This window comes from Caldimonas caldifontis (genome assembly GCF_002930615.1).
Classification (GTDB): Bacteria; Pseudomonadota; Gammaproteobacteria; order Burkholderiales; family Burkholderiaceae_C; genus Caldimonas; species Caldimonas caldifontis.
In genome coordinates, this window is sequence record NZ_PSNX01000001.1 from 282,638 (window position 1) to 337,827 (window position 55,190).

General features: G+C 67.9%; 55 protein-coding genes, 1 other RNA gene and 1 riboswitch (2 of these 57 running past the window's edge). Of the genes, 46 read left to right on the forward strand and 10 right to left on the reverse strand.

The genetic code is table 11. From position 1 onward, the window contains the following. Both C1704_RS01310 and C1704_RS01315 read left to right on the forward strand, forming a co-directional pair. On the forward strand, positions 1-2,003 hold the final stretch of the coding sequence (locus tag C1704_RS01310; protein ID WP_104300197.1) for a hybrid sensor histidine kinase/response regulator. 4,090 nt of this gene lie to the left of the window's left edge; 2,003 of the gene's 6,093 nt are visible here — the last part of the coding sequence; the start codon falls outside the window, past its left edge; the stop codon is at positions 2,001-2,003. Between the two features lie 30 nt (positions 2,004-2,033). Next, a complete protein-coding gene (locus C1704_RS01315) occupies positions 2,034-3,098 on the forward strand; it encodes a GGDEF domain-containing protein (RefSeq protein ID WP_104300199.1) in 1,065 nt (354 codons plus the stop codon). A 9-nt stretch (positions 3,099-3,107) separates the two neighbouring features. Here C1704_RS01315 and C1704_RS01320 read toward each other — a convergent pair whose 3' ends face one another. Continuing rightward, positions 3,108-4,586 (reverse strand): cryptochrome/photolyase family protein, encoded by a 1,479-nt coding sequence (locus tag C1704_RS01320; RefSeq protein ID WP_104300201.1) that lies wholly within the window; start codon positions 4,584-4,586, stop codon positions 3,108-3,110. A gap of 36 nt (positions 4,587-4,622) precedes the next feature. Between C1704_RS01320 and C1704_RS01325 the strand changes: the two genes are divergently transcribed. Genes C1704_RS01325 through C1704_RS01350 form a run of 6 tightly spaced genes read left to right on the forward strand, consistent with a single transcriptional unit; the run spans position 4,623 to position 9,127 of the window. After that, positions 4,623-5,204 (forward strand): YqgE/AlgH family protein, encoded by a 582-nt coding sequence (locus tag C1704_RS01325; RefSeq protein WP_104300203.1) that lies wholly within the window; start codon positions 4,623-4,625, stop codon positions 5,202-5,204. Further along, positions 5,197-5,601, forward strand: a complete 405-nt coding sequence (gene ruvX, locus C1704_RS01330; protein ID WP_104300205.1) for a Holliday junction resolvase RuvX — start codon at positions 5,197-5,199, stop codon at positions 5,599-5,601. Before C1704_RS01325 ends, ruvX begins: the two co-directional genes overlap by 8 nt. Beyond that, positions 5,598-6,104 carry a bifunctional pyr operon transcriptional regulator/uracil phosphoribosyltransferase PyrR gene (gene pyrR / locus C1704_RS01335; protein ID WP_104300207.1) on the forward strand — a complete coding sequence of 169 codons (507 nt, stop codon included), beginning with the start codon at positions 5,598-5,600 and terminating at the stop codon, positions 6,102-6,104. Before ruvX ends, pyrR begins: the two co-directional genes overlap by 4 nt. Before the next feature lie 13 nt (positions 6,105-6,117). Then, positions 6,118-7,080 carry an aspartate carbamoyltransferase catalytic subunit gene (locus C1704_RS01340; RefSeq protein WP_104300209.1) on the forward strand — a complete coding sequence of 321 codons (963 nt, stop codon included), beginning with the start codon at positions 6,118-6,120 and terminating at the stop codon, positions 7,078-7,080. Next, positions 7,077-8,390, forward strand: coding sequence for a dihydroorotase (locus C1704_RS01345; protein WP_104300211.1), 1,314 nt, complete (start codon positions 7,077-7,079; stop codon positions 8,388-8,390). Before C1704_RS01340 ends, C1704_RS01345 begins: the two co-directional genes overlap by 4 nt. A 2-nt stretch (positions 8,391-8,392) precedes the next feature. Further along, a complete protein-coding gene (locus tag C1704_RS01350) occupies positions 8,393-9,127 on the forward strand; it encodes a lysophospholipid acyltransferase family protein (RefSeq protein WP_104300213.1) in 735 nt (244 codons plus the stop codon). Between the two features lie 10 nt (positions 9,128-9,137). Here C1704_RS01350 and gpmA read toward each other — a convergent pair whose 3' ends face one another. Further along, positions 9,138-9,881 carry a 2,3-diphosphoglycerate-dependent phosphoglycerate mutase gene (gene gpmA, locus C1704_RS01355; RefSeq protein ID WP_104300215.1) on the reverse strand — a complete coding sequence of 248 codons (744 nt, stop codon included), beginning with the start codon at positions 9,879-9,881 and terminating at the stop codon, positions 9,138-9,140. 130 nt (positions 9,882-10,011) lie between these two features. Between gpmA and C1704_RS01360 the strand changes: the two genes are divergently transcribed. The 5 genes from C1704_RS01360 (at position 10,012) to C1704_RS01380 (ending at position 13,310) form a co-directional block, all read left to right on the forward strand. Then, complete coding sequence (locus tag C1704_RS01360; protein ID WP_104300217.1) at positions 10,012-10,416, forward strand: rhodanese-like domain-containing protein; 405 nt, start codon at positions 10,012-10,014, stop codon at positions 10,414-10,416. Between the two features lie 20 nt (positions 10,417-10,436). After that, entirely contained in the window at positions 10,437-10,706 is a 270-nt protein-coding gene (grxC, locus tag C1704_RS01365) for a glutaredoxin 3 (protein WP_104300219.1), read from the forward strand. A 105-nt stretch (positions 10,707-10,811) separates the two neighbouring features. Beyond that, the gene (gene secB / locus C1704_RS01370; RefSeq protein WP_104300221.1) at positions 10,812-11,288 is read left to right on the forward strand and encodes a protein-export chaperone SecB; all 477 of its coding nucleotides are present in this window, start codon (positions 10,812-10,814) and stop codon (positions 11,286-11,288) included. A gap of 22 nt (positions 11,289-11,310) precedes the next feature. Continuing rightward, complete coding sequence (locus C1704_RS01375; RefSeq protein ID WP_104300361.1) at positions 11,311-12,303, forward strand: NAD(P)H-dependent glycerol-3-phosphate dehydrogenase; 993 nt, start codon at positions 11,311-11,313, stop codon at positions 12,301-12,303. A 35-nt stretch (positions 12,304-12,338) separates the two neighbouring features. Then, positions 12,339-13,310: a Bug family tripartite tricarboxylate transporter substrate binding protein gene (locus C1704_RS01380; RefSeq protein WP_104300223.1), complete on the forward strand. Its 972-nt coding sequence runs from the start codon at positions 12,339-12,341 to the stop codon at positions 13,308-13,310. A 14-nt stretch (positions 13,311-13,324) separates the two neighbouring features. On the opposite strand, the gene C1704_RS01385 is transcribed toward C1704_RS01380, so the two are convergent. Both C1704_RS01385 and C1704_RS01390 read right to left on the reverse strand, forming a co-directional pair. After that, positions 13,325-13,795, reverse strand: a complete 471-nt coding sequence (locus C1704_RS01385; protein WP_104300363.1) for a tRNA (cytidine(34)-2'-O)-methyltransferase — start codon at positions 13,793-13,795, stop codon at positions 13,325-13,327. Positions 13,796-13,829: 34 nt separating this feature from the next. Next, on the reverse strand, positions 13,830-14,549 hold the full coding sequence (locus tag C1704_RS01390; RefSeq protein WP_104300225.1) for a ComF family protein: 720 nt from the start codon (positions 14,547-14,549) through the stop codon (positions 13,830-13,832). Between the two features lie 23 nt (positions 14,550-14,572). Between C1704_RS01390 and C1704_RS01395 the strand changes: the two genes are divergently transcribed. From C1704_RS01395 to C1704_RS01425, 8 genes are all read left to right on the forward strand, one after another. Continuing rightward, a complete protein-coding gene (locus C1704_RS01395) occupies positions 14,573-15,466 on the forward strand; it encodes a class I SAM-dependent methyltransferase (protein WP_245876340.1) in 894 nt (297 codons plus the stop codon). Positions 15,467-15,727: 261 nt separating this feature from the next. Beyond that, positions 15,728-16,162 carry a DUF2244 domain-containing protein gene (locus tag C1704_RS01400; RefSeq protein WP_259371308.1) on the forward strand — a complete coding sequence of 145 codons (435 nt, stop codon included), beginning with the start codon at positions 15,728-15,730 and terminating at the stop codon, positions 16,160-16,162. A 29-nt stretch (positions 16,163-16,191) separates the two neighbouring features. Continuing rightward, on the forward strand, positions 16,192-17,364 hold the full coding sequence (coxB, locus tag C1704_RS01405; protein WP_419186773.1) for a cytochrome c oxidase subunit II: 1,173 nt from the start codon (positions 16,192-16,194) through the stop codon (positions 17,362-17,364). 24 nt (positions 17,365-17,388) lie between these two features. Then, the gene (gene ctaD / locus C1704_RS01410; RefSeq protein ID WP_104300229.1) at positions 17,389-19,038 is read left to right on the forward strand and encodes a cytochrome c oxidase subunit I; all 1,650 of its coding nucleotides are present in this window, start codon (positions 17,389-17,391) and stop codon (positions 19,036-19,038) included. 27 nt (positions 19,039-19,065) lie between these two features. Beyond that, positions 19,066-19,176, forward strand: coding sequence for a cytochrome oxidase small assembly protein (locus C1704_RS17630; protein WP_211286786.1), 111 nt, complete (start codon positions 19,066-19,068; stop codon positions 19,174-19,176). A 4-nt stretch (positions 19,177-19,180) separates the two neighbouring features. Then, positions 19,181-19,813, forward strand: coding sequence for a cytochrome c oxidase assembly protein (locus tag C1704_RS01415; RefSeq protein ID WP_104300231.1), 633 nt, complete (start codon positions 19,181-19,183; stop codon positions 19,811-19,813). After that, positions 19,810-20,064 (forward strand): DUF2970 domain-containing protein, encoded by a 255-nt coding sequence (locus C1704_RS01420; protein ID WP_104300233.1) that lies wholly within the window; start codon positions 19,810-19,812, stop codon positions 20,062-20,064. Before C1704_RS01415 ends, C1704_RS01420 begins: the two co-directional genes overlap by 4 nt. Positions 20,065-20,128: 64 nt before the next feature. Next, complete coding sequence (locus C1704_RS01425) at positions 20,129-21,013, forward strand: cytochrome c oxidase subunit 3 (RefSeq protein ID WP_104300234.1); 885 nt, start codon at positions 20,129-20,131, stop codon at positions 21,011-21,013. A gap of 98 nt (positions 21,014-21,111) precedes the next feature. Here C1704_RS01425 and C1704_RS01430 read toward each other — a convergent pair whose 3' ends face one another. Then, entirely contained in the window at positions 21,112-21,333 is a 222-nt protein-coding gene (locus tag C1704_RS01430) for a twin transmembrane helix small protein (RefSeq protein WP_104300236.1), read from the reverse strand. A 29-nt stretch (positions 21,334-21,362) separates the two neighbouring features. Between C1704_RS01430 and C1704_RS01435 the strand changes: the two genes are divergently transcribed. From C1704_RS01435 to C1704_RS01465, 7 genes are all read left to right on the forward strand, one after another. Further along, positions 21,363-22,118, forward strand: a complete 756-nt coding sequence (locus C1704_RS01435) for an SURF1 family protein (protein ID WP_104300238.1) — start codon at positions 21,363-21,365, stop codon at positions 22,116-22,118. Further along, a complete protein-coding gene (locus C1704_RS01440) occupies positions 22,072-22,761 on the forward strand; it encodes an SCO family protein (RefSeq protein ID WP_104300240.1) in 690 nt (229 codons plus the stop codon). The genes C1704_RS01435 and C1704_RS01440 overlap by 47 nt, the downstream gene beginning before the upstream one ends. A gap of 13 nt (positions 22,762-22,774) precedes the next feature. Continuing rightward, positions 22,775-23,935, forward strand: coding sequence for a COX15/CtaA family protein (locus tag C1704_RS01445; protein WP_104300242.1), 1,161 nt, complete (start codon positions 22,775-22,777; stop codon positions 23,933-23,935). 19 nt (positions 23,936-23,954) lie between these two features. Beyond that, the gene (gene cyoE / locus C1704_RS01450; RefSeq protein ID WP_104300244.1) at positions 23,955-24,857 is read left to right on the forward strand and encodes a heme o synthase; all 903 of its coding nucleotides are present in this window, start codon (positions 23,955-23,957) and stop codon (positions 24,855-24,857) included. After that, positions 24,854-25,462: an SCO family protein gene (locus C1704_RS01455; protein WP_104300246.1), complete on the forward strand. Its 609-nt coding sequence runs from the start codon at positions 24,854-24,856 to the stop codon at positions 25,460-25,462. Before cyoE ends, C1704_RS01455 begins: the two co-directional genes overlap by 4 nt. 165 nt (positions 25,463-25,627) lie before the next feature. Then, entirely contained in the window at positions 25,628-26,377 is a 750-nt protein-coding gene (locus tag C1704_RS01460; protein WP_104300248.1) for a glucose 1-dehydrogenase, read from the forward strand. Continuing rightward, positions 26,355-29,084 (forward strand): cation-transporting P-type ATPase, encoded by a 2,730-nt coding sequence (locus C1704_RS01465; RefSeq protein WP_245876342.1) that lies wholly within the window; start codon positions 26,355-26,357, stop codon positions 29,082-29,084. The genes C1704_RS01460 and C1704_RS01465 overlap by 23 nt, the downstream gene beginning before the upstream one ends. Here the strand turns inward: C1704_RS01465 and C1704_RS01470 are convergent. The 4 genes from C1704_RS01470 to C1704_RS01485 form a co-directional block, all read right to left on the reverse strand. Beyond that, entirely contained in the window at positions 29,081-30,532 is a 1,452-nt protein-coding gene (locus C1704_RS01470) for a GntP family permease (RefSeq protein WP_104300252.1), read from the reverse strand. The genes C1704_RS01465 and C1704_RS01470 overlap by 4 nt on opposite strands. Before the next feature lie 25 nt (positions 30,533-30,557). Next, positions 30,558-31,595 (reverse strand): patatin-like phospholipase family protein, encoded by a 1,038-nt coding sequence (locus C1704_RS01475; RefSeq protein WP_104300254.1) that lies wholly within the window; start codon positions 31,593-31,595, stop codon positions 30,558-30,560. Between the two features lie 107 nt (positions 31,596-31,702). Continuing rightward, positions 31,703-32,623 (reverse strand): RNA polymerase sigma factor RpoH, encoded by a 921-nt coding sequence (gene rpoH / locus C1704_RS01480; protein ID WP_419186770.1) that lies wholly within the window; start codon positions 32,621-32,623, stop codon positions 31,703-31,705. 130 nt (positions 32,624-32,753) lie between these two features. Continuing rightward, positions 32,754-33,767, reverse strand: coding sequence for an LLM class flavin-dependent oxidoreductase (locus tag C1704_RS01485; protein WP_104300257.1), 1,014 nt, complete (start codon positions 33,765-33,767; stop codon positions 32,754-32,756). Positions 33,768-33,900: 133 nt separating this feature from the next. Between C1704_RS01485 and imuA the strand changes: the two genes are divergently transcribed. Genes imuA through C1704_RS01500 form a run of 3 tightly spaced genes read left to right on the forward strand, consistent with a single transcriptional unit; the run spans position 33,901 to position 39,114 of the window. Continuing rightward, positions 33,901-34,680, forward strand: a complete 780-nt coding sequence (gene imuA / locus C1704_RS01490) for a translesion DNA synthesis-associated protein ImuA (protein ID WP_170064596.1) — start codon at positions 33,901-33,903, stop codon at positions 34,678-34,680. After that, complete coding sequence (locus C1704_RS01495) at positions 34,616-35,944, forward strand: Y-family DNA polymerase (RefSeq protein WP_245876343.1); 1,329 nt, start codon at positions 34,616-34,618, stop codon at positions 35,942-35,944. Before imuA ends, C1704_RS01495 begins: the two co-directional genes overlap by 65 nt. An 8-nt stretch (positions 35,945-35,952) precedes the next feature. Then, positions 35,953-39,114, forward strand: a complete 3,162-nt coding sequence (locus tag C1704_RS01500; RefSeq protein WP_104300259.1) for an error-prone DNA polymerase — start codon at positions 35,953-35,955, stop codon at positions 39,112-39,114. An 18-nt stretch (positions 39,115-39,132) separates the two neighbouring features. Here the strand turns inward: C1704_RS01500 and C1704_RS01505 are convergent, their stop codons facing one another. Continuing rightward, a complete protein-coding gene (locus C1704_RS01505; protein ID WP_104300261.1) occupies positions 39,133-39,630 on the reverse strand; it encodes a 6,7-dimethyl-8-ribityllumazine synthase in 498 nt (165 codons plus the stop codon). An 87-nt stretch (positions 39,631-39,717) separates the two neighbouring features. Beyond that, positions 39,718-39,875: riboswitch (FMN riboswitch) on the reverse strand. Positions 39,876-39,956: 81 nt separating this feature from the next. Here C1704_RS01505 and C1704_RS01510 point away from each other — a divergent pair. The 15 genes from C1704_RS01510 to ftsW form a co-directional block, all read left to right on the forward strand. Next, the gene (locus C1704_RS01510) at positions 39,957-41,027 is read left to right on the forward strand and encodes a 6-phosphofructokinase (protein ID WP_104300373.1); all 1,071 of its coding nucleotides are present in this window, start codon (positions 39,957-39,959) and stop codon (positions 41,025-41,027) included. 18 nt (positions 41,028-41,045) lie between these two features. After that, a complete protein-coding gene (locus C1704_RS01515) occupies positions 41,046-41,948 on the forward strand; it encodes an ion transporter (protein WP_104300263.1) in 903 nt (300 codons plus the stop codon). A gap of 32 nt (positions 41,949-41,980) precedes the next feature. Beyond that, complete coding sequence (pyrC, locus tag C1704_RS01520) at positions 41,981-43,021, forward strand: dihydroorotase (protein WP_104300265.1); 1,041 nt, start codon at positions 41,981-41,983, stop codon at positions 43,019-43,021. An 8-nt stretch (positions 43,022-43,029) separates the two neighbouring features. Continuing rightward, positions 43,030-43,770 (forward strand): DUF3025 domain-containing protein, encoded by a 741-nt coding sequence (locus C1704_RS01525; protein WP_104300267.1) that lies wholly within the window; start codon positions 43,030-43,032, stop codon positions 43,768-43,770. Next, positions 43,769-44,099, forward strand: an RNA gene (rnpB, locus tag C1704_RS01530) — RNase P RNA component class A. Before C1704_RS01525 ends, rnpB begins: the two co-directional genes overlap by 2 nt. Positions 44,100-44,119: 20 nt before the next feature. Then, on the forward strand, positions 44,120-45,373 hold the full coding sequence (locus C1704_RS01535; RefSeq protein ID WP_104300269.1) for a multidrug effflux MFS transporter: 1,254 nt from the start codon (positions 44,120-44,122) through the stop codon (positions 45,371-45,373). Between the two features lie 262 nt (positions 45,374-45,635). Then, complete coding sequence (mraZ, locus tag C1704_RS01540) at positions 45,636-46,076, forward strand: division/cell wall cluster transcriptional repressor MraZ (protein ID WP_104300271.1); 441 nt, start codon at positions 45,636-45,638, stop codon at positions 46,074-46,076. 5 nt (positions 46,077-46,081) lie between these two features. After that, positions 46,082-47,053 carry a 16S rRNA (cytosine(1402)-N(4))-methyltransferase RsmH gene (gene rsmH, locus C1704_RS01545; protein ID WP_104300273.1) on the forward strand — a complete coding sequence of 324 codons (972 nt, stop codon included), beginning with the start codon at positions 46,082-46,084 and terminating at the stop codon, positions 47,051-47,053. Continuing rightward, entirely contained in the window at positions 47,050-47,346 is a 297-nt protein-coding gene (ftsL, locus tag C1704_RS01550; protein ID WP_104300275.1) for a cell division protein FtsL, read from the forward strand. Before rsmH ends, ftsL begins: the two co-directional genes overlap by 4 nt. Continuing rightward, complete coding sequence (locus C1704_RS01555) at positions 47,343-49,166, forward strand: peptidoglycan D,D-transpeptidase FtsI family protein (RefSeq protein WP_104300277.1); 1,824 nt, start codon at positions 47,343-47,345, stop codon at positions 49,164-49,166. The genes ftsL and C1704_RS01555 overlap by 4 nt, the downstream gene beginning before the upstream one ends. Then, positions 49,166-50,647 carry a UDP-N-acetylmuramoyl-L-alanyl-D-glutamate--2,6-diaminopimelate ligase gene (locus tag C1704_RS01560; protein WP_104300279.1) on the forward strand — a complete coding sequence of 494 codons (1,482 nt, stop codon included), beginning with the start codon at positions 49,166-49,168 and terminating at the stop codon, positions 50,645-50,647. Before C1704_RS01555 ends, C1704_RS01560 begins: the two co-directional genes overlap by 1 nt. Further along, complete coding sequence (locus C1704_RS01565; RefSeq protein ID WP_419186771.1) at positions 50,644-52,050, forward strand: UDP-N-acetylmuramoyl-tripeptide--D-alanyl-D-alanine ligase; 1,407 nt, start codon at positions 50,644-50,646, stop codon at positions 52,048-52,050. Before C1704_RS01560 ends, C1704_RS01565 begins: the two co-directional genes overlap by 4 nt. After that, on the forward strand, positions 52,044-53,222 hold the full coding sequence (mraY, locus tag C1704_RS01570) for a phospho-N-acetylmuramoyl-pentapeptide-transferase (RefSeq protein WP_104300281.1): 1,179 nt from the start codon (positions 52,044-52,046) through the stop codon (positions 53,220-53,222). Before C1704_RS01565 ends, mraY begins: the two co-directional genes overlap by 7 nt. Positions 53,223-53,245: 23 nt before the next feature. Next, entirely contained in the window at positions 53,246-55,012 is a 1,767-nt protein-coding gene (murD, locus tag C1704_RS01575; protein WP_104300283.1) for a UDP-N-acetylmuramoyl-L-alanine--D-glutamate ligase, read from the forward strand. Then, a protein-coding gene (ftsW, locus tag C1704_RS01580) for a putative lipid II flippase FtsW (RefSeq protein WP_104300285.1) crosses the window boundary here: on the forward strand, positions 55,009-55,190 show its beginning. It continues 1,087 nt past the right edge of the window; the window shows 182 of its 1,269 coding nt (coding positions 1-182); it begins with the start codon at positions 55,009-55,011; the stop codon falls past the right edge of the window. The genes murD and ftsW overlap by 4 nt, the downstream gene beginning before the upstream one ends.

A 55,190-nucleotide genomic window follows, 5' to 3' on the forward strand; every position in this document is an offset into this window, starting at 1 on the left:
CTGCGACGACGGCCGGGGATGCAGCGCCAACGCCCCCGATGGGCATCGACTGGTCGCGCTTCACGCGGGCTGCGACGGCTGGAGGCGGTGCACAGCAAGCCACGCCGCGCACGACCGTCCAGGCCAACCAGGCTGCGGTGCGCGTGCGGCCACAACTGCTCGATCGCCTGGTCAACCAGGCCGGCGAGGTGAGCATCACCCGCGCGCGACTGGAATCGGAGGTGAGCCAGATCAAGGGGTCGCTCACCGATCTGACCGACAACCTGGAACGTCTGCGTCAGCAGCTGCGCGACATCGAGCTGCAAGCCGAAACCCAGATGGCGTCCCGCATGGAAGCCGCCAAGGCCGAAGGCCAGGCCTTCGACCCACTGGAATTTGACCGTTTCACGCGCTTCCAGGAAATCACGCGCATGATGGCCGAGTCGGTTAACGACGTGGCGACCGTGCAGCGCGCCCTGCAGCGCACGCTGGAGACCACGGAAGATGAGCTGGCGGCTCAGGCACGTCTGACGCGCGACCTGCAGGACGACCTGCTGCGCACGCGCATGGTGGAGTTCGAGGGGCTGTCCGAGCGGCTGTATCGTGTCGTGCGCCTGGCGGCCAAGGAAACGGGCAAGCAGGTGCGCCTGGACATCGTCGGTGGCGCGATCGAAGTGGACCGCGGTGTGCTGGACCGGATGACGGCCTCCTTCGAGCACCTGCTGCGCAACTGCGTCACGCATGGCATCGAGCCTCCCGAACAGCGCGCCGCCGCAGGCAAGGATCCGGCGGGCACGATCGTGGTGGCCCTGCATCAGGAAGGCAACGAAGTCGCGATCGAGTTCCGCGATGATGGCGCAGGTCTGAACCTGGCCCGCATCCGTGAGCGCGGCGTGGCCATGGGGTTGATCCGCGCCGAGGATCAGCACAGCGACGCCGACCTCGCCAATCTCATCTTCACGCCGGGCTTCTCCACGGCCGATGCGGTCACTGAGCTGGCCGGCCGCGGAGTTGGGATGGACGTTGTCCGCTCCGACGTGGCCGCGATGGGCGGACGCATCGAGACGGCCACGGCTGCTGGCCAGGGGACCAGCTTCAAGCTGGTCTTGCCCCTGACCACGGCCGTCACGCAGATCGTGATGCTGCGGTGTGGCACCGTCACGGTGGGCGTGCCTGCCAGCCTGATCGAGATCGTGCGTCGCGCCAGCACTGAAGAGGTCAACCGGGCCTACGAAACCGGTGTGTACCTGCTGGGCGACCAGATGCTGCCCTTCTTCTGGATGGGGGCCCTGTTGCAGTCCAGCGGGCGCGGCCTGGAGGGGGGGCGCACCCTGCCTGTGGTGGTGGTGCGCAGTGCCCAGCAACGGGTCGCTCTGCACGTCGATGAAGTGCTTGGCACGCAGGAAGTGGTGGTGAAGAACCTGGGTCCCCAGTTGTCACGCCTGCCGGGCCTGGCGGGCATGACGCTGCTGGCGTCTGGTGCCGTGGCCCTGATCTACAACCCGGTGGCGCTGGCCACGGTGTACGGTGAAGCCGCGCGGGCCCTCACGGCGGCGGCTCTGCACCCGTCCGCCGAAGCCGCGCGCCTGGCCGAGGTGGCCGCTCAGGAGCGTGCCGCCGCTGAGGAGCCAGCCACGCCGCTGGTGCTTGTGGTGGACGATTCGCTCACCGTGCGCCGCGTGACGCAGCGTCTGCTGGCCCGTGAAGGCTACCGCGTATCGCTGGCCAAGGACGGCCTGGAAGCCCTCGAGCGCCTGGCCGAGGAGCGCCCGGCGGTGGTGCTCAGCGACATCGAGATGCCGCGCATGGATGGTTTCGACCTGGTGCGCAACATCCGCGCCGACAGCCGGCTGGCCGACCTGCCCGTGATCATGATCACCTCGCGCATCGCCCAGAAACATCGTGACTATGCAGTCGAACTGGGCGTCAATCACTACCTGGGCAAACCCTATAGTGAAGAGGAATTGCTGGCTTTGATCGGCCGTTATGTGGCGCAGGGGGCCGAGGCGCCGGTCGTACACTGACCCGGTGCGTCTCCCGGCATACCGGATCCCATGAACAAGCCCGTCCCCACGGCCATCGACCACCTGGCAGCCCTCACGGGCTACCGGGACCGCGATCTGCTGGACGTGACGCTGGCCCATGCCCTCATGGACCTGCTCACGCCCAGGGGGGTGGCTGTGTACAAGCTCGTGGGTGACGAGGGCGATCAGCGCTGGTTGCTGCGAGCACGACTGGACAGCGGACAACCCACAGCGGTTTCCGACCCCCCGTGGGTGGGCTTCGAGGCCCTGCCGCCCCGCGAGGAACTGGGGCATCTCGACGAAGGCCTCCGGACCCAAACCGTCATCTCGGTGTCGGCCGGTGACGAGGAGGCCGACGAGGCGGTGACGACCACGGTCTTTCCGCTGGTGGCCGAAGGGGATGCGCTGGGGGTGGTCGAAGTGCAGTCGTCCGAGAAGCTCACCGCCGGCATGAAGCGCACGGTGTGCAGCATCCTGCGCATCTACCGCAACTTCCACGGGCTGCTCGACTACAGCGAGCGCGACACGCTGACAGGCCTGCTCAACCGCAAGACCTTCGACGAGGCCTTCCTCAAGACGGCCCACGAAGGTGCGGCTTCGCTGAGCGAAAGCGGGGACGACCGCCGGCATGGCGGGGTGGGGCCGGTGAAACACTGGCTCGGCGTGGTCGATATCGACCACTTCAAGCAGGTCAACGATCGTTTCGGCCATCTGATCGGCGACGAGGTGCTGCTGCTGGTCGCGCGCATCCTGCGCAGCACCTTCCGTTTCCAGGACCGCCTCTATCGCTTCGGTGGCGAGGAGTTCGTCGTCCTGCTGCGTTGCTCGGACGAGGCCGATGCGGCCCATGCGTTCGAGCGGCTGCGCTCCAACATGGAAGCCTACGTCTTTCCCCAGGCGGGCCATGTGACGGCCAGCATCGGCTTCACCCAGGTGCTGCCGACCGATGCACCCAGCGGGGCCTTCGAGCGGGCCGACCGTGCCGTGTACTACGCCAAGCAGAATGGCCGCAACCGTGTGTGCGGCCATGAGGCCCTGGTGCGCGAGGGCAAGCTGCACCTGGACGACAAGGTCGGTGACGTCGAGCTCTTCTGAGGCACTGCGTCAGCGCACTTCCTTCACCACCGCATAGCGCGCCAGCGTGCGCTCGCGCGCGACATCGTGCTGCACGATGGGCTGCGGATAGTGCTCACCCAGAACCAGGTTTGCGGCTGCCAGGTCCACCGGGCGAGCCTTCCACGGCGCATGCAATGCGGCATCGGGCAAGCCAGCCAGCTGAGGCAGGTAGCGACGGATGAACCGGCCTGACGGGTCGAACTTCTCGCTTTGCGTCACGGGGTTGAAGATGCGGAACCAGGGCTGGGCGTCGCAACCGCTGGAGGCCGCCCACTGCCAGCCCCCGTTGTTGGCGGCCAGGTCGAAATCATTGAGCTTCTCGGCAAAATAACGCTCGCCCCAGCGCCAGTCGATGCCCAGGTCCTTCACCAGGAAGCTCGCTGTCACCATGCGCAGGCGGTTGTGCATGTACCCGGTGTGGTTCAGCTGGGCCATGGCGGCATCCACCAGCGGATACCCCGTCCGTCCCTCGCACCAGGCCTGGAAGTGCGCCTGGGCCGTCTTGCCATGCTCCCAGCGGATGCGGTCGTACTCCGGGCGGAAGGCGCGCTTGACCACGTGTGGGTGGTGATGCAGCACCTGGTGGTAGAAGTCCCGCCAGATGAGCTCGCTCAGCCAGACCTCGGCGCCACGCGACCCGCCTCGGGCACGGTCCCAGGCCAGCCGGGCCAGTTCACGGATCGAGACGGTGCCAAAACGCAGGTGCACCGACAGGTAGCTCGGCCCTTTCACGGCCGGAAAGTCGCGCGTGTCGTGGTAGTCGTCGATGCGCTCGAGGAAATCGTCGAGCAGGGCACGAGCTCCGGTGCCGCCGGTGGGGATGGGCAGGTCTTGGAGGCCGGCAGGCTCGAATCCGATGTCGCCCAGCGTGGGCACCCCGGCCGCCCACCCGTCCGGACGAGCGGCCAGCGCGGCGGCATGACGAGCCACCGGGTAGGCCCGCACATAAAAGGGAGAAAGCTTCTTCAGCCAGGCGTTCTTGTAGGGAGTGAACACGCCGTAAGGTGTGCCGGCGGCCGTCATCACCTCGTCCGTCTCGAAGACCACCTGGTCTTTCGAGGTGTGCCACGCGATGCCGGCATGGGCCAGGTCACCCCGGACCCGGTTGTCACGCTCGACGGCGTGAGGCTCGTAGTCACGGTTGGCATAGACCGCCTGCACCCTCAGCTGCCGGGCCAGGGTCACGATCTCCGATGCTGCCGGGCCGTGGCGCACGATCAGCCCTGCGTGCGTCTGCCCATGCGCCTGGCCCAGGGCACGCAACTGGGTGTCCAGATCCACCAGGCTCTCGCGGATGAACTCCACCCGGCGGTCGGCCCGGGGCAGGGGGGTGAGGATGTCGGTGTCGAAGACAAAGGCACACCACACCCGCCGCGCCGAACGCAGTGCGTGGTAGAGGGCGGCATGGTCCTGGGCCCGCAGATCCCGGCGGAACCAGACGAGCGCGGTGTCGAGGGGCTTGTCCATGGAGCGGGATGTTCGCAGAGGAATAGAATTCCTGCCATGGCCGGCCCGCATTCCATCGATCTCACCAACCAGTTCCTCATCGCCATGCCCGGCATGGCCGACGACACTTTTGCCGGTGCCGTGGTTTACCTGTGCGAGCACACCGAGAAGGGGGCCCTGGGCCTGGTGATCAACAAGCCCATCGACATCAAGCTGAAGAACCTGTTCGAGAAGGTCGATCTCACGCTGGATCGCGAAGACCTGGCCGAGCAGCCGGTGTATTTCGGCGGGCCGGTCCAGACCGAGCGAGGCTTCGTGCTGCATGAGCCGCTCAGCGGCGACGGGGGGCACTACACCTCCTCGCTGCGCATCCCCGGCGGGCTGGAGATGACCACCAGCAAGGATGTCCTGGAGGCGCTGTCGCACGGCGCCGGCCCGAAGAAGGTGCTGGTCACCCTGGGCTACAGCGGATGGAGCGCCGGCCAGTTGGAGGACGAGATCAGCCGCAACGGCTGGCTCACTGTGAACGCCGAGCCCTCCATCATCTTCGACACGCCGGTGCAGGACCGCTACGACCGCGCACTGTCGCTGCTGGGCATCGATCCGCGCATGCTCTCCGGCGAGGCCGGTCATGCCTGATCCGGCCCAGCGCTTCCTGGCCTTCGACTTCGGGATGAAGCGCGTCGGCGTGGCCAGCGGCAACGGGCTGCTGAACACGGCCGAGCCGCTGCGCACCGTGGCCGCCGAGGGCGAGGCCCGATTCGAAGCCCTGGGGCGTCTGATCCGCGAGTGGCAGCCCGACGCCCTGGTGGTGGGCGTGCCCTTCCATCCCGACGGCGCCGAGCACGAGAACACGCGCCGCGCGCGCCGATTCGCGCGCCAGCTGCACGGACGTTTCGGCCTGCCGGTCCACGAGGTGGACGAACGCTACACCACCGCCGAGGCCCTGGCCGAGGGTGCCCGCGATGCCGACGCGGCAGCGGCCTGCCTCATCCTCGAGCAGTTCCTGCGTGCATCACGAAAGACCCCCGCATGACGACCTTGCATCTCGACGCCGAGGCGCTCTACCTGGAACTCAAGCAAGGCGTGCGTCCGCTGCTGCGCGCGGATGCCGTGCTGGTGGGTGTGTGGTCGGGCGGCGCCTGGCTGTCCGAGCGCCTGCAGCACGACCTGGGCCTGCCGGGCGAGCACGGGGTGATCTCCAGCGCCTTGCACCGTGACGACTTCGGCTCCCGCGGCCTGTCCGGGGCAGCCGATCACACCCGGCTGCCCTTCGAGGTGAAGGACCGCCACATCGTGCTGATCGACGACGTGCTCTTCACCGGCCGCACCACGCGCGCCGTGCTCAATGAACTCTTCGACTTCGGTCGCCCGGCCAGCGTGACGCTGGCGGTGCTGGTCGACCGTGGCGGGCGCGAACTGCCCATCCAGCCCGCGTTCTCCGCCGCCCGCGTGACGCTGCCGGCCACCCAGCGCCTGCGCCTGGCCCGCAACGAGGCGGGGCGCTTCAGCTTCGACATCCAGACCGCCCAGCTCTGAGCCCACCGATCCCATGCTCTACAAACGCAATCCTCAGCTGAACAAGAACGGTGAGCTGATCCATCTGCTGTCCATCGAGGGCTTGCCGCGCGACGTCATCCACCACATCCTCGACACGGCAGGCACTTTCCTCAGCGTGAACGAACGCGAAGTCAAGAAGGTGCCGCTGCTGCGCGGCAAGAGTGTCTTCAACCTCTTCTTCGAGAACAGCACGCGCACACGCACCACCTTCGAGATCGCGGCCAAGCGGTTGTCGGCCGATGTCATCAACCTCGACATCGCGCGCTCGTCCACGGCCAAGGGTGAAAGCCTTCTGGACACCATCGCCAACCTCAGCGCGATGCATGCCGACATGTTCGTCGTGCGCCACAGCGAGTCGGGGGCGCCTTATCTCATCGCCCAGCACTGCGCGCCGCATGTGCACGTGGTGAACGCCGGCGACGGGCGCCACGCCCACCCCACGCAGGGCCTGCTGGACATGTACACCATCCGGCACTACAAGAAGGACTTCACCCAGCTCACGGTGGCCATCGTGGGCGACATCGTGCATTCGCGCGTGGCCCGGTCGGACATTCATGCCTTGTCCATCCTGGGCGTGCCGGAGATCCGTGCGGTGGGTCCCAAGACCCTGGTGCCCGGCGACCTGCGCGAGATGGGCGTGCGCGTGTGCCACGACCTCAAGGAAGGCCTCAAGGGCGCGGACGTGGTGATCATGCTGCGCCTGCAGAACGAGCGCATGAGCGGCGCGATGCTGCCCAGCGCTGGCGAATTCTTCAAGAGCTTCGGCCTCACGCCTGACAAGCTGGCCTGGGCCGCGCCCGACGCCATCGTGATGCATCCCGGCCCGATCAACCGCGGCGTCGAGATCGACTCCGCCGTGGCCGATGGCACCCAGAGCGTGATCCTGCCGCAGGTGACCTTCGGCATCGCCGTGCGCATGGCCGTGATGTCCATCATTGCCGGAAACGAAGCATGAAGATCCTGATCAAGAACGGCCGGCTGCTCGATCCGGCCAGCAACACCGACCGCCTGGGCGACGTGGCCATTGCCGCGGGCCGCATCGTGGCGCTGGGGTCCGTGAGTCCGGACTTTCACCCCAACCGCACCCTCGACGCGCGAGGCCTCATCGTGGCGCCGGGCCTGGTCGATCTGGCCGCGCGCCTGCGCGAGCCGGGTCATGAACACGAGGGCATGCTGGAGAGCGAGATGGCCGCGGCCGTGGCCGGCGGCGTCACGAGCCTCGTGTGCCCGCCCGACACCGACCCGCCGCTGGACGAGCCTGGACTGGTGGAAATGCTGAAGTTCCGCGCCCGCAACCTCAACCAGGCGCGGGTGTACCCGCTGGGTGCGCTCACGCGTCAGCTGGCCGGCACCACGCTCACCGAGATGGCCGAACTCACCGAAGCCGGTTGTGTGGGTTTTTCGCAGGCCGAGGTGGCCCTGTCCGACACCCTCATCCTGCAGCGCGCCCTGCAATATGCCGCCACCTTCGGCTACACCGTCTGGCTGCGCCCTCAGGATGCCCACCTCGGCAAGGGCGTGGCGGCGAGCGGCCCGGTGGCCACGCGCCTGGGCCTGTCCGGTGTGCCGGTGATTGCCGAAACCATTGCCCTTCACACAATCTTCGAACTCGTGCGTGTCACCGGCGCCCGCGTGCACCTGTGCCGCCTGAGCAGTGCGGCGGGTATTGCGCTGGTGCGCGCCGCCAAGGACGAAGGCCTGCCGGTCACCTGCGATGTGAGCGTGAACCAGCTTCACCTCACCGACGTGGACATCGGCTATTTCAATGCCGACATGCGCCTGACCCCGCCGCTGCGCCAGCAGCGCGACCGTGACGCCATCCGCGAGGCCCTGGCCGACGGCACCATCGATGCCCTGGTGAGCGACCACACCCCGGTGGACGATGACCAGAAGACCCTGCCCTTCGGTGAGGCCGAGCCCGGCGCCACCGGCCTGGAACTGCTGCTCAGCCTCGCCCTGAAATGGGGGCAGGAAAGCGGCGTGGGCCTGATGCGTCCGCTGGCCGTGCTCACCAGCGAGCCGGTGCGTGTGCTGGGGGAGGCCCTGGGCTCGCTCGCCTCCAGCACCGGGCGCCTCGTGGAAGGGGGCGTGGCCGACCTTTGTGTCTTTGACCCGCAGGCCAACTGGTCGGTCCACCCGGCGGCCTTGCGCAGCCAGGGCAAGCACACGCCCTTCAGCGGCTACGAACTGCCCGGCCGCGTGCGCTATACCGTGGTGGCCGGTCAGGTGGCTTATGAGGCGGCGGCGGAGTCCGTCGCTGCCTGAGGATGCTGCGCTCCCTGCGTGCCTGCTGGCGCCTCACCCGGGTGATCGTGCACGTGCTGCACGGGCTGGTGATCGTGTGGTGGCGTTTCGGCACGTTGGACGCCGCCGGTCGGCGTGAACGGGTGCTGTGGTGGTCCCGCGCGCTGCTGCGCCACCTGGGCATCACACTGGTGGTGCGAGGCAGCCCGAGGCCCGGCGCCAAGCTGTTCGTTGCCAACCACATCTCGTGGCTGGACATCGTGGCCATCAATGCCACGGCGCCGGCGCGCTTTGTCTCCAAGGCCGAGGTGAGGCGCTGGCCGGTGCTGCATCGGCTCGTGTCGGCGGCCGACACCCTCTACCTGGAGCGCGAGAAGCGACGTGACGCGCTGCGTGTCGTGCACCAGGTGGCCGAAGCCCTGCAGGCGGGCGACACCGTGGCGGTTTTCCCGGAGGGCACGACCGGCACCGGTCACGAGCTGCTGCCCTTCCACGCCAACATCCTGCAGGCCGCCATCGCCACCGAGACCCCCGTGCAACCCATTGCGCTGCGCTACAGCGACCGCCGCGCCACCATCAGCGCCGCCGTGGCCTATGTGGGTGACACCACGCTGGTGCAGTCACTGTGGTGGGTGGCCCGTGCCGACGGGCTGCAGGTGACGGCTACGCTGATTGAAGCGCAGGGCACACGCCACCTCGATCGCCGTGCGCTCGCCCAGCGTGTGCGCGGCCTGATCGAAGAGGCGCTGGCCGCCTGAGGGCAGCAGGTCAGGCCTTGCCCTGCTGGGCCACGGCGGCGGCGGCCTTGGCGGCGGCCTCCGCATCCCCCAGGTAGTAGCTCTTGAGGGGCTTCAGGTCGGCATCGAGTTCATACACCAGCGGGATGCCATTCGGGATGTTCACGCCGACGATGTCGCTGTCGGAGATGTTGTCCAGGTACTTCACCAGCGCACGGATGCTGTTGCCGTGTGCCGCGATCACCAGGCGCTGGCCCGAGCGGATGGCCGGGGCGAGCGTCTCGTTCCAGTAGGGCAGCACACGTGCCACGGTGTCCTTCAGGCACTCGGTCAGCGGGATCTCCTCGGGGCGGAGCTTGGCATAGCGCACATCGCCACGCTGGCCGCGGGGGTCGGAGGCCTCCAGGGCGGGTGGCGGGGTGTCGTAGCTGCGGCGCCAGACGAGCACCTGCTCATCGCCGTACTGCCTGGCCATGTCGGCCTTGTTCAGCCCCTGCAGCGCGCCATAGTGGCGCTCGTTCAGGCGCCAGGAATTCACCACCGGCAGCCAGGTGCGATCCATCTGGTCAAGCACATGCCACAGGGTCCAGATCGCGCGCTTGAGCACCGAGGTGTAGGCCACGTCGAAGTCGTAGCCGGCTTCCTTGAGCAAGCGGCCAGCCTGCTTGGCCTGCTCCACGCCCGTGGGGGTCAGATCCACGTCTGTCCAGCCGGTGAAGCGGTTCTCCAGGTTCCAGGTGGACTCTCCGTGGCGGATGAGCACGAGCTTGTACATGCGGCGGATCTCCTCGCGGTCGAAAAGGACGGGCCGGGTGCCCCGTGGGAAACCGCGAATTCTATAATCCGCCCCCGTTACAACCGAGTGCGGCATTGCGCTGCCGCCGAACAGAAGGGCAGACGACGCCGTGGACTTCTTCATCAACAACTGGATCCTCATCCTCGCCGCGTTCGTGTCCGGAGGCCTGCTCGTGTGGCCGCTGGTCACCCGGGGTGCAGCAGGCAGTACCGTCAGCCCGAGCGAGGCGGTGCGGCTCATCAACCGAGAGAAGGGTGTGGTCATCGATGTGTGCGAGCCTGATGAGTTCGCGAAAGGCCATATCAAGGACGCCCGCAACATCCCCTTTGGTCAGATCGAATCGAGCGCGCAACTGCCTTCGAACAAGGCCCTGCCTTTGATCGTGGTTTGCGCCACTGGTGCACGCGCGTCGCGTGCCGCCGCTACGCTTCGCAAGGCTGGCTACCAGAACACCCATGTTCTGGCCGGCGGCATGGCCGGCTGGCGCGAAGCCAACCTGCCGGTCGAGAAGTGAGCTTTGCGAGGGAGGAGCCTGTGCCCACCGTGACGATGTACACCACCCAGGTGTGCCCTTACTGCCAGCGCGCCAAGCAACTGCTGGCCCAGCGCGGTGTCCAGCAGATCGAGGAGATCCGCGTGGACCTGCAGCCCGAACTGCGCGAGCGCATGGTCGAGCTCACCGGGCGCCGCACCGTGCCACAGATCTTCATCGGTGACACCCACGTGGGAGGGTGCGACGACCTCTACGCACTCGACCAGCGGGGAGGGCTCGATCCCCTCCTGAGAGGAGAAGCGACCGCCTGACCTGGCGGTGGCGGCCGAGTCTCCAGGCTCGGCCATAATCGCTGGTCTGCAGCCCGCACCCATCGGCGGTTGCGGGCTTTTCACTTTCTGAGGATGACTCCCATCATGGCCGAGCAAGACCAAACCCCCGTGTTCCAGATCCAGCGTGTCTACCTGAAGGACCTCTCGCTCGAGCAGCCCAACTCGCCGCAGATCCTGCTCGAGCAGGAACAGCCGCAAGTGGAGATCAACCTCGGCATCGAGGCGCAACCGGTTGCCGAAGGCATCTTCGAGGTGGCGGTGGTCGCCACCGTGCACACCAAGATCCAGGACAAGACGCTCTTCCTGGTCGAGGCCAAGGAAGCCGGCATCTTCGAGATCCGCAACATCCCGGAAGAGCAGGTCAACCCCATCATCGGCATCGCCTGCCCGCAGATCGTCTATCCCTATCTGCGCGCTGTGGTGGCCGACGCCATCACCCGGGCGGGCTTCCCACCGGTGCATCTGGCGGAAGTCAATTTCCAGGCCATGTACGAAGCCCAGCAGGCCCAGGCCCAGGCCCAGGCCAACGGCGGCGGCTCGCCCATCATCACCAGCGCCTGAGTATCGGGGTGCCTGGATGCCCCTGAAGCTCAGCATCCTCGGCGCCGGCGCCTGGGGCACGGCGCTGGCCATCAGCGTGGCGCAGCGCCATCCCACGCTGCTGTGGGCGCGTGATGCTGCCCAGGCCGGCGCGTTGGCCGCCGAGCGTCGCAACGCGCGCTATCTGCCGGGTGTCGCCTTGCCCCCCGGCTTGGAAATCACGTCCGATTTCGATGCTGCCCTGGCCCATGCCCGCGACGGCCTCATCGTGATCGCCACGCCCATGGCAGCGCTGCGCGAGATGTTGTCGCGGCTGCCGGACGATGCCCGCGCCTGGTGGTTGTGCAAGGGCTTCGAGGCCGGCACCGGCCTGCTGGGCCACGAGGTGGCACGCGAGGTCTGCCCGCAGGCCCGTGTGGGCGTGCTCTCCGGCCCGAGCTTCGCCCAGGAGGTGGCCCGGTCGCAGCCCACCGCCCTGGTGGCGGCCAGTGCCGATCAGGCCCTGCGTGAGGCCGCTGTGGAAGCCTTCCATGGCGACGCGCTGCGCATCTACCCGTCGGCCGATCCGGTTGGCGTGGAGGTGGGGGGGGCGGTGAAGAACGTGCTGGCCATCGCCACCGGCGTGTGCGATGGCCTCGGGCTCGGGCTCAACGCCCGCGCCGCCCTCATCACCCGCGGCCTGGCCGAGATGACCCGCCTGGGCTTGGCGCTGGGCGCCCGCCCCGAGACGTTCATGGGCCTGTCCGGTCTGGGCGACCTGGTGCTCACCGCGACGGGCGACCTTTCTCGCAACCGTCAGGTCGGGCTCCGACTGGCACGCGGCCAGGGCCTGCCCCAGATCCTGGAGGAGCTTGGCCACGTGGCCGAAGGCGTGTACAGCGCCCACACCGTCGTTGACCGGGCCCGCCAGGTGGGGGTGGACCTGCCCATCGCGGCCGCCGTGGTGGAACTGATCGAATCGCGGCTGACGGCGCCCGAAGCCGTGCGCCTGCTGATGTCGCGCGCCGTCACCGAAGAATTCAGAACATCGGCCTGAGCCCGTGCCCAGGCTTCATCACAAGGAGACAAGCCATGCAACGACGACACCTCCTGGGCGCAGCCGCTGCAAGCCTGCTGGCCGGCAGCTGGCCGGCCCGGGCCCAGGCCTGGCCGGCGCGCCCCATCCGGATGGTCGTGCCCTTTCCGCCCGGGACCTCACCCGACCTGATCGCCCGCATGGTCAGCGAGCCGCTCGGGGCCGCGCTCGGCCAGCCGGTGGTCATCGACAACCGCCCCGGCGCCGGCGGCAACATCGGGACCGGGGTGGTGGCCAAGGCCGCGCCGGATGGCTACACCTTCCTGTTCACCATCCAGGGCCCGCTGGTGACGGCCCCCATGCTCAGCAAGAGCCTGCCCTACGACCCGGTCAAGGAACTGGCGCCGGTGAGTCTGGTGGCCACGAGCCCCAATGTGCTGGTGGTCGACCCGAAGCTGGGTGTGGAGACGCTGGCCGATTTCGTGCGGGTGGCCAAGGCCCAGCCCGGCAAGCTCAACTACGGATCGGTGGGCAACGGCAGTGCCTCGCACCTGGCCATGGAACTGTTCAAGACCCGCGCAGGCATCGACCTCGTGCATGTGCCCTACCAGGGGTTTCCGGCCGTGGTGAACGCCATCCTCGCCGGGCAGGTGCAGGCCGGCTTCATGGTGCCGGGCCTGGCGATGGGCCAGGTGCGTGCAGGCAAGCTCAAGGCCCTGGGCGTGACGACCCTGGGCCGCAGCAGCGCACTGCCCGAGATGCCGACCTTCGCCGAGCAGGGCTACGCCGGTTTCGAGGTCATTTCCTGGCAGGCTGTGCTGGCGCCGGCGGGCACGGCCAAGCCCGTCATCGACCGGGTGTCGAGCGAGCTCGTGCGCATCATCAAGAGCGACGAGGTGCGCACGAAGATGCTCGGCCAGTACTTCAGCGCGGCCGGGACGGCCCCGCAGGCCTTGGCCAATCTCATGCGCAGCGAGCGCGAGAACTGGGGCCGCGTGATCCAGGCCGCAGGCGTCCAGCCCGAGTGAGGGCCACAGGCGGGTCAGCCGCCGCCTTCATAGCCCAGCTGCCGCCAGGCGTCGAAGACCGCCACCGCCACCGCGTTGCTCAGGTTCAGGCTGCGCTGGCCCGGCCGCATCGGCAGGCGCACGCGCTGTGAGGTCGGGAAACGCTCGAGCAGGGCGGCATCCAGCCCCCGCGTCTCGCAGCCGAACACCAGCCAGTCGCCCGCCTGCCAGCGCTGCTCGCCCAGCAGGTGGCTGCCCCGCGTCGTGAACGCGAAGAGACGCTCCGGGGGTGGCCCTGCGCGATCCAGGAAGGCCTCCCAGTGGGCATGGCGCTGGACCGTGGCGTACTCGTGGTAGTCAAGGCCGGCCCGGCGCATCAGCCGGTCTTCCATCGAAAAGCCCAGCGGTTCAATCAGGTGGAGGCTGCACCCGGTGTTGGCGGCGAGTCGAATGACGTTGCCGGTGTTGGGCGGGATCTCGGGCTCGACCAGGACGATGTGGAACATGCCGGCATTGTCCTGCATGCCGGCGAGGCGTCCGTCAATCCAGAGGCGTACGGGTGAGCACCCAGACGTGGACTGAACGGGCGCCAGCCTCCCGAAGCACCCGGCTGACCGCCGCGGCCGTGGCGCCGGTGGTCATCACGTCGTCCACCACGGCCACACGGCGGCTGCGCAAGACGGCCGATGCACCCGGTGTTGCCATGAACGCGCCGCGCAGGTTGCGTTGACGCCCGGCCGGATCCAGGCCGATCTGAGGGGCCGTGCTGCGCCGGCGCTCGACAAGATCACTTCGGGCTGTCGTCCCTACGTGGTGGGCGACTCGCCAAGCCAGCTCCCAGGCCTGGTTGTAGCCGCGCTCGCTCAGGCGCGCACGGGCGAGGGGCACGGGCACGACCAGATCCACACGAGGGTGGCCGGCTTGCGCCACGGCGCGGGCCAGATGTGCGGCCAGGGTGCCTGCCAGATCCAGCCCGTCATGGAACTTGAGCTGTTCGACCAGGCCTTTCCAGGGGTAGGCATGGGTCCACACCGTGACGGCGCGATCAAAGGGCGGTGCCTCGGCGATGCAGCGGCCGCATCGTCCCTGTCCGTGTGGCACCTCGATGGCGCACGATGTGCAGCGGGGCAGGGCTTGGTGATGCCGCGCCAGGCAGGCCTGGCACAGCCGAAGCGCCTGCCAGCTGCGGCAGACGGCGCACTGGCTCGGCAGCCGGTGGCCCAGGCGTTCGGCAGCAAGCACCAGGTCGGAGAAGCGCATGGGCACTCAATATACTGCCGCGCATGTCAGCACCTGCGTCCCCCTCGAAGCCGGCTTCCCTCAGAGCCCTGGACGAAACGGCCCTGCGCGCGCAGCTGCGCCGGCGCGGCCCTGTGCCCTGGCTCCACGGCGAAGTGGCGCGGCGCATGGCCGAGCGTCTGTCCATCGTGAAACAGCCTCCCACGCAGGTGCTGGACTGGTGGGCGACCAGCGGCGGGGGCGCGCAGAGCCTTCGCGCGGCCTGCCCGAGGGCCCGCATCCGCGCTGTCGAGCCCGCCGGGTTGCTTCCCGAAGCGCTGCCCTCCTGGTGGGAGCGCTTGCGGCGCCCATCCCGGTCCGCCTGGACCGAAGACGCGGTCCCTGCGGCGCAGGCCCATCTGGTCTGGGCCAACATGATGCTGCACTGGGCGATCGACCCCATGCGGGTGATGCAACAGTGGCACCAGGCCCTGGCGGTGGAGGGCTTCGTCATGTTCTCCTGCTTTGGTCCGGACACCTTGCGCGAACTGCGTACCGTCTTTGCCGAGCAGGGATATGGCCCCATCGGCGTGGACTTCGTGGACATGCACGACCTGGGTGACATGCTGGTGCGCACCGGGTTCGCCGACCCGGTGATGGACATGGAGACCCTCACCCTCACGTGGGATGACAGCACCCGCATGCTGTCGGAATTGCGTGAACTCGGTCACAACCTGCATCCCCAGCGCTTTGCGGGACTGCGCACGCCCCGCTGGCGCGACCGGTGGTTCGAACTGCTTGCGCGCCGGCCGGATGGGCGCTGGGGCCTGAGCTTCGAGATCGTTTATGGACATGCCTACAAGCCGGTCCCGCGCGTGAGGGTCACCGAACAGGCCCATGTGTCGTTGGACGACATGCGCACCATGGTGCGACGTGCGCGCTCGCCGGTCCGGGAATGAACGCCGATCAATAGTTGGCGCAACGTCTTTCGCACCCACCTGCATTGATCGCCCTCAAACGCCGTTGTGAGGGGGCTTTGCGGTAAGTTAAACTCTCGCAGTTTGGTTGGGTTGGTGCCTCTAGGTCTGATGTCCGGGCCCTTTCCGAACCAGGTGAGTGGAGCAGTAGCACCCATGGTGGCGGTCACCTCGGCTTGGAGTCCTCGCAATCGTCGGTTTCCTCAGGGGCCGACGCTGTCCGACGGCACCGGGACCCGCTGGATCCTCAAGCGCAACTGCTGTCTCACGCCACGCCAATTGCTGTGCATGTACGCGGTTCTGTGCGTGGTGTCATTCGGTGTGGGCTTGGGGTTCTGGGCGTCGGGAGCCCACCTGGTCCTGCCGTTTGCCTGGATCGAAATGGCCGGTGTCGGATTCGCCCTGTGGATCTATGCCCGTCATGCCCTGGATCGCGAAAGCATCGTGATCATTGGGGGGCGGGTGGAGGTCGAGCAGGAAGTGGCCGGGCGCGTGAGCCGCCTCAGCTTCGATGCCGCACATGTGCGCATCGATCAGCGTGGTGGCAGCGCGGGCTTGGTAGAGCTGTCGGCGGCGGGGCGGCGGGTGAGTGTCGGTCGTCACATCAGAGCTCAGCACCGCTCCCAACTCGCCGAGGAATTGCGCGCAGCCCTGCGCGGCTCGTACGGGCAGGGGTGAGCTGGGGTTTGGAAACTGAGATGACCACGATGAAGATCATGAAAGCTCTTTGGCAGCAGGCGGGACGTGCGGGCCTTGGCCTGGGGGCCTGGCTGGCCTCCTCGGCCGCGCTGGCTTCCGTCAACAGTCTGCCTGGCGGCCCCGCCGTCAACCAGCTCAACCTGCACCCGCCCGTCACGCGCATCGCCGAAGAGCAGCATTTTCTGCACTGGATGATGCTGGTCATCTGCTTCGTGATCTTCGTCGGTGTCTTCTCGGTGATGTTCTATTCCATCCTGAAGCACCGCAAGTCGCTGGGCGCCAAGTCCGCCAGCTTCCACGAAAGCACCACCGTCGAGATCGTCTGGACGGTCGTGCCCTTCCTGATCGTGATCGGCATGGCCCTCCCGGCCACGAAAGTGGTGGTCGCGATGAAGGACACCACCAACGCCGACATCACGGTCAAGGCCACCGGCTACCAGTGGAAGTGGGGTTACGACTACATCAACGGTGAAGGTGCCGGCGTGTCCTTCCTGTCCACGCTCGATGCCACCCACCGCCAGGCGTCCGATGCCGGTCAGCCTGTCGGCGACGACTACCTGCTCAAGGTTGACAACCCGCTGGTGGTGCCCGTCAACAAGAAGATCCGCGTCATCACCACGGCCAACGACGTGATCCACGCCTGGATGGTGCCTGCCTTCGGTGTGAAGCAGGATGCCATCCCCGGCTTCGTGCGTGACACCTGGTTCCGCGCCGAGAAGACCGGTGATTTCTATGGCCAATGTGCTGAGCTGTGCGGCAAGGAGCACGCCTACATGCCCATCCACGTCAAGGTCGTCACTGACGAGGAGTACAGCAAGTGGGTCGAAGAGCAGCAGAAGCTGATGCAGGCGCGCGCCGATGATCCCACCAAGGTCTGGGAACTGGCCGACCTCGTGGCGCGCGGTGAGAAGGTCTATGCCGCCAACTGCGCGGCTTGCCACAAGGCCGACGGCTCGGGGGCTGGCCCCATCAAGGCGCTGGACGGCTCGGCCATCGTGCTCGATGCCGACAAGAGCAAGCAGATCAACATCCTCCTCAACGGTGCGGGCAACGGTGCGATGCCGTCCTGGAAGCAGTTGAGCGACACCGAGATTGCCGCGGTGATCACCTATGTGAAGAACAGCTGGTCGAACAAGACCGGCACGCTGGTGCAGCCGGCTGAAATCACCGCCGCCCGCTGAGCAGTTGAAGAAAGGACCGACAACATGAGTGCTGTTCTCGACAACCACGGTCATGCAGTAGGCGGCCACGCCCACGATGACCATGCGCACGATCATCCGCATGGCTGGCGCCGCTGGGTGTTTGCCACCAACCACAAGGACATCGGCACCCTCTACCTGCTGTTCAGCTTTGCCATGCTGATGGTCGGCGGCGTCCTGGCACTGCTGATTCGTGCCGAGCTCTTCCAGCCCGGCCTGCAGGTCGTGAACCCTGAGCTCTTCAATCAGCTCACCACCATGCACGGCCTGATCATGGTGTTCGGCGCCATCATGCCGGCCTTCGTGGGCTTCGCGAACTGGATGATCCCGCTGCAGATCGGCGCCTCCGACATGGCGTTTGCGCGGATGAACAACTTCAGCTTCTGGCTGATGATCCCCGCGGCCATCATGCTGGTGGCATCGTTCTTCATGCCCGGTGGCGCGCCGGCGGCGGGTTGGACGCTGTATGCGCCGCTCACGCTGCAGATGGGCCCCTCGATGGACGCGGCGATCTTCGCCATGCACATCATGGGCGCGAGCTCCATCATGGGCTCGATCAACATCATCGTGACCATCCTCAACATGCGTGCCCCGGGCATGACGCTGATGAAGATGCCGATGTTCTGCTGGACCTGGCTCATCACTGCCTACCTGCTGATTGCAGTGATTCCCGTGCTGGCCGGTGCCATCACGATGACCCTGACCGACCGCCATTTCGGCACGGCCTTCTTCAACCCGGCCGGCGGCGGCGATCCGGTGATGTACCAGCACATCTTCTGGTTCTTCGGCCACCCCGAGGTCTACATCATGATCCTGCCGGCGTTTGGCATCATCAGCCACATCGTCCCGGCCTTCGCCCGCAAGCGCCTGTTCGGATATACCTCGATGGTGTATGCCACGGCTTCCATTGCCATCCTGTCGTTCATCGTGTGGGCCCACCACATGTTCACGACGGGCATGCCGGTGACCGGTCAGCTCTTCTTCATGTACGCGACCATGCTGATCGCCGTGCCCACGGGTGTGAAGATCTTCAACTGGATTGCGACCATGTGGCGCGGCTCGATGACCTTCGAGACGCCCATGCTGTTCGCTGTCGGCTTCATCTTCGTGTTCACGATGGGGGGCTTCACCGGCCTGATCCTGTCGGTGGCGCCGATCGACATCCAGCTGCAGGACACCTACTACGTCGTGGCGCACTTCCACTACGTGCTGGTGGCCGGCTCGCTCTACGCCCTGTTTGCCGGCTTTTACTACTGGGCGCCCAAGTGGACCGGCGTGATGTATTCCGAGACCCGCGGCAAGATCCATTTCTGGGGCTCGCTGATCTTCTTCAACATCACCTTCTTCCCGATGCACTTCCTGGGTCTGGCCGGCATGCCCCGCCGCTATGCCGACTACCCCATGCAGTTCGCCGACTTCAACGCGATCGCCTCGGTGGGCGCCTTCGGCTTCGGCCTGATGCAGGTGTACTTCTTCGTCTTCATCGTGCTGCCGGCCATGATGGGCAAGGGCGAGAAGGCGCCGCAGCGCCCCTGGAATGACCCCGACGGCCAGGGTGCCGAGGGCCTGGAATGGGAAGTGCCGTCGCCGGCCCCCTTCCACACCTTCGAGAACCCGCCGAAGCTGAATGCCGCTGCCACGAAAGTGGTGGGCTGAGCCTGACACGGGAGAGGAGCACGCACGATGAACGAAGATCAGCGCAAACGCAATGTCCGTCTGGGCCTGATCCTGGCGAGCGTTGTGGCCGCCTTCTTCATCGGATTCATCGTGCGCATGACCTATTTCGGTGGTTGAGCGCATGACGAGCCCCAACGAATCTGGCCGCCAAGCCATCCGCCGCGACAATCGGCGCATGGTGGGCAAGCTGCTGGTCGTCACGGTGGCGATGTTCGGCTTCGGCTACGCCTTGGTGCCGATGTACCAGGCCATCTGCGATGCACTGGGCATCAACGTTCTTTCGTTGAGCGAGCGCCTCGTGCCGGGCAATGCGTCGCACCGTGCCACGGCCGTGAACACGCAGGTCGATACATCCCGCACCATCACGGTCGAATTCGATGCGAACGCCCGCGGGCCGTGGGATTTCAAGCCGGCCATGCGCTCGATCACCGTGCATCCCGGCGAGATGGCCACGGTCATGTACGAATTCCGCAACGTGCAGAACCGCACCATGGCCGCGCAGGCGATCCCGAGCTACGCCCCGAAGCAGGCCACGGCGCACTTCAACAAGCTTGAGTGCTTCTGCTTCAACGAGTACATGCTGCAGCCGGGCGAGTCCAAGCAGTGGCCGGTCGTGTTCGTGATCGACCCCAAGCTGCCGCGTGACGTAACGACCATCACGCTCTCGTACACCTTCTTCGAGGTGGGTGGCCGCGTGCCGGCGGCGCCGGCGGGTTTCCAGTCGGCGGCCCCGGCGCAGGAGCCTCGTTCATGAACGTGCCGCAGCGCCCCGGAGCCGACCTGCGCGAGGCCGTGCAGCGTCGGGGTTCGCTGCCGCAGACCGTCAAGGCGGTCTTGTGGTCGTTCTTCGGCGTGCGCCGATCGGTGGACCACGCCGAGGACGTGAGCAAGCTCAACCCCGTTCACGTGGTGATCGTGGGGCTGACCCTCGCAGCACTGTTCGTCCTGGGTCTGGTGGCACTGGTGAACTGGGTGATCGGCAGTGGAGTGGCTGCCGGGTATTGATGGCGAATGAACAAGCCTCGTCGAGGACGAGGCCAAGGATCGAGAAGAGTTCTTAGGAGAAAACATGTCGGCAGCGACACATCAGGGCCAGACGCCTTATTACTTCGTTCCCGGGCCCTCGCGGCACCCGGTCATGGCCGCCATCGGCCTGTTCTTCGTGATCCTGGGGGCGGGGCAGTGGATCAACGGCCACAGCTGGGGCGCCTATTCGCTGCTCTTCGGTCTGTTGTGGTGGGCCGTGGTCCTGTTCCAGTGGTTTGGCGATGCCATCCGTGAGAGCGAGAACGGCCTGTACAGCGATCGCATCGATGTGTCCTTCCGCTGGAGCATGAGCTGGTTCATCTTCTCGGAAGTGATGTTCTTCGCAGCTTTCTTCGGCGCCTTGTACTGGGCACGCGTTCACGCGGTCCCGATGCTGGCCAACCTCGATCACCAGATCCTGTGGCCGGACTTCAAGGCCCTGTGGCCCAGCGCAGCTCCCGGTGTCACCGCTTCACCGGCGGGTACGGTGGAGCCTTTCCAGACCATGGGCCCGTTCTGGCTGCCCACGATCAATACCGCGTTGCTGCTGAGCTCGGGGGTGACGCTGACCATTGCGCATCACGCGCTGCGTGAGGGGCATCGTGCCAAGACCATCGCCTTCATGTGGGTGACGGTTCTCCTCGGCCTGATCTTCCTGTTCGTGCAGGGCTATGAATACATGCACGCCTACAGGGACCTGAACCTCAAGCTGTCGTCGGGCATCTACGGCTCCACCTTCTTCATGCTGACGGGCTTCCACGGCTTCCACGTGTTCGTGGGCATGCTGATGCTGCTGTTCATCACGCTGCGTCTGCACAAGGGTCATTTCACGCCGGAGCGTCACTTCGGCTTCGAAGGAGCCGCCTGGTACTGGCACTTCGTGGACGTGGTGTGGCTGGGCCTGTACGTGGTGGTGTACTGGATGTAACGACCGTCGTGGCGCCCGTCACAGGGGCCGCCCGAAACGACAACGCCGCTGCGGTGCAGCGGCGTTTGTTCTTGAGGAAAACAGATTTCAGTGAGAGCTTACTTGATCACCGGCACGCCCGTCGGCTGGATCCAGCCCAGCTGGTAGGCCACCAGGATGCAGATGAACAGCACGACGGACAGGCCCACCCGCAGGCCCAGTGAACGCACCATGTTGTTCGTCTTGGGCTTGCCATCGCGGCCGTCCTTCATCATGAAGACCAGGGCCGAGGCCAGACTGGCCAGGATGAGCACGAACGCGACGACGATGAAGAGTTTCATGGTCTCGATTATGCGCCTGGGAGCGTGGCATGGCTGAGGCTGTGGCCTCCAGACGCTGGCGAGCGGCTGTGGTGCTTGCAGCCACCCTGGTGGGGATTGGCGTGACGGCCTCGCTCGGACGGTGGCAGCTTGACCGCGCAGCCCAGAAGGAGGCACTTCAGTCGGCCTTGCGTGCGCAGGCGACCCTGCCACCCCTGTCACTGAACGACGTGGCCACGCCACCCGATGCCACTCCGGCATGGCTGCACCGCCCGGCGGTGGTGCGTGGGCGGTGGCTGCCCGAGCACACCGTGTACCTCGACAACCGGCAGATGCAGGGCCCCCAGCCAGGGTTTTTCGTACTCACCGCCCTACAGCTCGAGGGGCGAGAGGATGTGATCATCGTCCAGCGTGGATGGGTGGCACGCGACGTGGTCGATCGCACCCGGGTGCCGGAGGTGGCCACGCCCAGGGAGGAGACCGTGACCCTGGCGGGGCGGATTGCCCCGCCGCCGGCCAAGCTCTATCAGTTCTCGGCCCAGGAGTCCGGCGCGATTCGGCAAAATCTCGATCTGACGCAGTTTGCGCAAGAAGTTCGCCGGCCGGTGTGGCCGGTCACCCTCGTCCAGACCGAGCCCACGAGCCCTGGGGCCGCCGACGGCCTGCTGCGGCAGTGGCCTGAACCCTCGGTGGACGTTCACAAGCACTACGGCTATGCGTTCCAGTGGTTCGCGCTGTGTGCACTGATGGCAGGTTTGTATGTCTGGTTCCAAATCCTCCGCCCCCGCCGACAGCGCGGCGCCTGAACCGCGGAGCTTCACGGTCCACAGCATGCCGCGTCCGGCCGTGGATGCGCGGGTCCGGGTGCGCATGGGGCGGATCAAGATGTTCCTGGTGCTGCTGGTGTGCGCCGCCCCAGTCATTGCCTCTTACTTCACTTACTACGTGATCCGGCCTGAGGGGCGGAGCAACTACGGCCAGCTGATCGACCCTCAGCGTCCCCTGCCGGCCCTGCACCTGCAGGATCTGCAAGGGCAGGCTGTGTCACCGGACAGCCTGCGCCACCAGTGGCTGATCGTGGTGGTGGGTGGAGGGGCCTGCGACGCGGTCTGTGAGCGCAACCTTTACCTCCAGCGCCAGCTCCGAGAGATGACCGGCAAGGACCGCGACCGCATTGACAAGGTGTGGCTCGTGACCGATGCGCAGCCCATCCAACCGGCGCTGCTCCAAGGCATTGCCGGGGCTCAGGTGCTGCGTGCCTCGGCCGAAGAGGTGGCTGCCTGGCTGGAGCCGGAAGCCGGCCAGTCGCTGGGCGCACACCTGTACATCGTCGATCCTCTGGGCAACTGGATGATGCGCTTTCCCGCGGACGCAGACCCCTCCCGGGTGAAGCGTGATCTGAATCGGCTGCTCAACGCCTCCCGGCACTGGGACAAGGCAGGTCGTTGAAGCGGGGGTCCCCATGGAAACGCAGGCACTCTACGACTTGACCCCCATCGCGCGCCTGGCGCTGCTGGGCATCGTGATCGCGCTTGGCCCCCTGGCCTGGGTGTGGTTGCGCAATCGCCATGCGGCGCCGAGCGTGCGGCTGGCAGCACTCACGGCATTGACGCTCTTTCTCACCTTCGACCTGGTGGTGTTCGGTGCCTTCACCCGGCTCACCGATTCCGGTCTGGGGTGCCCGGACTGGCCTGGCTGCTATGGCGCCGCAAGCCCGGTGGGGGCTCGCGCAGAGATCACGGCCGCGCAGACGGCCATGCCCACGGGGCCAGTGACGCACAAGAAGGCCTGGATCGAAATGATTCACCGCTATCTCGCCACCGGGGTAGGGGTGCTGATCATGGTGATGGCCATCACGAGCTGGTTGGAGCGCCGGCGTCTGGCCTTGTCGCCGTGGTGGGCCACGGCCACGCTCGTGTGGGTTTGCGTCCAGGGGGCCTTTGGTGCGCTGACCGTGACGATGAAGCTCTACCCGGCCGTTGTCACCGCCCATCTGCTGGGCGGGCTGTGCCTGCTGGCCTTGCTGGCGGCGCAGCACCAGGTGTACCGGGCCCGGCAGCTCGTGCTGAGTCGCGGCATGCACCGGCTGGCCTGGGGGCTGTTCATGCTGCTGTGGCTGCAGATCGCGCTGGGTGGCTGGGTCAGCACCAACTACGCTGTTCTGGCTTGCCCGGACTTTCCCACCTGCCACGGGCAATGGTGGCCGGCCATGGACTTCCATCAGGGGTTCCAGATTGCGCGGCCGCTCGGGGAGCGGCGCGACGGGGGCTACCTGACTTTTGATGCACTCACCGCCATTCACTACACGCACCGCTTGGCCGCCTATGTCGTGCTGGCAGCGCTCGTGGGTTATGCCGCGGCCCTGTGGCGGCGAGGTGCGGCGCATCGTCGCTACGCCGGCTGGCTGCTGGGTGGAGCCCTGTGGCAGTTCGTCAGCGGCCTGAGCAACGTGGTGCTGGGGTGGCCGCTGGTGGCCGCGCTCGCGCATACGGCCGGAGCGGCCGGGCTCGTGATCGTGCTCACCGCCTTGCTGACCCAGGCCCACCAAGCCCGTCGCGCCGTGACGGCTGCGCATGCATCCATGGTGCCGCTGTCATCGGCGAGCGGTCGGACGGCCTCCTAGAATCCTCCCAACCTTGCCCATGTCCGGAACCCTCGCCACCTCCGCCGCACCGCCTTCGCGGTTTTCGCAGTTCTATGCGCTGACCAAGCCGCGCGTGGTGCAGCTCATCGTCTTTTGTGCCGTGATCGGCATGCTGCTGGCCGTTCCGGGCGTGCCCGACTGGCGCGTGGCCTTGGCAGCGACGGCAGGCATCTGGCTGGTGGCCGGTGCGGCCGCAGCCTTCAACTGTCTGGTCGAGCAGCACATCGATGCGCGCATGCAGCGCACCGCGTGGCGCCCGACTGCGAAGGGGGAGCTCACCAATGCCCAGACCCTGCTGTTCTCAGCCCTGCTGTGTGCGGCTGGCATGGCCTTGCTGTACGCCGCGGTGAACCCGTTGACGATGTGGCTGACCTTCGGCACCTTCGTGGGCTATGCGGTGATCTACACCGTGGTGCTCAAGCCACTGACGCCGCAGAACATCGTCATCGGCGGCGCTTCCGGTGCGATGCCGCCGGTGCTGGGATGGGCCGCCATGCGCGGCGACGTGGGGCCTGAGGCGCTGATGCTGTGCCTCATCATCTTCCTGTGGACGCCGCCGCACTTCTGGGCGCTGGCGCTGTACCGCGCCGAAGACTACCGCAAGGCCGGCCTGCCGATGCTGCCGGTCACCCATGGCGCGGAGCTCACGCGCTTTCACATCTTTCTCTACACGCTCATGCTGTTCTCGGGGACGCTGCTGCCCTTCGTCTATGGCATGAGCGGCTGGATCTATCTGGCGGCCGCCATCGTTCTGGGGAGCGTCTTCATTGCGTATGCCTGGCGCCTGTGGCGCGACTACTCCGACCAGCTGGCGCGCCGCACCTTCCGCTTTTCCATCCTCCACCTGTCGCTGCTGTTCGCTGCGCTGTTGCTGGACCACTATCTTGGAGCCTGGCTATGACCTCCCGCCGATCACTTCTCCTGCTGGGAGGCCTTTCGCTGATGCTGGCCGGCTGCGATCGGGTGAAAACCCTGTTCGAATCGGGCCCGAAATTCAATGCCATCGACATCACGGGTGCTCAGTACGCACGCAACTTCGCGCTGGTCGATGCCCAAGGGCGCGAGCGCACGATGGCTGACTTCCGGGGCAAGATCGTCGTGATCTTCTTCGGCTTCACGCAATGTCCGGATGTCTGCCCCACGGCGTTGGGCGAGCTGGCCCAGGTCAAGCAGGCCCTGGGCGCCGATGGTGACAAGCTGCAGGGCGTCTTCATCACCGTGGACCCCGAGCGTGACACCCCCGAGGTGATGGGGGCCTACGTCCAGGCCTTCGACCCAAGTTTCGTGGCGCTGCGAGGTTCGCCCGAGCAGACGGCAGCGGTGGCGCGAGAGTTCAAGGTGTACTACAACAAGGTGCCGGGCAAGACTCCGGACAGTTACACGATGGACCATTCGGCGGGGCTGTACGTTTTCGACGCCCAAGGTCGGGTTCGGCTTTATGCGCGTCACGGCATGGGTGCACAGCTGCTCACGCAGGACATCCGGAGTCTGCTGACCTCGGGCTGAGACTCGCGCTCCGCCTTGACCGATGCCAAGTCGGCGGGGTGCCGTTCGCAGGAAGGTTCCGTCCCCCCCTTTGACCTGAGACAAGGATTCTTCCGGTCTCCCGTGGTGTCATAGCCTTGATTCCACCCGGCCCCCCACGGGCCTCGTCATCAAGGAGGACACCTCATGCTGCAAGGAAAAGTCTCGCTCGTGACTGGCGCCTCGTCCGGCATTGGCCGCGCCATCGCGCTGGCTTATGCCCGTGAAGGGGCCAAGGTCGTCGTCTCCGACGTGAATGTGTCGGGGGCTGAGGAAACCGTGTCGCTGGTGCGCCAGCGGGGTGGCGACGCCATCTTCGTGCCCGCCGACGTGAGCCGCCCCGAGGACTGCCAGCGGCTCGTGGAACGCACGGTGTCCCACTACGGCCGATTGGATGTCGCATGCAACAACGCCGGCATCGGAGGAGAACTCGGCCCCACGGCCGGCTATGCCGACGAAGCCTGGCAGCAGGTCATCGGCGTGAACCTCTCGGGGGTCTTCTACTGCATGAAGCATCAGATCCCGGCCATGTTGCGCAACGGGGGTGGAGCCATTGTGAACATGGCGTCCATCCTGGGGCAGGTGGGCTTTGCCGGAGCACCCGCCTATGTGGCTGCCAAGCACGGTGTCGTGGGGCTCACCAAGACGGCTGCTCTGGAGTACAGCGCTCAGGGTCTGCGTATCAATGCCGTGGGTCCGGCCTTCATTCACACGCCGATGATCGCGAGCCTCGAATCCGACCCGGCCACCCAGCAACAGCTTGTGAGCCTGCATGCGATCGGGCGCCTGGGCCAGCCCGAGGAGGTGGCCGAACTGGTGGTGTGGCTCAGTTCCGATCGTGCCTCCTTCGTGACGGGGGCGTACTACGCGGTCGATGGCGGCTACCTCGCGCGCTGAATCGATGGGAGCGGCGTCCGATTGGCATGCCCAGCCCGTCGAGGAGGTCCTGCAGGGGCAGCGCACAGATCTCCAGGGGCTGACCCCCGAGGAGGCGCGACGGCGCCTGGCTGAGCACGGACCGAACCGGCTGGCCGAGGCGCCGCCTGTGCATCCGCTGTGGCGCTTGGCGCGCCAGTTCCATAACCTGCTGATCTATGTGCTGCTGGCCGCAGCCGGGGTCACTGCCGCGATGGGGCACTGGGTGGATACGGGCGTGATCGTCGCAGTGGTGGTGATCAACGCCGCGATCGGTTTCATCCAGGAGGGCAAGGCCGAGCGGGCCTTGCGGGCCATCCGTCACATGCTGGCACCGCATGCCGTGGTGGTGCGCGAAGGGCATGCCCACGATGTCGATGCCGCTGATCTGGTGCCTGGTGATGTCGTGCTGCTGGCCTCGGGGGACCGGCTGCCAGCGGATGTGCGCCTGCTGCAGGCGCGCAACCTGCGCATCGATGAGGCGATGCTCACGGGCGAGTCAGTGCCGGTGGACAAGCACTCCGAACCGGTAGAACCAACGGCCGCCATCGGTGATCGCTTCAACATGGGCTATGCGGGGACCCTCGTGACGCAGGGCCAGGCACGTGCTGTGGTGGTGGCCACCGGGGCACGCACGGAGATTGGCCGCATCGGCCGCATGCTCGAAACGGTGGAAGAGACCACCACCCCGCTGTTGCGCAAGATGGCCACCTTCGGACGATGGCTGACGCTGGCCATCCTGGTGGCCGCGGGTGTGCTCTTCGTGTTCGGCCTCGTCGTGCGAGGCGGTTCGGTCGAGGCGATGTTCATGGCCGCAGTGGGTCTGGCCGTGGCGGCCATCCCCGAAGGCCTGCCCGCAGTGATGACCATCACGCTGGCGCTGGGCGTGCAGCGCATGGCCGCCCGCCATGCGGTGATCCGGCGCCTCCCGGCGGTGGAGACGCTGGGTTCGGTCACGGTGATCTGCTCGGACAAGACGGGCACACTGACCCGCAACGAGATGACGGTGCAGCAAGTGGTGCTGCGCGAAGCCGTGCTGACCGTCGAGGGCGCCGGGTACGCGCCTCAAGGCGCCTGGTCGGTGCAAGGAGAGGGGATCGACCTCCCCGATCTGCCGGCACGCTGGCCACTGGCCCACCGGCTGGCCCAGGCCGGTGCGCTGTGCAACGACGCGAGCCTGCGTGAAACCCAGGGGCATTGGCAGCTGGCCGGAGACCCCACCGAAGGCGCGTTGCTGACACTGGCCATGAAGGCCGGCCTGGACCTGGCGACGCTGCGCCAGCGGCATCCCAGGCTCGATGCCATCCCCTTCGAATCCGAGCACCGCTACATGGCCACCCTGCATCCGGACGATGCGGGAGGGCGCTTCGCCGTGGTCAAGGGCGCGCCGGAACGCGTGCTGGCCATGTGCAGCCACGAGGCCGGCGGCGAAGGGGCGGATCGGCCCCTCGACGCGGCATGGTGGCAGGCGCGCATCGATGAACAGGCGCGCGAGGGACGCCGCGTGCTGGCCCTGGCCTGGCGGGCGCTGCCGGCGACGCACAGCCGGCTGGAGACGAGCGACGTCGATCAGGGACTGACCCTGCTTGGGCTCGTGGGCATCATCGACCCGCCCCGCGAGGAGGCCATTGCTGCCGTGGCGCAATGCCTGCAGGCGGGCATCCGCGTGAAGATGATCACCGGCGATCATGGCGTCACGGCCAGCGCCATCGCGGGGCAGCTCGGCCTCGGCGAGGGGCTGGTGGCCATGACCGGCCCCGAGATCGAGGCGCTCGATGACGAGGCCTTGCGCGAGGCGGTGCGCCGCACCGAGGTGTTTGCACGCGCCAGCCCTGAACACAAGCTGCGCCTGGTGCGCGCACTGCAGGCCAACGGCGAGATCGTGGCGATGACGGGCGACGGTGTGAACGATGCGCCGGCGCTGAAGCAGGCCGACGTGGGCGTGGCCATGGGGCGCAAGGGCACCGAGGCGGCCAAGCAGGCCGGGGCGATGGTGCTGGCCGACGACAACTTCGCCTCCATCGCGCATGCGGTGGAGGAGGGGCGCACGGTGTATGACAACCTGCGCAAGACCGTCACCTTCCTGCTGCCCATCAACGGCGGCGAGTCGCTCTCGCTGCTGGTGGCCGTGCTGCTGGGCGTGGCCCTGCCCATCCTGCCGGCACAGATCCTCTGGGTGAACATGGTGAGCTCGATTGCGCTGGCCATGGTGCTGGCCTTCGAGCCGCGCGAGGCCGACGTGATGCGACGTCCGCCGCGCGCACCCGACGAGCCGCTGTTGTCGGGCTTCGTCCTGTGGCGCATTGCACTGGTATCCACCCTGTTCCTCACGGGCATCTTCGGCATGTATGAGTGGTCGTTGGCCCAAGGGCACAGCGTGGAGACGGCCCGCACCGTGGCGGTGAACACGCTGGTGGTGATGGAAGTCTTCTACCTCTTCAGCGTGCGCTACCTGAAGGCCCCGTCCTTCACCTGGCAGGGGGTGCAGGGAACGCCGCGTGTGCTGATGGCTGTGGGCGGCGTGGTGCTGCTGCAGATGACCTTCACCTACGCGCCGTGGATGCAGGCACTCTTCCAGACCGAGGGCCTGAGTGTGACCCAGGGTCTGCAGGTGATTGGCGTGGGGGTGGCCGTGCTCGTGCTGCTGGAACTGGAGAAACTCGCGGTGCGGCGCCTGAAGCTCGCCTAGAAGCTGCCGAACACACTGCCCAGCGTCACCACCACGGCCAGCGACACCAGCGGCACCGCCACGGCCACGACGAAGATGTCGGCGTAGGACTGGCGGTGCGTGAGCCCGCAGATGGACAGCAGCGTGATCACCGCGCCGTTGTGGGGCAGGGCATCGAGCCCGCCCGTGGCGATGGCCGTGACCCGGTGCAGCAGCTCGGGTGCGATGCCGGCGGCCTGACCCAGTTCCAGGTAGGTCTGTCCCAGTGTGCTCAGCGCGATGCTCATGCCGCCCGAGGCCGACCCGGTGATGCCGGCCAGCACGTTCACGGCCACCGACAGCGAGATGAGCGGATTGCCGGGCGACAGGCCCAGCACCGCGTCGCGGATCAGCGCGAAGCCGGCCAGGGAGGCGATCACCGCGCCGTAGCCCACCTGCGAGGCGGTGTTGAAGATGGGCAGCACGGCGGCCGACGCGCCGGCATCGATCGTCTCGCGCCACGACGGCAGGCGCCGGCCCAGTGTGGCCAGCAGCCACACGATGGACACGGCCAGTGCCACGATGATGGCCCACACGCCGCGCACGGCCTCGAGCGAGGTGTTGCCATACATCGCCTCGGCGAGATAGGCTGTGTCCAGCCGCGGGAGCAGTCGTTCGGCCAGGACGTAGTTGAGCACCACGACCAGCACGATGGGCGACAACGCCAGGGCCAGGCCGGGCGGGGCCGTCGCCGCAGCACTGGGCGCGGCCTCGGCGAGGTCATAGCCCTCGCCCTGGGCATGCTCGCGCAGCTTGCGGTCCACGGTGACCGGCGCCTGGGCATCCTCGCCATAGCGCTCGCCTGCGCCACGGGCCCTGGCCGCGCGCCACAGCAGCCAGGCCAGGCCCAGCCCCAGCATCACCGCACCACCGATCACCCCCAGGCCAGGCGCCGCGAACGGCGTGGTGCCGAAGTAGGGCATGGGAATCGCGTTCTGGATGGCTGGTGTGCCGGGCAAGGCCGTCATCGTGAAGGTGAAGGCGCCCAGCGCGATGGCCGCGGGAATGAGCCGCTTGGGGACGGACGCGGCACGGAAGAGCTCGGCCGCGATGGGGTAGACGGCGAAGGCCACCACGAAAAGCGACACTCCCCCGTAGGTGAGCACCGCGCAGGCCAGCACCACGGCGATGAGGGCCCGCTCGCCGCCCAGGCGTGCCACGATGCCTTCGGCAATGGCCCGTGCCGCACCGGTGGCTTCCATGAGCTTGCCGAACAGGGCGCCCAGCAGGAAGAGCGGGAAGTACAGCACGATGAAGCGGCCCAGGGCCGGCATGAAGACCTGGGTGTAGCTGGCCAGCAGCGGCGTACCGGGGCTGAAGAGCACGGCCGCGAGCGCCGCCAGCGGCGCCAGCACGAGGATGCTCATGCCCCGGTAGGCCAGCACCATCAGGAGCGTCAGCGACAGCAGGATCCCGGCGATGCTCAACATGGTGACTCCAGGAATGCGGGTGCCATCAGCGGTAGGCGGAGAGGTCCAGCGTCGAGCGGCGGCCGATCTGCCCGAAGTGACGGGCCAGCCAGGCGTCTGCCGTGTCGTGGCCGAGGCGGTAGAGCTGCTGCAGGAAGCTCCAGCCGGTGCGCAGCTTGCTCGCAGCGCCAAAGTCCGCGAGCGCCTCGGTGGCGTCGATGCGGTGCAGCTTCAGTGCGGCGATCTGGCGGAAGAGCGGACGGCGTGTGTCTTCGGTCGCCGGATCCTCGTCGTCCAGCAACTGCTGGAGCAGGGCAATGGAGCGCAGCTCCTTCACCAGGCTGCTGTTGAAGGTGATCTCGTTGAGCCGGTCCAGGATCTGCTGCGAGGTGACGGGCACGGCGTCGCGGCACGACGGGTTGATCTGCACCAGCACCAGGTCGTGCGCCGGGCTTTCGGTGATGAGTGGCAGCAGCGAGGGGTTGCCGAGGTAGCCACCGTCCCAGTAGGGCTCGCCGTCGATCTCCACGGCGCGAAAGAGCAGGGGCAGGCAGGCCGAGGCCATCACCACATCGGGCGTGAGCTCGTGCTGGCGGAACTCGCGCAGCCGCCCCGTGCGCACATGCGTGGCCGAGATGAACAGCTGCACCCGGTCACAGCGGCGCACGCGCTCGAAGTCGACCTCGGAGGTGACGATGTCGCGCAGGGGGTTGATGTCCAGCGGGTTGAGCTGCTGGGGTGAGAACATGCGGCCCAGCCAGTCGAGATAGCCCTGCATGGGTGAGGCGGCCAGCGTCCAGCCGCCGAAGAAGGCGGCAAAGGGCTCGGCCAGCGCGCCGCCCCCGGCACGGCTCACACGTGTCCAGAAACGCCGCAGGGCTTCACGCGCGCCGGCCCGGCCACCGGCCATCAGGCCGTCGGCCAGCACCACGGCGTTCATCGCGCCCGCGCTGGTGCCGCTGATGGCGTCGAATTCGATGCGTTCTTCCTCGAGCAGTCGATCCAGCACGCCCCAGGTGAAGGCGCCGTGGGCGCCGCCTCCCTGCAGCGCCAGATCGATGCGTCGGATGCGTCGCCGGCTCATGCAGTTCAGTCTATGGGTTAACCCCTGATCAACCAAACCAAAGACCGAGCGACTTCAACGACAACGGCCCCCGAAGGGGCCGTTGTGTGCGAAGGGCGGGGGCCAGGTCAGGCGTACTCGGCCAGGGCCTTGCGCATCTTCTTCATGGCGGCCACCTCGATCTGGCGGATGCGCTCGGCGCTCACACCGTACTCGGCCGCCAGTTCGTGCAGCGTCATGCCGCCGCTGCCGTTGTCGTTCACCTTGAGCCAGCGCTCCTCCACGATGCGGCGGCTGCGCTCGTCGAGGGTATCCAGGGCCTGGGCGATGCCGTCGGTGGCCAGCACGTCGCGGCGGTGGGCCTCGATCACACGGGTCGGTTCGCGGCTTTCGTCGGCCAGGTAGGCGATGGGCGCGTAACTTTCCTCGCCATCATCCATGGTGGGCTCCAGGGCCACGTCGCCGCCGGACAGGCGGGTTTCCATCTCGATGACTTCTTCACGCTTGACCTTGAGCTCGCCGGCCACCGCGTCGATCTCGCGGTCGGTCAGGGTGCTGCGATGCAGGTCGGCCTCGGCGGCGTCTTCCTTCAGGCTCTGCTTCATCGAGCGCAGGTTGAAGAACAGCTTGCGCTGGGCCTTGGTGGTGGCCACCTTGACCATGCGCCAGTTCTTCAGGATGTACTCGTGAATCTCGGCCTTGATCCAGTGCAGCGCGTAGCTCACCAGACGCACGCCCTGGTCGGGGTCGAAGCGCTTGACGGCCTTCATCAGGCCCACGTTGCCTTCCTGGATCAGGTCGCCATGCGGCAGGCCGTAGCCCAGGTACTGGCGCGAGACGGACACCACCAGACGCAGGTGCGACAGCACCAGTTTCCCGGCGGCTTCCAGGTCCTGCTGGCTGCGCCACTTGCGCGCCAGCGAGGTTTCCTCTTCCTGCGTGAGCAGGGGCAGGCGGTTGACGGCCGTGATGTAGGCATCCAGGTTGCCCAGCGAGGGCACGAGGGCCCAGGGGTCACGGACGGTCAGCGCTGCGGTGGGGGTGTTCATGGTTGCAATAGACATCCTGAACCTCCTTTGGTTCCGACAATATTAGCACTCGATTGACGCGAGTGCTAAACACCCATCAGGGGGAACCCTGATGACAACCATAGCGGAAACTTATGAAGAAGAGCTTGGCTTAGGACAGCCCAAATTCCCGCGCCAGCAGGGCGTAGGAGTGCCGCCGCACCGCTGGATCGTGGGCCCAGGTGTTGATCACCAGCTCGTCGAGCGCCAGTTCGTCGGCCAGGCGTCGCAACTGGTCGGCCACCGTGGCGGCGCTGCCGACGAAGGCCTTGCGGCGCAAGGCGTCCACCGTGGGCCATTCCTCGGGGGTGAAGCCTTGCTCGGCGATCTGGGCCGGTGCCTGCAGCGGGCCCAGGCGGCCCCGCATGCGGTCCACCCGCCAGCGCTCGCGGCTCAGGGCGTGGTGGCGGGCCGCCTCGTCCGTGTCGGCCGCCAGGGCCCAGACGCAGATGGTGGCCTGCGGCTTGGGGTGGCGTTCACTGGGTCGGTAGAGGCTGCGGTAGAGGTGCAGTGCCTGTTCCACGCCCTGGCCGTCCATGAAGAAATAGGCAAAGGCATAGGGCAGGCCCAGGTGAGCCGCCAGCCGGGCGCCATAGTCGGAGCTGCCCAGCACCCACACGTCCGGGATGCGCGCCCACGGGGCGTCGGGGGAGGGCGCCGGCGCGCGCGGATGGGCGACGATGCCCTGGTGCGCCTGGCCGGTCAGCCAGGCCTGCAGGTCCTGGATCTGCTCGGGGAAGCGCTCGGCGGCTGCGTAGGCATTCGGGTTGAGGGCCACGGCGGTGCGCATGTCGGCGCCAGGCGCACGGCCCACGCCCAGGTCAATGCGGCCCGGGGCCAGGGCGTCGAGCACACGGAACTGTTCGGCCACCTTCAGGGCCGAGTAGTGGGGCAGCATGACCCCGGCGCTGCCCAGGCGGATGCGCTGGGTGCGTGCGGCGATGGCGGCCAGCAGGATTTCGGGCGCGGTGCCCACGATGGTGGGCAGGCTGTGGTGCTCGCTCACCCAGAACCGGTGGTAGCCCAGGGCTTCGCAATGCGTGGCCAGGTCGAGCGTATCGCGCAGGGCGGCGTCTTCGCTGGCGCCGGCCAGCGAGATGGATTGGTCAAGGACGGACAACTTCATGGGGGCATTGTCGGCAGGATGGGGCGGTCCTGCTGGTGTGCATATATCCCCACGGCGGGCCTTTCGAAGTGCTCGGGGGCTTGGCAGGGGAAGCGATGATCATATACTGTGTTTTTATACAGTTTTATTCATCATGCACCCACTGTCCTTGCCCTCCGGGGTGGCCGCCGCCGTCTGGCAAGGCGACGCTTTGCCCGGCGCCGGCGAGGCCCCGGTGTGCCCCACCGGCTTTGCCGCGCTGGATGCCCTGTTGCCGGGCGGGGGCTGGCCCTGCCAGGGCCTGAGCGAGATCCTGCTGCCGGCCTGGGGGCTGGCGGAATGCCGGCTGACGGCGCCGGCCCTGTCGCGAGCCCTGGCGGGAGACGGGAGAGGAAAGGCCGTGCTCTTCATCGGCTCGCCCGAGCCACCCCACCTGCCGGGCTGGCGCGCGGCGGGGCTCACGGCGGCCTCGATGGTCTGGGTGGACACGGCCCGGCCCGAACAGCGTTTGTGGGCGACCGAACAGGCCCTGCATTGCCCCCAGGTGGCGGCCGTGCTGCTGTGGCTGCCACCCGGGCGGGGGCAGACGGTGGGGCTGCGGCGGCTGCAGGTGCACAGCCTGCAGGGGCGGCGGCCGGTGTTCATGTTCCGGCCGCTGGCGGCGCAGGCCGAATCCTCGCCGGCGCCCCTGCGCCTGGCCCTGGAAGCCAGCCGGCCGCTGGCCCTGGTACTGCGCCTGCTCAAGCGCCGGGGGCCGGCGCACGAACTGCCGATCGAATTGCCCACCGGGCCTGAGGGCCTGGGCGAGGTGCTGGCCCACAAGCTGGCGGCCCGCGCCGCATCACCTGCCGTTTCCTCGGAGCTGTCCGATGTCTGCCCACCCCTGCTGGCTCGCCCTGTGCCCCGGCCTGGCTTGCACGTCGTCGCCGGCTGAGGGTTCGGCTGAGCCGCTGGCTGCGGCCTCGGCCGAGGCTTTGGGCTGGTGGGCGCTGCAGTTCACCCCCCGGGTGTGTCGCCACGACGAGGCGGTTCTGATGGAAGTGAGCAGCAGCCTGCGCCTGTTCGGGGGTGAGCGGATCCTGCACGAACGCATCGTGGCCGGGGCGGCAGAACTGGGCTGGGCGCAGTGTGCGGCAGCGCCGACGGCGCTGGGCGCGCTGGCCTTGGCACGCTGTGGGCGCGCGGGCGCCTGGGGCATCGGCCTGAATGCCTTGCTGGACGGCTTGCCGCTGGACAGCCTGCGCGAGGTGGCGGCCGAAGCGGCCTGGCTGAGCCGCCTGGGCTGTCGCCACCTGGGCGATGTGCGTCGGCTGCCCCGCGCCGGGCTGGCACGGCGCAGTGAAAGGGCCTTGCTGCAGACGCTGGGCCAGGCCTATGGCGAAGAGCCCTGGTCGGCGCCGTGGCTCACGCTGCCCGAAGTCTTCGAGGCCCGGCTGGAACTGCCTGGGCGGGTGGAATCGGCCCCGGCCCTGATGTTCGGTGCGCGTCGCCTGCTGCTGCAGCTGTGTGGCTGGCTGGCCGCACGCCAGGCCGGTCTGCGCAGCTTCGTGCTGCGCTGGCGGCACGACTTCCATCGCCGCGACGACCCGCCGCTGGGTGAGTTGCCGGTGCGTACCGCCGAACCCACCCGCCAGGCCGATCACTTGCTGCGCCTGCTGGGCGAGTGGCTGGCGCAGGTGCGCCTGGCCGCACCGGTGGGCGAACTTTCGTTGTTCTGCGACGAGATCGAGCCGCTGGTCGAGGCCACGCCCTCCTTGCTGCCCGGGGTGGCCGAGGCCACCGCCGGCGAAAGCCTGGCCCAGTTGATCGAGCGTCTGTCGGCCCGGCTGGGGCCGACCCAGGTGTGCCGGCCGGTGCCACGATCCGACCACCGCCCCGAAGCGCAACAGGCCTGGCGGCCGGCGGCCGAAGCGCCGGCCACGGACACCCCGGAGGAGCCTGCCGTGCCGCAGCCCGCCTGGCTGCTGAGCGTGCCGCTGCCGCTGGCCACCCGCATGGAGCGGCCGCAGCTTCAAGGGGACCTGGCCCTCCTGGCCGGCCCACACCGGATCGAGGCCGGCTGGTGGGATACCGGGCATGCGGCCGCAGCGCGCGACTACTACGTGGCCAGCAACGAGCGCGTCGGGCTGGTGTGGATCTATCGCGAGCGCCGCCTGGAAGAGGGCGGCGGCTGGTTCCTGCACGGGCGCTTCGGATGAGGCCGCCCATGGACCTGCCCGACTACGCCGAGCTGCACTGCCTGAGTCACTTCAGCTTCCAGCGCGGGGCGTCGTCGCCGAAGGAGCTGGTGGAACGCGCGCTGGCGCTGGACTACCGCGCGCTGGCGATCACCGATGAGTGTTCGCTGGCGGGTGTGGTGCGGGCCCATCAGGCCCTGGTCGACGTGTGCGTGGCCGCGAAAGAGCAGGGCCGGCCCGAGCCTGTCCTGAAGCTGCTGATCGGCAGCGAGTTCCAGGTGGACGCCTCCGTGCCTTTCCGGCTTGTGGCCCTGGCCCGCGACCGCGAGGGCTATGCCCGCCTGAGCCAGTTCATCACCGACCTGCGCCGCGCCAGCCCGAAGGGCAGCTACCGTCTGGACGCAGAGGATCTGCGCACCGATCGTCTGGCCGGCAACGAGTTGCTGTGGGTGCCGCCGCGCGGCGCGCCATTCGAAGCCTTGTGCCTGCAGGCCACAGGGTTCCGGGAGGCCTTTGGCGAAGCCGCCTGGGGGGTGGTGGAACTCTTCCACGAGATCGACGACCCGCTGTGGCTGCATACCCTGCGCGAGGTGTCGCGGCGCAGCGGCCTGCCCCTGGTGGCGGCGGGCGACGTGCACATGCACCTGCGCTCGCGCAAGCCCCTGCAGGACGTGCTCACCGCCATCCGCCTGGGCCGCCCGGTGGCCGAATGCGGCACGGCCCTGCAGCCGCATGGCGAGCGCCACCTGCGAGCGCGCGCCACGCTGGCACGGCTGTACGGCGCCGAGCTGATGGCCGCTTCGGTGGAAGTGGCCTCGCGCTGCCATTTCCGCCTGGATGAGCTGAAGTACGAGTACCCCGAGGAGGTGGTGCCGCCAGGCCAGACCCCGGCTGGCTGGCTGCGCCATCTCACCGAGCAGGGCGCGCGCGAGCGCTATCCCGCAGGCGTGCCTGATCATGTGCAGCGCCAGATCGAGAAGGAACTGGCGCTCATTGCCTTCAAGCGCTACGAGAAGTACTTCCTGACCGTGCACGACATCGTGCGCTTCGCACGCTCGAAGAACATCCTCTGCCAGGGGCGCGGTTCGGCCGCCAACTCGGCGGTGTGCTACTGCCTGCACATCACCGAGATCGACCCGGCGCGTGCCAACCTGCTCTTCGAGCGCTTCATCAGCGCCGAGCGCGATGAGCCGCCGGACATTGACGTCGACTTCGAGCACCAGCGCCGCGAGGAAGTCATCCAGCACCTCTACGGCAAGTACGGCCGCGGTCGCACGGCGCTGGCGGCCACCGTCATCTGCTACCGCGCGCGCAGCGCCATCCGCGACGTGGGCAAGGCCCTGGGCTTCGACGAGGCGCAGGTCGATGCCCTGGCCAAGAGCCATTTCTGGTGGGACAGTCTGGAGGCCCTGCCCGAGCGCCTGGCCGAGGTGGGGTTGGACGCCGCTGACCGCCGCGTGGCGCAGTGGATCGAACTGGTGGGGCAGCTGCGCGGCTTTCCGCGCCACCTGAGCCAGCATGTGGGCGGCTTCGTGATCGCCAAGGGGGAGTTGTCGCACATCGTCCCCATCGAGAACGCGGCGATGCCCGAGCGCACCGTGATCCAGTGGGACAAGGACGACCTCGAATCCCTGCGCCTGATGAAGGTCGACGTGCTCTCGCTGGGCATGCTCACCGCCTTGCGCCGCGCGCTGGAGTTTGTGAGCCGTCGGCGCGGCATACCCTTCCGGATGCAGGACATCCCCGACAAGGACGAGGCGACCTACGCCATGATCCGCCGCGCCGATACCGTGGGTGTGTTCCAGATCGAAAGCCGCGCGCAGATGAGCATGCTGCCGCGCCTGCAGCCACGCGATTACTACGACCTGGTGGTGGAGGTGGCCATCGTGCGGCCCGGCCCCATCCAGGGCGGCATGGTGCACCCTTACCTGAAGCAGCGCGAGAAGCAGCGTGCCGGCCGCGACGTGGTGGCCGAACTGCCCACAGACGGCCTGCGCGAGGCGCTGGGCCGCACGCTGGGTGTGCCCATCTTCCAGGAGCAGGTGATGCAGCTGTGCATGCTGTGCGCCGGCTTCACCCCCGGCGAGGCCGACCGCCTGCGCCGCGCGATGGCGGCCTGGAAGCGCCATGGCAATGTGCACCCGTTTCGCCAGCGCATCGTCGATGGCATGGCCGCCAACGGCTATCCCCAGGCGTTCGCTGAACGCCTGTTCAAGCAGATCGAAGGCTTCGGCGAATATGGCTTCCCGGAAAGCCATGCCGCGTCGTTTGCGCTGCTGGCCTACGACAGCGCCTGGCTGAAATGCCATGAGCCCGCGGCCTTCCTCGCGGCTTTGCTGAATGCCCAGCCGATGGGCTTCTATTCGCCCAGCCAGCTCGTGCAGGATGCCTGCCGCCACGGGGTGGAGGTGCGCCCGGTGGACGTGAGCCACAGCGAGGTCGAGGCGACCCTGGAGGACCTCACGCGCCAGCCGCAGCCAGCGGTGCGTCTGGGGCTGCAGCTGGTGGCGGGGCTGAGTGCCGCCGCCGCCCAGCGCATCGTGCTGGCGCGCGCCGAAGCGCCGTTCATCGACGTGCAGGACCTCGCCCGCCGCGCGCGGCTCGACGCCCAGGACCTGCGCCAGCTCGCTGCCGCCGACGCCCTGATGAGCCTGGCCGGCCACCGCCGCCAGCAGGTCTGGGAGGCCACCGCCTGGACGCCCCCGCCGGCGCTGCTGGAGGACGCGCCCATCGACGAAACCCCTCTGCAACTGCCGCTGGCCGCCGAGGGCGAGGAGATCGTCTTCGACTATGCCGCGTTGGGCCTCACGCTGCGCCGCCATCCGCTGGCCCTGCTGCGCGAGCAACTCCGGCGGCGGCGCCTGCAGACGGCCCGCGAGCTGCACGACCTGCCGCACGGCCGGCGGGTGCGCGCCTGTGGCATCGTCACCGGCCGCCAGCAGCCGCAGACAGCCAACGGCACCATCTTCGTTTCCCTGGAAGACGAAAGCGGCGTGGTCAACGTCATCGTCTGGCGTCGTGTGCACGAGCGCTTCCGCCGCGAGCTGCTGCACTCGCGCCTGCTGGTCGTGCAGGGCGAGTGGCAGCGCGAAGGCGAGGTGCGCCACCTGGTGGCGCAGCGGCTGGAAGACCTCACGCCGCTGCTGGGCCGCCTGGCCGACGCAGGGCTGCACAGCCGGGACTTCCATTGAGCCCCGGCTGTGGCGCGCTCAGGCGGCTTGCGCCACCGGCACCGGCAGGCTCAGCGCCAGGGTCTGCAGGCAGGCCTGGGCCACCTCGCGGCCCTTCTTGACGAAGTGCTGTGTGAAGAACTCGCGGTGCTCTTCGTGCTCATGAAAGTCGCGTGGTGTCAGCACGGCCGAAAACACCGGCACGCCGGTGTCGAGCTGCACGCGCATCAGGCCGTCGATCACCGCCGAGGCGACGAACTCGTGGCGGTAGATGCCGCCATTGACGACCAGCGCGCAGGCGATCACGGCATCGAAGCGGCCCGAGCGGGCGAGCCGCAGGGCTTGCAGCGGGATCTCGAAGGCGCCCGGCACGTCCAGGCGCTGCACCTCGGCGGGAGGTGAGGCACCGGCGGTGAGGGCCTGCACGGCGGCATCGCGGGCGCGATGCACGATGTCGGCATGCCAGGACGCGCAGACAAGGGCCACACGCCAGGGGCCGGCGGGGCGGGAGGGGGAGGAGCTGAAGGTCTGATTCATGGACTTTCCTTGGGTTGGAATCACCAGAATCAGGGCGAGCGCAAACACCGGCGCCGCAGGCACGAAGGCATGCGGCGGCCGAGACTCACGCGTGTCTCTTTCATCCGGACTGTGACCGTCGGCCCTGGCATCGCACCAGGTCTGCTGACCCCGGAGCCGCAAGAGCGGCTCCGGGCGCTCGCGGGCTCCCGCAATCGCTTGCGGATACCGCCGGTGGGGACTTCCACCCCGCCCTGAGAACGCTGCCCTTCACAAGGAAGGGCCTCTGGATTCTAGAGCCGAGCCGTCAGGCACGTTAACCTTGCGGGATGACCACTTCATCTTCCCTGCACGTGGGCGTGCTCACCGGCGGCGGCGACTGCCCCGGGCTCAATGCCGTGATCCGCGCGGTCACCAAGTCCCTCATCAACGACTGCGGCGCGCGCGTCACCGGCATCGAACGGGGCTTTCTCGGCCTGATCGAGCGTCGCGTGGTGGCGCTGGACCGGCGGGCCGTCAGCGGCATCCTGCACCAGGGCGGCACCATCCTCGGGGCGCACAACAAGGCCGACCCGTTTGCCTGGTTCGGCGCCGGCGGGGCCGATGTCTCCGGTGCGGTGATGGACTACGTGCGCGAGCTGGGCCTGGACGCGCTGGTGGCCATCGGCGGCGATGGCACCATGAGCATCGCCCACCGCTTCCAGCAACTGGGCCTGCCGGTGGTGGGCGTGCCCAAGACCATCGACAACGACCTGATGCACACCGAGCGCACCTTCGGCTTCGACAGCGCGGTGGCGGTGGTGGCCGAGGCCCTGGCGCGGCTGGAGACCACGGCGCGCAGCCATGGCCGCGTGATGATCGTCGAGACCATGGGCCGCTATGCCGGCTGGATTGCGCTCGAAGGCGGTCTGGCCGGTGGGGCCGACGTGATCCTGCTGCCCGAGATCCCCTACGACCTGGAGGCGGTGGCGACGCTGTGCCGCAAGCGTGAGGCCGCCCAGGGCTTCACGCTCATCTGCGTGGCCGAGGGCGCCCGGCCGGTGGGCGGGGCGATGACGGTGGCCGCCCACATGGCCGACAGCCCCGACCCCATCCGCCTGGGCGGCGTGGGCAACGTGCTGCGCGAGCAGTTGCAACCACACCTGCAGGGTGAAGTGCGCAGCACCCTGCTGGGCCATGTGCAGCGCGGCGGCACCCCCACGCCTTACGACCGGGTGCTGGCCACCCGCTTCGGCTGCCATGCGGCTGCCATGGTGGCGCGCGGCGAGTTCGGCCGCATGGTAGTACTGCGCGGCGATGGCTGCGACAGCGTGCCGCTGGCCGAGGTGGCCGGGCGCACCCGCACGGTGCCGCTCGGCCATCCCCTGCTGAAGGCAGCGCGTTCTCTGGGCATCTCCCTGGGTGAAACCAGGGCTTGAACGAAGGGCGACCCCACCATGAATGAGGAAGGTTCGCGCAGTCCCTTGCAAGCCGCCGCCCGGGCCGACGCCGAGCGCTTCGGCAAGCCCGAAGCTGGCTGGCGCCACAAGACCTACATCGTCATCTTTGAAGCCGACACACGGGCCGGCAAGCGCTTCGACCAGTGGCTGATCGCACTGATCCTGCTCAGCGTGTTCACCGTGGTGCTCGACAGTGTCGCCGGCATCCGGGCCGAGCACGGCAGCACCCTGCGTGCGCTGGAATGGGTCTTCACCGCCATCTTCACCGTCGAGTACCTCACCCGGCTGGCCTGCGTGCGTCATCCGCTGCGCTATGCCACGAGCTTCTTCGGCGTGATCGACCTGATCGCGATCCTGCCGTCCTACATCGCCTTCTTCATCCCCGAGGCCCACCTCCTCATCGACGTGCGCATCCTGCGCCTGCTGCGGGTGTTCCGCGTCTTCAAGCTCACCGGCTACGTGGCCGAATACAGCGCGCTGGGCGAGGCCCTGCGGGCCAGCCGTCGCAAGATCGCTGTCTTCCTGTCCTTCGTCTTCATGGTGGTGCTGGTGATGGGCACGCTGATGTACGTGGTGGAAGGCCCCGCGAACGGCTACACCAGCATCCCGATGGCCATGTACTGGGCCATCACCACCATGAGCACCGTGGGCTTCGGCGACATCACGCCGCAGACCGAGGTGGGGCGCTTCATCGCCTCGGCCATGATGCTGCTGGGCTGGGGCGTGCTGGCCGTGCCCACCGGCATCGTCACCACCGAGATGGCGGCGCAGCGGATGAGCCGGCCCACCACCACGCGCACCTGCCCGGAATGCCTGACCGAGGGCCACCTGCCCGACGCGAATTTCTGCCGCCACTGCGGCGTGCGCATGCCCCGCTACGAGCGGGATCCGGGCGCCTGAGTGTCGCTCCAGACGGTGGGACAATCGGGGTCATGAGCCCGACCACCCTGACCCTGACCCGCCCCGACGACTGGCACCTGCACGTGCGCGATGGCGCCGCGATGGCCGCCGTCGTGCCCGACACGGCGCGCCAGTTCGCGCGCGCCATCATCATGCCCAACCTCAAGCCGCCGGTGACGACGGCACAGCAGGCGCTGGCCTACCGTGAACGCATCCGCGCGGCCGTCCCGCCGGGCCTGAGCTTCGAGCCGCTGATGACGCTCTACCTCACCGACAAGCTGCCGGCCGACGAGATCGCGCGGGCCAAGGAGGCCGGGGTGGTGGCGCTCAAGCTCTACCCGGCCGGGGCCACCACCAACAGCGACGCCGGCGTCACGGATATCCGCAAGACCTACAAGACGCTGGAGGCCATGCAGAAGCACGGCCTGCTGCTGCTGGTGCATGGTGAGGTGACCGACCCCGAGATCGACCTCTTCGACCGCGAGAAGGCCTTCATCGACGACAAGCTCATCCCGCTGCGCCGCGACTTCCCCGAACTGAAGATCGTCTTCGAGCACATCACCACGAAGGAAGCCGCGCAGTACGTGGCCGATGCCGACCGGTTCGTGGGCGCCACCCTCACGGCGCACCACCTGCTCTACAACCGCAACGCCATCTTCCTCGGCGGCATCCGGCCGCACTACTACTGCCTGCCCGTGCTCAAGCGCGAGGAGCACCGCCGCGCCCTCGTGGCCGCCGCCATCTCGGGCTCGCCGAAGTTCTTCCTCGGCACCGACAGCGCGCCGCATCCGGCACACCTGAAGGAGCACGCCACCGGGTGCGCCGGCTGCTACACCGCGTTGTCGGCGCTGGAGCTCTACGCCGAGGCCTTCGAGGCGGCCGGTGCGCTCGACAAGCTGGAGGGCTTTGCCAGCTTTTTCGGTGCCGACTTCTACGGCCTGCCGCGCAACACCGGCACGGTCACGCTGAAGAAGTCGCCCTGGCAGCTGCCCGAAACCCTGCCCTTCGGCGAGGCCACGCTCAAGCCGCTGCGCGGTGGTGAGACCCTCGCCTGGCGGATGGTGGAGGGCTGAACCCGGCCATGACGCTGCCGGCGATCGACTGGCGCACTCCTTGGTTTGCGCCGCTTGCCGCCGTGGGCAACGAGGTCGAGGCGCTCGTGCGTGACGGGGCCTCGGTGGCCGACGCACTCAACACCTGTGGCGGCCCGGTGCGTTTTGTGCCCCAGGAGGCGCTGCCCGACCGCGAACCCTACGAGGCCTTCATCTTCCGCACCGGCTGCGTGCCCACGCGCCACAACCTGCACGACTTCTTCAACGGCCTGATGTGGCTGTTGCGACCTGCGCTCAAACGCCGACTGAACGAACTGCAGGCCGCCCAGATCGCGCAGGCGGGTGTGGGCGCCAGACGCGGGCCGGTGCGCGACGCCCTGACGCTCTTCGACGAAAACGCAGCCTTGCTGCAGGCGCCGGCCGAATTGGTCCAGGCGCTGCGCGAGCGTCAGTGGCGCAGGCTCTTCATCGATCACCGGGCGCTGTGGGCCCGGGCCCGCCTCGAACTCTTCGGCCATGCGCTGCTGGAAAAGCTGGTGACTCCCTACAAGAGCATCACCGCCCATGTCTGGGTGGTGGAAGAGGGCGCCGCACCCGACCTGGGGCTCAGCGCCGAAGGCCTGGCGCCCAAGCCCTTCCTGCCGCTGCCCGTGCTGGGGGTGCCCGGCTGGTGGCCGGCCAACGAGGCCCCGGCCTTCTACGACGATGCCGAGGTCTTCCGACCCCGTCGCGAGCGGGCCGGTCGCCGGCCTGAGATAATTGCCATGTGAAGCAAGCCAGACCGCCGCTGGTGCAGGTGCCGAAAGGCCGCACTGGAGGAAGGTCCGGACTGCACAGGGCAGCGTAGCAGGTAACACCTGTCCGCCGTGAGGCGAGGATCAGAGCAACAGAGACGAGTCGGGCCGCGGCGCAAGTGGCGGTCCGGGTGAAACGGGCAATCTCTACGCGCAGCAACACCAAATAGGCACACGTCGATCCGGCCCGGGGAGTGTGCGGGTAGGTGGCATCGAGCCGCTTCCGTGAGGGGCGGCCCAGAGGAATGGCGGTCACGGCGGGGCAACCCGCCGCACAGAATCCGGCCTATCGGCTTGCTTCACACATTTCAAGCATCACAAGCCGATGAATCCCGACGCCCACAAGATCTGGCCCGCTCCGCGCTGGGCCCTGGCCGTGCTGCTCGCGCTGCTGGGCATGCTCGGGCCGTTCTCGATCGACACCTACATCCCGGCCTTCGCCGGGATTGCCGGCTCGCTCGGCGCCACGCCGGTGCAGATGCAGCAGACGCTGTCGGCCTACCTGTTCGGCTTTGCCTTCATGAACCTCTTCCACGGGGCGCTGTCGGACAGCTTCGGGCGCCGCCCGGTGGTGCTGTGGGGGCTGGCGGTGTTCACGGTCGCGTCGGTGGGCTGCGCGCTGTCGCAAACCATCGGCCAGCTCGTCTTCTTCCGCGCCCTGCAGGGCCTGTCCACCGGGGCGGGCATCGTGGTCTCGCGCGCCATCATCCGCGACATGTTCCCGCCGGCCGAAGCCCAGCGCGTGATGGCGCAGGTGACGATCTACTTCGGCGTGGCGCCGGCCATCGCCCCCATCATCGGCGGCTGGATCTTCGTGCTGGCCGACTGGCACCTGATCTTCTGGTTTCTGGCGCTGGTGGGCGTGGCGCTGTGGGTGTCCAACTACCGGCTGCTGCCGGAGACCTTGCACCTCGATCACCGTCAGGCTTTCGAAGTGCGCCACCTGATGCGCGGCTACTGGCAGCTGTGCAGCGACCCGCGCTTCGTGCTGCTGGTGCTGGCCAGCGGCGTGCCCTTCAACGGGCTCTTCCTGTATGTGCTGTCGGCGCCCGCCTTCCTGGGCGTGCACCTGGCCTTGTCGCCCACCGAGTTCTTCTGGTTCTTCGTGTTGAGCATCGGCGGCATCATGGGGGGCGCGTGGTGGAGCGGCCGCCTGGCCGGCAAGATCGCGCCCAAGCGCCAGATCCGCCATGGCTTCGTGATCATGGCGGTTGTCGGCGTGCTCAATCTCGCAGCCAATCTCCTGTTCGAGGCGCATGTGTCGTGGGCCCTCTGGCCGATCGCGGCGTTTGCTTTCGGCTGGGCGCTGATGGTGCCCGTGGTCACGCTGCTGGTGCTGGACCTCTTTCCGCAGCGCCGTGGCATGGCCTCCTCGCTGCAGGCGGCTGTGGGTTCGCTGGCCAACGCCGTCGTGGCCGGGGTGCTGGCGCCGCTGGTGATGGGCAGCACGGTGGGCCTGGCCGCCACCTCCCTCGCGCTCATGGCCATTGGCCTGATGGCCTGGATCTACCTGCACCACCGCTGGCCCGACATCGGGCGTCAGACAGACACGGTCAGCGCCAGTCACACCGTGGCCTGAGCGCCCCCGTGTTGGCGGGCGGGGCCGCCACCTCCCTGCGGCGTTGTCGCGCGATCCTCACCCCCCTTTCTTCGGGGGTGGGACTTCTCATGCTTCGCTTTCACACCCCTTCGCAAGTCCTTATTTTTGCTGCACTTTTTCTGCGCCGATTTCTTCGAAATCAAATGTAAGTGCTTGATTTCATTGGCAATTTTTCCGATTTCGCTTGACCGGGGGCGAGTGCGTCGCTAAAGTGGGAGAAAGTGCAACTTAGTGGGGTTTTGTGTCTTCAGTCGTCTTCCAAGGGGCCTCAGCCCTGTCGCTGGATGCCAAAGGGCGGTTGACCGTCCCGGCGCGCCATCGCGACGTGCTGACCGCCATCGCCGGAGGGCAGCTGACGCTGACCAAGCACCCTGAGGGCTGCCTGATGGTGTTTCCCCGCCCGGCCTGGGAGCAGTTCCGCGACAAGATCGCCGCACTGCCGATGTCGGCCGCCGGCTGGAAGCGCATCTTCCTGGGCAACGCCATGGATGTGGAGATCGATGGCGCCTCGCGCGTGCTGATCTCGCCCGAGCTGCGCGCCGCAGCGGGTCTGAACAAGGAGGTGATGCTGCTGGGCATGGGCAGTCACTTCGAACTGTGGGACGCCGAGCGCTATGCGGCCCACGAGGCCGCGGTCATGCAGCAAGGCATGCCGGACGTCCTCAAGGACTTCAGCTTCTGACGGCCATGAGCGCCCCGGCTGCTCAATCTTCCCCATACACGCACCGCACCGTCCTGCTCGACGAAGCGGTGGAGGCCGTGCTGACCTCTCCCGACGGGACCTACATCGACGGCACCTATGGCCGCGGCGGTCACTCGCGGCTGCTGCTGTCCAGGCTGACCCCTGGGGGGCGTCTGCTGGTCTTCGACAAGGATCCCGAAGCGATTGCCGATGCCGCGCGGGTCCAGGACCCGCGTTTTGCCATCGAGCATGCCGGTTTCGCCACCATGGCCGAGGCCTGCGCGCGCCGCGGCATTGCCCAGGTGCAAGGTGTCCTGCTGGACCTGGGGATCTCGTCGCCCCAGATCGACAACCCTGAGCGCGGATTCTCGTTCCGCCATGACGGGCCCCTGGACATGCGCATGGATCCCTCGCGCGGCGAAAGTGCCGCCGACTTCCTCGCGCGCGCGGACGAAAAACTCATCGCGGAGGTCATACGAGATCATGGGGAAGAACGGTTTGCTCTACAGATTGCAAAGGCGCTTGTTGCTCGCCGGGCGAGCGGGCGTCCTGTTCGAACCACAGCCGAGCTTTCCGAAGTCGTGGCTGGTGCGGTCAAGACACGCGAGCCGGGCCAGGATCCCGCAACGCGGACCTTTCAGGCTCTTCGGATTTTCGTCAACGCCGAGCTTGAGGAACTCGAACAAGGCCTGAATGCGGCGCTGTCTCTGCTGGCTCCGGGCGGTCGCCTGGCCGTGATCAGCTTTCACTCGCTGGAAGACCGCCGGGTCAAGCAGTTCATCGCCGCTCACTCGCGTGCCGAGGTGAAGCGAGGCAGCCCGCAAGCCCTGGGTCTGGCGCCGCTGCCCGAGCCGCTGCTCAAGGCGCTTGCGCGCATCCGCCCCTCGCAGGCGGAAGTGTCGGCCAATCCGCGAGCCCGTTCTGCCATCCTGCGCGTGGCCGAGCGCACGGCAGTGCCGCTTCGGGAGCTCGCATGACCCGCCTGAACGTGCTGCTCTTCGTGGCGCTGGTGGCCAGCGGCCTGTACCTGGTGCATGTGTCCTATCAGGCGCGGCGTCTGTTCACCCAGGTGGAGCGGGCCCAGGCCGAAGAGCGCGCGCTGGACGTTGCGCATGAGCAGCTCCAGCTCGAGAAGCGCACCCAGGCCACACCGTTGCGTGTGGAGAAGGTAGCCCGCGAGCGACTGCAGATGCGCACGCCCACCGCGGCGGTGACGCAGTACGTGCAGTACGAAGGCGCTGCCTCGGCGGAGCATGGAGCTCGGCCATGAACTGGCTCGCGCGGCTTCTGTCCCGTCGCGGCAAGGGTGCGGCCCCCGCGCGGCGCAAGGCACGCATGCCGGCCGCGCACGCACTGCACGAGGTGCGCTACGCCACGAGCCCGCTGCTGGCGTCCAAGACGCCGCCCTGGCGCTCGAAGTTTCTGGTGGCCTGCATCGGCCTGTCGTTCTGCGTCCTGCTGGGCCGCGCGGTCTATGTGCAGATCATCGGCACCGATTTCTACCAGCGCCAGGGTGAAAGCCGCTATGCCCGCACGATCGAACTGCCGGCCAATCGTGGCCGCATCCTGGATCGCAACGGCCTGATCCTGGCCTCCAGCGTGCCGGCTCCGTCGATCTGGGTCATCCCCAAGGACTTTGAAGCCGACCACACGCAGCGGCGCGAACTCGCTCGTTTGCTGGGGATGACGACCGCCGACCTGGACAAGCGCTTGACGGACAATCCCAATTTCGTCTGGCTGCGTCGCCAGATCGACGAGGACGTGGCCGAGCGCATCAAGGCGCTGGGTCTCAAAGGCGTGCATCAGGTCAAGGAGTACAAGCGCCGCTATCCGGAAGGTGAGGCGGTGGCCCATGTCGTGGGCTTCACCGACGTCGAGGATCGCGGCCAGGAAGGTGTCGAGCTGGCCTTCCAGCGTGAGCTGGCCGGCCGCAATGGGCAGCGCCGTGTCATCCGCGACCGCCTGGGACGCATCGTTGAGGACATCGGCGAGAGCGTCGCCCCGGTCGATGGTCAGGACATCCAGCTCTCCATCGACTCCAAGATCCAGTTCTTTGCCTACCAGCGACTGCGCGAGGCGGTGGCGCAGCACAAGGCTCAGGCAGGGTCCGTGGTGGTGCTGGACGTGCGCACGGGAGAGGTGCTGGCGCTGGCCAACTACCCCAGCTACAACCCCGCGAAGCGTCAGAATCTCAGCGGTGCGCAGCTGCGCAACCGAGCCCTCACCGACACCTTTGAACCGGGCTCGACGATGAAACCCTTTGTGGCTGCCCTCTCGATGGAGACGGGTCGCGTCACCGCGAACACCACGATCGACACCGGAGCAGGCTGGATCACGGTGACGGGCTCGACCATCCGTGACACCCGGGCGTACGGCCGCCTGTCGGTGGCCGAAGTCATCCAGAAGTCCAGCAACGTGGGCACCGTCAAGCTGGCCCAGCAGATTCCGTCGCAGGAAATGTGGGAGATGTTCACCGAGATCGGTCTGGGTCAGAAGCCCCACTTGCCCTTCCCGGGGGTGGTGAGCGGCCGCCTGCGTCCGCCCAAGACCTGGCGACCCATCGAGCATGCCACCATGAGCTATGGCTATGGACTGTCTGCCTCGCTCTTCCAGCTGGCCCAGTCCTATACCGTGTTTGCCCGCGACGGTGAACTCATCCCGGTGACCCTGCTCAAGTCGGACGAGCAGGCCCACGGGCCGCGTGTGTTCTCTGTGCGCGTGGCCCAGACCACGCGCAGGATGTTGCAGATGGCCGCCAGTGCCGGAGGCACGGCGCCGCTGGCCCAGACAGTGGGCTACTCCGTGGGCGGCAAGACCGGCACGGCGCGCAAGCAGGAGGGCAAAGGCTATGCCGACAAGAAGTATCGCTCCTGGTTCGTGGGAGTGGCGCCGATCGAACAGCCTCGCATCGTCGTGGCTGTCATGATCGACGAGCCCACCGCGGGACACTTCTACGGCGGCATCGTTGCCGCGCCCGTGTTTGCCGAGGTGGTGCAGCAGAGCCTGCGCATGATGGGGGTGCAGCCCGACATCGCCGTGCAGCCGCAGATCGTCGCTCGCCAGGGCGAGGCAGTGGAGGAGAGCTTCTGATGGCCGTGCGCATGCTCGACACTGCCGGTGCGGCGCTCCAGTGGCTGCGTGAGCGCGGCTGTACCGACCTGGCGCTGGACAGCCGGCGCATCCGTGGTGGCGAAGGCTTCATCGCCTGGCCCGGCCACGCCACCGACGCGCGCCAGCATGTGGGCGCTGCGCTGGCGGCCGGCGCACGCGCCTGCCTGGTGGAACAGAAAGGTGTCGAGGCCTTCGGCTTTGACGACGAGCGTGTGGCGGCGATGCCCGGGCTGAAGGCCCTGACGGGCCAGCTGGCTGACCAGTGGTTCGGCGAGCCGTCGCGCGAGGTCACACTGATCGCCACCACCGGCACGAACGGCAAGACGTCCACTTCCTGGTGGGTGGCGCAGGCGCTGGCGGCGTTGGGCATTCCCTGCGGGCTGATCGGCACCCTGGGAGTGGGGCGCCCGGGCGAGCTCACGCCCACCGGCCTGACCACGCCCGACCCCATCACCCTGCACCGCACGCTGCGCGAATTTGCGCAGACCGGGATGCGTCACTGTGCCATCGAGGCGTCGTCGATCGGCATGGATGAGCACCGGCTCAATGGCACACGCATTGCCGTGGCCTTGTTCACCAACTTCACCCGCGACCACCTCGACTACCACGGCGGCATGGCAGCGTACTGGGAGGCCAAGGCCCAGCTCTTCGCCTGGCCGGGCCTGCGCTCGGCTGTGGTCAATCTCGATGACCCCAAGGGCGAGGACCTGGTGTCGCGTATGCGGGGGGGCGATGTGTCGGTGTGCCGCTACGGCCTGCACCCGCAGGCCGACCTGCACGCGCGCGCGGTGGGCTACAGCGGCGGCGGACTGGGTTTCGAGCTGGTCGAAGGCCATGACACCGCCCGGGTGCAGACCGCACTCATCGGCGAATACAACGTGTCCAACCTGCTGGCGGTGGTGGGTGCCTTGCGTGCGCTGGGCGTGTCTCTGGGCGATGCCGCAGCGGCCTGCGCCCGGCTCGGCCCGGTGCCCGGCCGCATGCAGCGCATCGATGGCGAGGGTGCCCCCTCGGTGGTGGTGGACTATGCGCACACCCCGGATGCGCTGGACAAGGTGCTGCTGGCGCTGCGCCCCTTCGCGCGGGAGCGGGGCGGGCAACTCTGGTGCGTCTTCGGCTGTGGCGGGGACCGCGATCGCAGCAAGCGGCCCCAGATGGGGGCGGTGGCCCAGGCGAGGGCCGACCGGGTGATCGTCACCAGCGACAACCCCCGCAGCGAAGCGCCGATGCGCATCATCGAAGAGATCGTTGCCGGCATGCGCCCGGCCCCCATGCTGCAGGCCATCGAAGACCGGCGGGTGGCGATCGCCACTGCCGTTGCAGCGGCCGACGTGCGCGACGTCATCCTGCTGGCCGGCAAGGGCCACGAGGATTACCAGGAAGTGGCGGGCCAGCGGCTGCCCTTCTCGGATATCGAAGAAGCCCAGGCCGCCCAGACGATGCGGAGGGCACGCGCATGATGACGTTGTCCACGGCTCACGGTCTGCTGAGCGGCGCCACCCTCGTGGGCGACGGTGAAACCGTGCTGCTGCGCGTGCACACGGACACCCGCAGCCTGCGCGCAGGCGATTTCTTCGTGGCCCTGCGCGGTGAGCGTTTCGACGCCCACGACTTTCTGGTCCAGGCCCGCGAAGCCGGGGCGGCAGCGGCTCTTGCCGAGCGCGGCCTGGCCGAGGCCGGTCTGCCCGGCCTGCTGGTGCCGGACACCCGCGCGGCCCTGGGGGAGTTGGCGGCCGCCTGGCGCGCGGGCATGCACCTGCCCCTGATTGCGGTGACGGGCAGCAACGGCAAGACCACCGTGACCCAGATGATCGCCTCCATCCTGCAGGAGTGGGTGGGCGAAGGGGCGCTGGCCACGCAGGGCAACTTCAACAATGACATCGGTGTGCCGCTGACCCTGCTGCGCCTGCGGCAGAACGATGAAACCTGGCACCGCGCTGCGGTGGTCGAGCTGGGCATGAACCACCCGGGCGAGATCGCTTTGCTGGCCCGCATGGCGGCACCCACGGTGGCGCTGGTCAACAACGCCCAGCGTGAACACCAGGAGTTCATGCGCAGTGTCGAGGCGGTGGCGCGAGAGAACGGCGCGGTGATCGAAGCGCTCGGCCCGACGGGCGTGGCCGTGTTTCCCGCGGACGATGCCTACACCTTGTTGTGGCGCGGCATGGCGGGCCAGCGTCCGGTGCTCGTGTTCGGCGACGCCCCCGGGGCGGACGTGAGCGGGCAGGCCCATTGGGGCCCGCAGGGCTGGCATCTCTCCCTGCACACGCCCGTGGGGACGCTGACGACCCAGGTGCGCATCGCCGGGCGTCACAACGTGCGCAATGCCATGGCGGCTGCCACCTGCGCGCTGGCAGCCGGCGCCCCGCTGGAGGCCATCGCCCGGGGGCTGCGCACCTTCGAGCCGGTGTCCGGGCGCTCGCAGCTGCAGGTCATCAGCCTTGGCGGCGAGTCGGTCACCCTGGTGAACGACAGCTACAACGCCAACCCCGACTCGGTGCGCGCCGCCATCGATGTGCTCGCAGAGTTGCCGGAACCTCGCTGGCTGCTGCTGGGCGACATGGGGGAGGTCGGGGACCAGGGGGAGGCCTTTCATCGCGAAGTGGGAGCCTACGCGCGCGAGCGCGGCATCGATCACCTGTGGGCCGTCGGCAGCCTGTGCGAGCAAGCGGCAAGCGCCTACGGCAGCGGTGCCCGGCACTTTGCGTCAACCGCCCAGGCCCTGGCGGCGTTGGGGCAGGGTCCCGCCGGCGTGCGCAGCGTCCTGGTCAAGGGCTCACGATTCATGAAGATGGAACAGATCGTCTCGGCCCTGGCTATGCCCGGCCGTGGCGGCATGCAGGGAAAGGACACGCCATGCTGATCACGCTGGCTCAGTGGTTGCAAGGCCTGTCGCCGGAGTTCGGCTTCCTGCGCGTGGTGCAGTACCTCACCTTCCGCGCCGTGATGGCGGCGATGACCTCGCTGCTCATCGGCCTGGTCTTCGGACCCTGGGTGATCCGCAAGCTGACCGAACTCAAGATCGGCCAGCCCATCCGCGAGTACGGCGTCCAGGCCCATCTGTCCAAGAGCGGCACGCCCACCATGGGTGGGGTGCTCATCCTGCTGGGCGTGGCGGTGTCCACGCTGCTGTGGTTCGACTGGTCCAACCGCTTTGTGTGGATCGTGCTGATCGTGACGCTGGGCATGGGCGCCATTGGTTGGGTCGATGACTGGCGCAAGGTGGTCCAGAAGAATCCCGAGGGCATGCGCTCGCGCGAGAAGTACTTCTGGCAGTCGGTGATCGGGCTGGTGGCCGCCATCTACCTGGCCTTCGCGGTGTCCGAATCATCGAACGTGCGCGTGATCGAACTCTTCCTGCGCTGGGTGCAGTCGGGCTTCTCCAACCCGCTGCCGCCCAACGCCGACCTCTTCGTGCCCTTCTTCAAGGAAGTCAGCTATCCGCTGGGTGTGTGGGGCTTCATCATCCTCACCTACCTGGTCATCGTGGGCTCGAGCAACGCCGTGAACCTCACCGATGGCCTGGACGGGCTGGCCATCATGCCGGTGGTGATGGTGGGCTCGGCCCTGGGCGTGTTCGCCTACGTGGTGGGTAACGCGGTCTATTCGCGCTACCTGCTGTTCCCCTACATCCCGGGCGTGGGCGAGCTGCTGATCTTCTGTGCGGCCATGGCCGGCGCGGGCCTGGCCTTCCTATGGTTCAACACCCACCCCGCCCAGGTCTTCATGGGCGACGTGGGCGCCCTGGCCCTGGGCGGTGCCCTGGGCACGATCGCGGTCATCACACGGCAGGAGATCCTGCTGGCCGTGATGGGCGGCATCTTCGTCGTGGAGGCTCTGTCGGTGATGCTGCAGGTCGTCTACTTCAAGTACACCAAGCGCAAATACGGCGAGGGCCGGCGCATCCTCAAGATGGCGCCGCTGCACCACCATTTCGAGAAATCCGGCTGGAAGGAAACGCAGGTGGTGGTGCGTTTCTGGATCATCACCATGCTGCTGTGCCTGGTGGGTCTGGCCTCGCTCAAGCTGCGCTGAACACGGACACGAACACATTCACCATGAAGGATCTGCAAGGCATCACCGTTCTCGTGCTGGGCTTGGGCGCCTCCGGCCTGGCCATGGTGCGCTGGTGCGTGCGCTGCGGGGCCCACGTGAAGGTCTGGGATTCGCGCGAGCAGCCCCCACAGGCCGCCACGCTGCGCGACGAACTGCCCCAGGTCGAGTTGATGTCGGGCGCCCTGGGGCCTGCGCACGCCGAGGGCGTGCAACGCATCCTCAAGAGCCCGGGGCTGTCTCCCCACGACGAGCGCCTGCAGGGGCTGCTGGCCGAGGCCGCCCGGCGCGGTGTGCCGGTGCAGGGGGAGCTGGACCTGTTTGCCCAGGCGCTGGCTGACTTGAAGGCCGAACGGCGTTACGCACCCCAGGTGGTGGCCATCACCGGCACCAACGGCAAGACCACCACCACGGCCATGACCACCTTGCTGATCGAGCGCACCGGGCGCCGCGTGGCCACGGCGGGCAACATCGGTCCGACGATGCTCGACACCCTCGGCGCGGCCCTGGACCGGGAACCCGAGGCGGCCCCCGCAGATGCGACGCTTCCTTGCACCGAGACCGTCGAGGCGACGCTCCCCCCGACCGAAGCGACGCTGGTGGACGATGACGCCGAGGCGGTCGAAGCCATCCATGAGGCCGAGCGCCACATCGAGGAGACCCTGGAAGCCGTTGCGGCCCTCGGCGGCGAGGACGAGCCGGCCATCAGGATCGTGCCACCCCCACCGCCACCCCCGGTGTTCGAGCATCTGCCGGATGTGTGGGTGCTGGAACTGTCCAGCTTCCAGCTGGACGGTGTGTCGGGATTCGAACCCAGCGCCGCCACGGTGCTCAACCTCAGCCAGGATCACCTCGACTGGCACGGCAGCATGGAGGCCTATGCCGCGGCTAAGGCCTGCATCTTCGGGCGTGAGGCGGTGATGGTGATCAACCGCAACGATCCCCTGGTGGAAGCGATGGTGCCGGCCCCTCAGACTGTGGGCAAGGGGCGCTCGGCGAAAGTGATCGAACGCCAGGTGGTGCGCTTCGGCCTGGATGCCCCCACCCGCCCCGGCGACTACGGGCTGGTGGTCGAAGGCGGCATGGCCTGGCTGGTGCGGGCGATGGAAGCCGACGAGACCCTGAAGACCGCGCGCCGCCGCAAGGATGACGACGCCGACGAAGAGCTGCACATCCAGCGCCTCATGCCGGCCGATGCCCTCCGTGTGCGCGGTCGCCACAACGCGGCCAACGCCCTGGCGGCGCTGGCCCTGGCCACCGCCATCGGTTGCCCGCTCGCGCCCATGTTGCATGGCCTGCGCGACTACGCCGGCGAGCCGCACCGTGTGCAACACGTGGCCACCGTGGGCGGCGTGGACTATGTGGACGACAGCAAGGGCACCAACGTGGGTGCCACCGTGGCCGCTCTGAATGGCCTTGGTGCCGACCGCATGGGCCGTCGCCTGCTCGTGATCCTGGGCGGTGACGGCAAGGGGCAGGACTTCAGCCCGCTCCACGAGCCCGTGGCGCGGCATGCGCGCTTTGTGGCCCTGATCGGCCGGGATGCGGCCGCCATTGAATCCGTGCTGGCGGGCACCGGCGTCACCCACGCTCGCTTCGACAGTCTGGAAGCGGCTGTGCGGGGCTGTGCCGAGCGGGCCGAGTCGGGCGACGTCGTGCTGATGAGCCCGGCCTGTGCCAGTCTGGACATGTTCCGCAACTACGGACATCGCGCCGAGGTCTTCATCGCTTCGGTGCATGCCCTGGCCGAAGAACGCGGGGAGCTGGCATGAGCACCACCTCACGTGCTGCCAGTGGGTGGGAGGCTTTCAAGGCACGCCTGGGTGCGCTGCGGCCCGCGTCCGGCAAGAAGGGCCAAGACGTGCCGGTGCGCGACTGGGTGTCCACCGGCCAGCCCACGCGCCTGCAGGGCTTCGACCAGGCCCTGGTGTGGGTGGTGGTGGCCCTGCT

Excerpts from the sequence above, each read along its gene's own strand:
- C1704_RS01315 (WP_104300199.1), top strand. The coding sequence starts at position 2,034 with ATGAACAAGCCCGTCCCCACGGCCATCGACCACCTGGCAGCCCTCACG.
- C1704_RS01320 (WP_104300201.1), bottom strand. The coding sequence starts at position 4,586 with ATGGACAAGCCCCTCGACACCGCGCTCGTCTGGTTCCGCCGGGATCTG.
- C1704_RS01325 (WP_104300203.1), top strand. The coding sequence starts at position 4,623 with ATGGCCGGCCCGCATTCCATCGATCTCACCAACCAGTTCCTCATCGCC.
- ruvX (WP_104300205.1), top strand. The coding sequence starts at position 5,197 with ATGCCTGATCCGGCCCAGCGCTTCCTGGCCTTCGACTTCGGGATGAAG.
- pyrR (WP_104300207.1), top strand. The coding sequence starts at position 5,598 with ATGACGACCTTGCATCTCGACGCCGAGGCGCTCTACCTGGAACTCAAG.
- C1704_RS01340 (WP_104300209.1), top strand. The coding sequence starts at position 6,118 with ATGCTCTACAAACGCAATCCTCAGCTGAACAAGAACGGTGAGCTGATC.
- C1704_RS01345 (WP_104300211.1), top strand. The coding sequence starts at position 7,077 with ATGAAGATCCTGATCAAGAACGGCCGGCTGCTCGATCCGGCCAGCAAC.
- C1704_RS01350 (WP_104300213.1), top strand. The coding sequence starts at position 8,393 with ATGCTGCGCTCCCTGCGTGCCTGCTGGCGCCTCACCCGGGTGATCGTG.
- gpmA (WP_104300215.1), bottom strand. The coding sequence starts at position 9,881 with ATGTACAAGCTCGTGCTCATCCGCCACGGAGAGTCCACCTGGAACCTG.
- secB (WP_104300221.1), top strand. The coding sequence starts at position 10,812 with ATGGCCGAGCAAGACCAAACCCCCGTGTTCCAGATCCAGCGTGTCTAC.
- C1704_RS01380 (WP_104300223.1), top strand. The coding sequence starts at position 12,339 with ATGCAACGACGACACCTCCTGGGCGCAGCCGCTGCAAGCCTGCTGGCC.
- C1704_RS01385 (WP_104300363.1), bottom strand. The coding sequence starts at position 13,795 with ATGTTCCACATCGTCCTGGTCGAGCCCGAGATCCCGCCCAACACCGGC.
- C1704_RS01390 (WP_104300225.1), bottom strand. The coding sequence starts at position 14,549 with ATGCGCTTCTCCGACCTGGTGCTTGCTGCCGAACGCCTGGGCCACCGG.
- C1704_RS01395 (WP_245876340.1), top strand. The coding sequence starts at position 14,573 with ATGTCAGCACCTGCGTCCCCCTCGAAGCCGGCTTCCCTCAGAGCCCTG.
- coxB (WP_419186773.1), top strand. The coding sequence starts at position 16,192 with ATGAAGATCATGAAAGCTCTTTGGCAGCAGGCGGGACGTGCGGGCCTT.
- ctaD (WP_104300229.1), top strand. The coding sequence starts at position 17,389 with ATGAGTGCTGTTCTCGACAACCACGGTCATGCAGTAGGCGGCCACGCC.
- C1704_RS17630 (WP_211286786.1), top strand. The coding sequence starts at position 19,066 with ATGAACGAAGATCAGCGCAAACGCAATGTCCGTCTGGGCCTGATCCTG.
- C1704_RS01415 (WP_104300231.1), top strand. The coding sequence starts at position 19,181 with ATGACGAGCCCCAACGAATCTGGCCGCCAAGCCATCCGCCGCGACAAT.
- C1704_RS01420 (WP_104300233.1), top strand. The coding sequence starts at position 19,810 with ATGAACGTGCCGCAGCGCCCCGGAGCCGACCTGCGCGAGGCCGTGCAG.
- C1704_RS01425 (WP_104300234.1), top strand. The coding sequence starts at position 20,129 with ATGTCGGCAGCGACACATCAGGGCCAGACGCCTTATTACTTCGTTCCC.
- C1704_RS01430 (WP_104300236.1), bottom strand. The coding sequence starts at position 21,333 with ATGAAACTCTTCATCGTCGTCGCGTTCGTGCTCATCCTGGCCAGTCTG.
- C1704_RS01435 (WP_104300238.1), top strand. The coding sequence starts at position 21,363 with ATGGCTGAGGCTGTGGCCTCCAGACGCTGGCGAGCGGCTGTGGTGCTT.
- C1704_RS01440 (WP_104300240.1), top strand. The coding sequence starts at position 22,072 with ATGTCTGGTTCCAAATCCTCCGCCCCCGCCGACAGCGCGGCGCCTGAA.
- C1704_RS01445 (WP_104300242.1), top strand. The coding sequence starts at position 22,775 with ATGGAAACGCAGGCACTCTACGACTTGACCCCCATCGCGCGCCTGGCG.
- cyoE (WP_104300244.1), top strand. The coding sequence starts at position 23,955 with ATGTCCGGAACCCTCGCCACCTCCGCCGCACCGCCTTCGCGGTTTTCG.
- C1704_RS01455 (WP_104300246.1), top strand. The coding sequence starts at position 24,854 with ATGACCTCCCGCCGATCACTTCTCCTGCTGGGAGGCCTTTCGCTGATG.
- C1704_RS01460 (WP_104300248.1), top strand. The coding sequence starts at position 25,628 with ATGCTGCAAGGAAAAGTCTCGCTCGTGACTGGCGCCTCGTCCGGCATT.
- C1704_RS01465 (WP_245876342.1), top strand. The coding sequence starts at position 26,355 with ATGGCGGCTACCTCGCGCGCTGAATCGATGGGAGCGGCGTCCGATTGG.
- C1704_RS01470 (WP_104300252.1), bottom strand. The coding sequence starts at position 30,532 with ATGTTGAGCATCGCCGGGATCCTGCTGTCGCTGACGCTCCTGATGGTG.
- C1704_RS01475 (WP_104300254.1), bottom strand. The coding sequence starts at position 31,595 with ATGAGCCGGCGACGCATCCGACGCATCGATCTGGCGCTGCAGGGAGGC.
- rpoH (WP_419186770.1), bottom strand. The coding sequence starts at position 32,623 with ATGAACACCCCCACCGCAGCGCTGACCGTCCGTGACCCCTGGGCCCTC.
- C1704_RS01485 (WP_104300257.1), bottom strand. The coding sequence starts at position 33,767 with ATGAAGTTGTCCGTCCTTGACCAATCCATCTCGCTGGCCGGCGCCAGC.
- imuA (WP_170064596.1), top strand. The coding sequence starts at position 33,901 with ATGCACCCACTGTCCTTGCCCTCCGGGGTGGCCGCCGCCGTCTGGCAA.
- C1704_RS01495 (WP_245876343.1), top strand. The coding sequence starts at position 34,616 with ATGTCTGCCCACCCCTGCTGGCTCGCCCTGTGCCCCGGCCTGGCTTGC.
- C1704_RS01500 (WP_104300259.1), top strand. The coding sequence starts at position 35,953 with ATGGACCTGCCCGACTACGCCGAGCTGCACTGCCTGAGTCACTTCAGC.
- C1704_RS01505 (WP_104300261.1), bottom strand. The coding sequence starts at position 39,630 with ATGAATCAGACCTTCAGCTCCTCCCCCTCCCGCCCCGCCGGCCCCTGG.
- C1704_RS01515 (WP_104300263.1), top strand. The coding sequence starts at position 41,046 with ATGAATGAGGAAGGTTCGCGCAGTCCCTTGCAAGCCGCCGCCCGGGCC.
- pyrC (WP_104300265.1), top strand. The coding sequence starts at position 41,981 with ATGAGCCCGACCACCCTGACCCTGACCCGCCCCGACGACTGGCACCTG.
- C1704_RS01525 (WP_104300267.1), top strand. The coding sequence starts at position 43,030 with ATGACGCTGCCGGCGATCGACTGGCGCACTCCTTGGTTTGCGCCGCTT.
- C1704_RS01535 (WP_104300269.1), top strand. The coding sequence starts at position 44,120 with ATGAATCCCGACGCCCACAAGATCTGGCCCGCTCCGCGCTGGGCCCTG.
- rsmH (WP_104300273.1), top strand. The coding sequence starts at position 46,082 with ATGAGCGCCCCGGCTGCTCAATCTTCCCCATACACGCACCGCACCGTC.
- ftsL (WP_104300275.1), top strand. The coding sequence starts at position 47,050 with ATGACCCGCCTGAACGTGCTGCTCTTCGTGGCGCTGGTGGCCAGCGGC.
- C1704_RS01555 (WP_104300277.1), top strand. The coding sequence starts at position 47,343 with ATGAACTGGCTCGCGCGGCTTCTGTCCCGTCGCGGCAAGGGTGCGGCC.
- C1704_RS01560 (WP_104300279.1), top strand. The coding sequence starts at position 49,166 with ATGGCCGTGCGCATGCTCGACACTGCCGGTGCGGCGCTCCAGTGGCTG.
- C1704_RS01565 (WP_419186771.1), top strand. The coding sequence starts at position 50,644 with ATGATGACGTTGTCCACGGCTCACGGTCTGCTGAGCGGCGCCACCCTC.
- mraY (WP_104300281.1), top strand. The coding sequence starts at position 52,044 with ATGCTGATCACGCTGGCTCAGTGGTTGCAAGGCCTGTCGCCGGAGTTC.
- murD (WP_104300283.1), top strand. The coding sequence starts at position 53,246 with ATGAAGGATCTGCAAGGCATCACCGTTCTCGTGCTGGGCTTGGGCGCC.